The 50,774-nt window shown below is 64.6% G+C and carries 47 protein-coding genes and 1 pseudogene; 23 read left to right on the forward strand and 25 right to left on the reverse strand.

The window, feature by feature from the left end:
* Nucleotides 1-388 (forward strand): annotated as a pseudogene (locus tag VGH68_RS07380) (MFS transporter); the annotation flags it as partial.
* A 43-nt stretch (nt 389-431) separates the two neighbouring features.
* Here VGH68_RS07380 and VGH68_RS07385 read toward each other — a convergent pair.
* Nucleotides 432-1,523, reverse strand: coding sequence for a hypothetical protein (locus VGH68_RS07385; RefSeq protein WP_331602901.1), 1,092 nt, complete (start codon nt 1,521-1,523; stop codon nt 432-434).
* A gap of 161 nt (nt 1,524-1,684) precedes the next feature.
* On the opposite strand from VGH68_RS07385, the gene VGH68_RS07390 reads away from it, so the two are divergent.
* The 3 genes from VGH68_RS07390 (at nt 1,685) to VGH68_RS07400 (ending at nt 4,522) form a co-directional block, all read left to right on the forward strand.
* Entirely contained in the window at nt 1,685-2,590 is a 906-nt protein-coding gene (locus tag VGH68_RS07390) for a LysR substrate-binding domain-containing protein (RefSeq protein ID WP_331602902.1), read from the forward strand.
* A 101-nt stretch (nt 2,591-2,691) separates the two neighbouring features.
* Nucleotides 2,692-3,354 (forward strand): HAD-IA family hydrolase, encoded by a 663-nt coding sequence (locus VGH68_RS07395; RefSeq protein WP_331602903.1) that lies wholly within the window; start codon nt 2,692-2,694, stop codon nt 3,352-3,354.
* Between the two features lie 31 nt (nt 3,355-3,385).
* Nucleotides 3,386-4,522, forward strand: a complete 1,137-nt coding sequence (locus VGH68_RS07400; protein ID WP_331602904.1) for a DSD1 family PLP-dependent enzyme — start codon at nt 3,386-3,388, stop codon at nt 4,520-4,522.
* A 52-nt stretch (nt 4,523-4,574) separates the two neighbouring features.
* Here VGH68_RS07400 and hpaR read toward each other — a convergent pair whose 3' ends face one another.
* The gene (hpaR, locus tag VGH68_RS07405; RefSeq protein ID WP_331602905.1) at nt 4,575-4,982 is read right to left on the reverse strand and encodes a homoprotocatechuate degradation operon regulator HpaR; all 408 of its coding nucleotides are present in this window, start codon (nt 4,980-4,982) and stop codon (nt 4,575-4,577) included.
* 189 nt (nt 4,983-5,171) lie between these two features.
* Here hpaR and VGH68_RS07410 point away from each other — a divergent pair, with 189 nt between their 5' ends.
* Genes VGH68_RS07410 through hpaI form a run of 7 tightly spaced genes read left to right on the forward strand, consistent with a single transcriptional unit; the run spans nt 5,172 to nt 11,155 of the window.
* Nucleotides 5,172-5,945 (forward strand): fumarylacetoacetate hydrolase family protein, encoded by a 774-nt coding sequence (locus VGH68_RS07410; RefSeq protein ID WP_331602906.1) that lies wholly within the window; start codon nt 5,172-5,174, stop codon nt 5,943-5,945.
* Nucleotides 5,942-6,700: a fumarylacetoacetate hydrolase family protein gene (locus VGH68_RS07415; RefSeq protein ID WP_331602907.1), complete on the forward strand. Its 759-nt coding sequence runs from the start codon at nt 5,942-5,944 to the stop codon at nt 6,698-6,700. Before VGH68_RS07410 ends, VGH68_RS07415 begins: the two co-directional genes overlap by 4 nt.
* A 40-nt stretch (nt 6,701-6,740) precedes the next feature.
* Entirely contained in the window at nt 6,741-8,198 is a 1,458-nt protein-coding gene (gene hpaE, locus VGH68_RS07420) for a 5-carboxymethyl-2-hydroxymuconate semialdehyde dehydrogenase (RefSeq protein ID WP_331602908.1), read from the forward strand.
* A 36-nt stretch (nt 8,199-8,234) separates the two neighbouring features.
* Entirely contained in the window at nt 8,235-9,098 is an 864-nt protein-coding gene (hpaD, locus tag VGH68_RS07425; protein ID WP_331602909.1) for a 3,4-dihydroxyphenylacetate 2,3-dioxygenase, read from the forward strand.
* 31 nt (nt 9,099-9,129) lie between these two features.
* Nucleotides 9,130-9,528: a 5-carboxymethyl-2-hydroxymuconate Delta-isomerase gene (locus VGH68_RS07430; RefSeq protein ID WP_331602910.1), complete on the forward strand. Its 399-nt coding sequence runs from the start codon at nt 9,130-9,132 to the stop codon at nt 9,526-9,528.
* Nucleotides 9,529-9,537: 9 nt separating this feature from the next.
* Nucleotides 9,538-10,341, forward strand: coding sequence for a 2-oxo-hept-4-ene-1,7-dioate hydratase (hpaH, locus tag VGH68_RS07435; protein WP_331602911.1), 804 nt, complete (start codon nt 9,538-9,540; stop codon nt 10,339-10,341).
* Nucleotides 10,342-10,351: 10 nt separating this feature from the next.
* Entirely contained in the window at nt 10,352-11,155 is an 804-nt protein-coding gene (gene hpaI, locus VGH68_RS07440; RefSeq protein WP_331602912.1) for a 4-hydroxy-2-oxoheptanedioate aldolase, read from the forward strand.
* A gap of 82 nt (nt 11,156-11,237) precedes the next feature.
* Here hpaI and VGH68_RS07445 read toward each other — a convergent pair whose 3' ends face one another.
* Nucleotides 11,238-13,601 carry a bifunctional diguanylate cyclase/phosphodiesterase gene (locus VGH68_RS07445; protein ID WP_331602913.1) on the reverse strand — a complete coding sequence of 788 codons (2,364 nt, stop codon included), beginning with the start codon at nt 13,599-13,601 and terminating at the stop codon, nt 11,238-11,240.
* Nucleotides 13,602-13,753: 152 nt separating this feature from the next.
* Nucleotides 13,754-14,899, reverse strand: a complete 1,146-nt coding sequence (locus VGH68_RS07450; protein WP_331602914.1) for a GGDEF domain-containing protein — start codon at nt 14,897-14,899, stop codon at nt 13,754-13,756.
* 310 nt (nt 14,900-15,209) lie between these two features.
* Between VGH68_RS07450 and VGH68_RS07455 the strand changes: the two genes are divergently transcribed.
* Nucleotides 15,210-15,425 carry a hypothetical protein gene (locus VGH68_RS07455; RefSeq protein WP_331602915.1) on the forward strand — a complete coding sequence of 72 codons (216 nt, stop codon included), beginning with the start codon at nt 15,210-15,212 and terminating at the stop codon, nt 15,423-15,425.
* Nucleotides 15,426-15,623: 198 nt separating this feature from the next.
* Here VGH68_RS07455 and VGH68_RS07460 read toward each other — a convergent pair whose 3' ends face one another.
* Nucleotides 15,624-16,283, reverse strand: a complete 660-nt coding sequence (locus VGH68_RS07460; RefSeq protein ID WP_331602917.1) for a MarR family winged helix-turn-helix transcriptional regulator — start codon at nt 16,281-16,283, stop codon at nt 15,624-15,626.
* 524 nt (nt 16,284-16,807) lie between these two features.
* Between VGH68_RS07460 and VGH68_RS07465 the strand changes: the two genes are divergently transcribed.
* The 3 genes from VGH68_RS07465 (at nt 16,808) to VGH68_RS07475 (ending at nt 18,081) form a co-directional block, all read left to right on the forward strand.
* Nucleotides 16,808-17,107: a transposase gene (locus VGH68_RS07465; RefSeq protein WP_331602918.1), complete on the forward strand. Its 300-nt coding sequence runs from the start codon at nt 16,808-16,810 to the stop codon at nt 17,105-17,107.
* Between the two features lie 17 nt (nt 17,108-17,124).
* Complete coding sequence (locus tag VGH68_RS07470) at nt 17,125-17,298, forward strand: hypothetical protein (RefSeq protein WP_331602919.1); 174 nt, start codon at nt 17,125-17,127, stop codon at nt 17,296-17,298.
* Nucleotides 17,299-17,814: 516 nt separating this feature from the next.
* The gene (locus VGH68_RS07475; protein WP_331602920.1) at nt 17,815-18,081 is read left to right on the forward strand and encodes a hypothetical protein; all 267 of its coding nucleotides are present in this window, start codon (nt 17,815-17,817) and stop codon (nt 18,079-18,081) included.
* Nucleotides 18,082-18,184: 103 nt separating this feature from the next.
* Here the strand turns inward: VGH68_RS07475 and VGH68_RS07480 are convergent, their stop codons facing one another.
* From VGH68_RS07480 to VGH68_RS07490, 3 genes are all read right to left on the reverse strand, one after another.
* A complete protein-coding gene (locus VGH68_RS07480) occupies nt 18,185-19,546 on the reverse strand; it encodes an ATP-binding protein (RefSeq protein ID WP_331602921.1) in 1,362 nt (453 codons plus the stop codon).
* Nucleotides 19,543-20,256, reverse strand: a complete 714-nt coding sequence (locus VGH68_RS07485; protein WP_331602922.1) for a response regulator — start codon at nt 20,254-20,256, stop codon at nt 19,543-19,545. Before VGH68_RS07485 ends, VGH68_RS07480 begins: the two co-directional genes overlap by 4 nt.
* A 301-nt stretch (nt 20,257-20,557) precedes the next feature.
* Complete coding sequence (locus VGH68_RS07490; RefSeq protein ID WP_331602923.1) at nt 20,558-20,848, reverse strand: EF-hand domain-containing protein; 291 nt, start codon at nt 20,846-20,848, stop codon at nt 20,558-20,560.
* Between the two features lie 519 nt (nt 20,849-21,367).
* On the opposite strand from VGH68_RS07490, the gene VGH68_RS07495 reads away from it, so the two are divergent.
* Complete coding sequence (locus VGH68_RS07495; RefSeq protein ID WP_331602924.1) at nt 21,368-21,724, forward strand: hypothetical protein; 357 nt, start codon at nt 21,368-21,370, stop codon at nt 21,722-21,724.
* A gap of 624 nt (nt 21,725-22,348) precedes the next feature.
* Here VGH68_RS07495 and VGH68_RS07500 read toward each other — a convergent pair.
* Together VGH68_RS07500 and VGH68_RS07505 are read right to left on the reverse strand one after the other, a co-directional pair.
* Complete coding sequence (locus VGH68_RS07500; RefSeq protein WP_331602925.1) at nt 22,349-22,942, reverse strand: hypothetical protein; 594 nt, start codon at nt 22,940-22,942, stop codon at nt 22,349-22,351.
* Between the two features lie 29 nt (nt 22,943-22,971).
* Nucleotides 22,972-24,222, reverse strand: a complete 1,251-nt coding sequence (locus VGH68_RS07505; protein ID WP_331602926.1) for an arsenic transporter — start codon at nt 24,220-24,222, stop codon at nt 22,972-22,974.
* Nucleotides 24,223-24,654: 432 nt separating this feature from the next.
* Here VGH68_RS07505 and VGH68_RS07510 point away from each other — a divergent pair, with 432 nt between their 5' ends.
* From VGH68_RS07510 to dinB, 3 genes are all read left to right on the forward strand, one after another.
* A complete protein-coding gene (locus tag VGH68_RS07510; RefSeq protein WP_331602927.1) occupies nt 24,655-25,230 on the forward strand; it encodes a YceI family protein in 576 nt (191 codons plus the stop codon).
* Between the two features lie 59 nt (nt 25,231-25,289).
* Nucleotides 25,290-25,874 (forward strand): YceI family protein, encoded by a 585-nt coding sequence (locus VGH68_RS07515; RefSeq protein WP_331602928.1) that lies wholly within the window; start codon nt 25,290-25,292, stop codon nt 25,872-25,874.
* Between the two features lie 303 nt (nt 25,875-26,177).
* Nucleotides 26,178-27,344, forward strand: coding sequence for a DNA polymerase IV (gene dinB, locus VGH68_RS07520; protein ID WP_331602930.1), 1,167 nt, complete (start codon nt 26,178-26,180; stop codon nt 27,342-27,344).
* Here the strand turns inward: dinB and VGH68_RS07525 are convergent.
* From VGH68_RS07525 to VGH68_RS07550, 6 genes are all read right to left on the reverse strand, one after another.
* Nucleotides 27,311-28,774 carry a heavy metal sensor histidine kinase gene (locus VGH68_RS07525; RefSeq protein WP_331602932.1) on the reverse strand — a complete coding sequence of 488 codons (1,464 nt, stop codon included), beginning with the start codon at nt 28,772-28,774 and terminating at the stop codon, nt 27,311-27,313. The two genes, dinB and VGH68_RS07525, sit on opposite strands and share 34 nt — an antisense overlap.
* The gene (locus VGH68_RS07530) at nt 28,771-29,457 is read right to left on the reverse strand and encodes a heavy metal response regulator transcription factor (RefSeq protein WP_331602933.1); all 687 of its coding nucleotides are present in this window, start codon (nt 29,455-29,457) and stop codon (nt 28,771-28,773) included. The genes VGH68_RS07525 and VGH68_RS07530 overlap by 4 nt, the downstream gene beginning before the upstream one ends.
* A gap of 153 nt (nt 29,458-29,610) precedes the next feature.
* The gene (locus VGH68_RS07535) at nt 29,611-31,113 is read right to left on the reverse strand and encodes an efflux transporter outer membrane subunit (RefSeq protein ID WP_331602954.1); all 1,503 of its coding nucleotides are present in this window, start codon (nt 31,111-31,113) and stop codon (nt 29,611-29,613) included.
* 68 nt (nt 31,114-31,181) lie between these two features.
* Nucleotides 31,182-32,405 (reverse strand): efflux RND transporter periplasmic adaptor subunit, encoded by a 1,224-nt coding sequence (locus tag VGH68_RS07540; RefSeq protein ID WP_331602934.1) that lies wholly within the window; start codon nt 32,403-32,405, stop codon nt 31,182-31,184.
* A 23-nt stretch (nt 32,406-32,428) separates the two neighbouring features.
* A complete protein-coding gene (locus VGH68_RS07545) occupies nt 32,429-35,707 on the reverse strand; it encodes an efflux RND transporter permease subunit (RefSeq protein ID WP_331602935.1) in 3,279 nt (1,092 codons plus the stop codon).
* A gap of 403 nt (nt 35,708-36,110) precedes the next feature.
* Complete coding sequence (locus tag VGH68_RS07550) at nt 36,111-36,545, reverse strand: VOC family protein (protein ID WP_331602936.1); 435 nt, start codon at nt 36,543-36,545, stop codon at nt 36,111-36,113.
* A gap of 127 nt (nt 36,546-36,672) precedes the next feature.
* Between VGH68_RS07550 and VGH68_RS07555 the strand changes: the two genes are divergently transcribed.
* From VGH68_RS07555 to VGH68_RS07565, 3 genes are all read left to right on the forward strand, one after another.
* Nucleotides 36,673-37,548, forward strand: a complete 876-nt coding sequence (locus tag VGH68_RS07555; RefSeq protein ID WP_331602938.1) for a LysR family transcriptional regulator — start codon at nt 36,673-36,675, stop codon at nt 37,546-37,548.
* A 174-nt stretch (nt 37,549-37,722) separates the two neighbouring features.
* Nucleotides 37,723-38,361 (forward strand): LysE family translocator, encoded by a 639-nt coding sequence (locus tag VGH68_RS07560; protein WP_331602940.1) that lies wholly within the window; start codon nt 37,723-37,725, stop codon nt 38,359-38,361.
* A 95-nt stretch (nt 38,362-38,456) separates the two neighbouring features.
* Nucleotides 38,457-38,831, forward strand: coding sequence for a hypothetical protein (locus tag VGH68_RS07565; protein ID WP_331602942.1), 375 nt, complete (start codon nt 38,457-38,459; stop codon nt 38,829-38,831).
* Between the two features lie 25 nt (nt 38,832-38,856).
* Here VGH68_RS07565 and VGH68_RS07570 read toward each other — a convergent pair whose 3' ends face one another.
* Entirely contained in the window at nt 38,857-40,548 is a 1,692-nt protein-coding gene (locus VGH68_RS07570) for a SulP family inorganic anion transporter (protein WP_414696909.1), read from the reverse strand.
* A 93-nt stretch (nt 40,549-40,641) separates the two neighbouring features.
* Here VGH68_RS07570 and VGH68_RS07575 point away from each other — a divergent pair, with 93 nt between their 5' ends.
* On the forward strand, nt 40,642-40,797 hold the full coding sequence (locus tag VGH68_RS07575) for a hypothetical protein (protein ID WP_331602945.1): 156 nt from the start codon (nt 40,642-40,644) through the stop codon (nt 40,795-40,797).
* Between the two features lie 293 nt (nt 40,798-41,090).
* Here the strand turns inward: VGH68_RS07575 and VGH68_RS07580 are convergent, their stop codons facing one another.
* The 8 genes from VGH68_RS07580 to ftrA form a co-directional block, all read right to left on the reverse strand.
* Nucleotides 41,091-42,143, reverse strand: a complete 1,053-nt coding sequence (locus tag VGH68_RS07580) for a substrate-binding domain-containing protein (protein WP_331602946.1) — start codon at nt 42,141-42,143, stop codon at nt 41,091-41,093.
* Between the two features lie 45 nt (nt 42,144-42,188).
* Complete coding sequence (locus tag VGH68_RS07585; RefSeq protein ID WP_331602947.1) at nt 42,189-43,388, reverse strand: ABC transporter ATP-binding protein; 1,200 nt, start codon at nt 43,386-43,388, stop codon at nt 42,189-42,191.
* 12 nt (nt 43,389-43,400) lie between these two features.
* Entirely contained in the window at nt 43,401-44,324 is a 924-nt protein-coding gene (locus VGH68_RS07590) for a carbohydrate ABC transporter permease (protein WP_331602948.1), read from the reverse strand.
* Nucleotides 44,321-45,277 (reverse strand): sugar ABC transporter permease, encoded by a 957-nt coding sequence (locus VGH68_RS07595; protein WP_331602949.1) that lies wholly within the window; start codon nt 45,275-45,277, stop codon nt 44,321-44,323. Before VGH68_RS07595 ends, VGH68_RS07590 begins: the two co-directional genes overlap by 4 nt.
* A 9-nt stretch (nt 45,278-45,286) precedes the next feature.
* Complete coding sequence (locus VGH68_RS07600; RefSeq protein ID WP_331602950.1) at nt 45,287-46,525, reverse strand: ABC transporter substrate-binding protein; 1,239 nt, start codon at nt 46,523-46,525, stop codon at nt 45,287-45,289.
* 217 nt (nt 46,526-46,742) lie between these two features.
* Nucleotides 46,743-48,158 carry a GH1 family beta-glucosidase gene (locus VGH68_RS07605; protein ID WP_331602951.1) on the reverse strand — a complete coding sequence of 472 codons (1,416 nt, stop codon included), beginning with the start codon at nt 48,156-48,158 and terminating at the stop codon, nt 46,743-46,745.
* A 287-nt stretch (nt 48,159-48,445) separates the two neighbouring features.
* Nucleotides 48,446-49,660 (reverse strand): DUF2252 domain-containing protein, encoded by a 1,215-nt coding sequence (locus VGH68_RS07610; RefSeq protein ID WP_331602952.1) that lies wholly within the window; start codon nt 49,658-49,660, stop codon nt 48,446-48,448.
* Nucleotides 49,661-49,785: 125 nt separating this feature from the next.
* Entirely contained in the window at nt 49,786-50,751 is a 966-nt protein-coding gene (ftrA, locus tag VGH68_RS07615) for a transcriptional regulator FtrA (RefSeq protein ID WP_331602953.1), read from the reverse strand.
* Nucleotides 50,752-50,774: the final 23 nt, after the last annotated feature.

Genomic DNA, 50,774 nt, shown 5'->3' on the forward strand with positions numbered 1-50,774 from the left:
CGCGATGGTGATGTCGATCCTGATGTGGGGCGTCATTTACCAGGGTTACAACGCGATCTTCCCGAGCTTCTATCCGGAACTGTTCCCGACTCGCTCGCGCGTGTCGGCGATGGCGATCGGCCAGAACATCGGCACGACGATTACCGCGCTATTGCCGGCGCTGTTCGCCTACGTCGCGCCGCCGGGATCGAACAACGTGCCGCTGACGATCGGCGCAATCACGTTCGCGATCACGATCGTCGCGGCGGTCTCCGCGTGGAGCGCGCGGGAAAACTTCCGCGTCAGGCTGAGCGACCTGGGCGAACCGGCCGCGGTGCCGATCGACAAGCAGAGCTATGAAGCAATGCGCGCGCAGGGCATGACCGAACGGAAAAAGGGCATTGCGTAAGCCGCGTTCGCTAAAGCAACGCCGCCATAACTGCCGTTGACGCCTACCGCCACGCTTCGGTGAGTTCGTTGGCCAGCACCATTTTCTGGCGCACGGTTTCGACGAACGCCGGGTCGATGCCGGCCTGCGCCTTCAGGAACTTCAGCGCGACCGAATGCACCGCGCGCAGCGCGCCGCCGTCTATCGCGGTCATGCGTGAGGCGCTGCGGCGCGTTTCTTCCACCAGATCGCGCGCGTTGCCGAACTCGGGCGACAAACCGCACTGCGCGTCGAACGCGGCGCGCAAACCGGCGCCATATTCGCGCGATTGGCCGAGCCGGTCCATGTCGATCAGCAGATCGATGCCCTCGCCCATGCGCAGCGCGCCAAGGATCCACAACGCGATGAACGCGCGATACGCGTTATCGCTATTCACCGTGCGTGCGTATTGCTCGCACGCCATCGCGTAAGCGTCGTCGGGCATCGACGCGAGCGGCGGCAAGCTCACGCCACACATGTCGACCACCTCGCGCACCTGCGGGTCCCACTGATTCAGACCCAGCACCCGAAACGGCGCGGCGACGAAAAACGCATTGCTCCACTGCTGCCGCAGCAGCCAGCCGGAAGCAAACTGCGACGCCGGATTGCGCAGCACGCCCACATGCAGCGCGTCGGCAAATGCATGCCGTAGCCATGGCAGCCGGCCGCCCGAACGGCAAAACTTGAACACCGGTACGCGCCCTTGCTCGACGGACTGCTCGCACAGATTGCGCAGATACGCGTGCAATGCCGGGAACGTCGCGTCGGGCTCGCGCGAGAAACGGTCGATGCTGAAGCGCCGGTCGTAACCGCTGACTCCGCGTGCGGTGTCGCGCAGGAACGGCCGGTATTCATCGAAGTACGGCGCGCCGAGCGGTGGATGTCCGGAGGTCAGCGTGGGTTGCGATGCGGCGACGCCGGCGAGCGTCAGATCGGCGAGCACGTTGCTGAGCGGCTCGTAGAAACCGGCCGCGCGCTCCAGTTCACGCAGGCGCGACCACACCCACGTGCCCGCGCTGCGCCAGCCCGTGTGCAGAAAAACCGCCTGTTTCAGCGGGATTTCGGGCGTGGCGTCGCTGCTCGGCGACACAGTGGACGGCTGATCTGGCGACGGCATGGGACTTCTCTTCCAAGGAACGAATCAAACGCGTTGGTGCGGACACAGCGGTGACCCCGAAGCCGAACGCCAGCGTGGCCACGAAACCGCAAGCGCCACTTTACTCTGCGAACGGCACCGACGCATTATGCTGCGAGACTCCACCTCCGATACTCGCAGACATGAACGATTCGGCCGATATCCGCTTCCTGCTGACGCTGCGCGCAAGCGGCAGCCTCGCTGCCGCCGCGCGCAAGCTGGCGCTGTCGCCATCGGCGGTCACGCAGCGCCTGCAACAGCTCGAGAAGAAACTCGGCGCGCAACTGGTGAACCGCAGCGCGCGCCGCCTGCAATTCACCGATGAAGGCCTGCTGCTATGCGAACGCGGCGCGCCATTGGTCGAGCAATTCGACGCGTTGTTCGACGATCTGCAAACGCGTCGCGGCGGCCTGGTCGGTACGCTGAGAATCAATGCGCCGCTAGGCTTCGGGCGACGCCATCTGGCGCCGGTGATCGGCGAGTTCCAGCAACAGAACCCCGCTATCGACGTGGCATTGACACTGTCCGACCGTCCGCTGACCGAAACGACGGATCGCTTCGATATCGTCGTGCATATCGGCGAGTTGCCGCTGTCGAATCTGGTCGGCTTTACGGTCGCGCCGAATGCGCGATTCCTCTGTGCGGCGCCCGCGCTCGTCAGACGCGTCGGCACGCCCGAGTCACCGGATGCATTGAGCACGCTGCCGTGCATCGTGTTGCGCGAGAACGACGAGGACGTGTCGCTGTGGCAGTTCAGCAAAGGCCGCGCGCGCCGCAGCGTGCGCGTGTCCACGCATCTGAGCTGCAATGACGGCGACGTGATCCGTCAATGGGCGTGCGAAGGACGCGGCGTGATTCTGCGCTCCGAATGGGACGTCGCCGACGACCTGGCGAAAGGCCGGCTCGTGCGCCTGCTGCCGGGCTGGAAAGCGCCGGATGCGAATGTGATCGCGCTCACGCACCGGCGCGCGGGCCTGCCCGCGCGCACGCGCCATTTCATGCAGTATCTGCAGAGCCGGTTCAGGCCCTTGCCGCCATGGCGACGGTGATTCACCCACACTGAATCTCTGAATCGATCCGGCTGAACGTGCGCCGATCAACGAAATCCTATAATCGACTCACCTCGCCATAGCCAGCAGAACGCTCGATCATGACCGCCGCTGCCCTTCCCCCCGCTTACCCCGACGCCGTTCTGTTCGACCTGCTGACCGCACTACTCGACTCGTGGCGTTCGTGGAACCGCGCGGCGGGCTCGGAACCGGTTGGCCGCGCATGGCGTGCCGCCTATCTGCGTCTCACCTATGGCTGCGGTCGTTACGTTCCTTACGAACAGCTTGTGCGCGATGCCGCCGCGCAAGTCGGCCTCCCCGAATCCGCCGCCAGCGCACTCGAAGCGGATTGGCTGAACCTGACGCCGTGGCCCGGCGCCCTCGATGCATTGCGCGCGCTCGCGCCGCATTCCAAGCTCGCGGTCGTCACCAACTGCTCGACGCGCCTTGGCACCCAGGCGGCCGCGCTGCTGCCGCTGCGTTGGGACGCGATCGTGACCGCCGAGGAAGCCGGCGTCTACAAGCCGGACCCGCTGCCCTACCGGCTCGCGCTCGACAAGCTCGGCGTCGCGCCACAGCGCGCCGCGTTCGTCGCGGGTTCCAGTTACGACATGTTCGGCACCGCCGCTGTCGGTTTGCGGACTTACTGGCATAACCGCGTCAGCCTGCCTTTGGTAGACGGCGCGCGGGCGCCGGAGATCGAAGCGCCGTCGCTCGACGCGCTGGTGCCGTGGCTCGCGCGCTTTGGCCATCGCCAACGTTGAATCCCGTACACCTCGCTCTTCAGGTGCAAGCATGAAACTCGAACAGATCGAAACCCCGGCCGCCTTGATCGACGTCGCGCGGATGCAGAAAAACATCGCGCGCATGCAGGCGCAGATGAACACGCTCGGCGTCGCGTTCCGCCCGCATGTGAAAACCACCAAATGTATCGATGTGGTGCGCGCGCAGATCGCGGCCGGCGCGCGCGGCATCACGGTGTCGACGCTAAAGGAAGCGGAGGCGTTTTTCGCGGCCGGCATCGACGACATTCTGTACGCGGTCAGCATGGTCCCCGCCAAATTGCCGCGCGCACTTGCGCTGCGCCGCCAGGGCTGCGATCTGAAGATCGTGGCCGACAATCCGGGCGCCGCGGCCGCGATCGCCGCATTCGGCGACCAGCACGGCGAAAGCTTCGAGGTGTGGATCGAAGTCGATACCGATGGACACCGTTCGGGCATCGGCCCCGAACAACAGACGCTGCTCGAAGTCGGGCGGATTCTGCACGAGAACGGCGCGAAAGTCGGCGGCGTGATGACCCACGCCGGTTCCAGCTACGAACTGAACACGCCCGAAGCACTGGCCGCGCTCGCGGAACAGGAACGCGCGGGCTGCGTGCGCGCCGCCGCGCGGCTGCGCGAAGCGGGCATCGCGTGCCCGGCCGTCAGCGTCGGCTCCACGCCGACCGCGCTTGCCGCGCGGCATCTGCAAGGCGTGACCGAAGTACGGGCCGGCGTCTATGTGCTGTTCGATCTGGTGATGCACAACGTCGGCGTGTGCGCGTTGCAAGACATCGCGCTCAGCGTGCTGGCAACCGTGATCGGTCATCAGGAAGACAAGGGCTGGGCGATTCTCGACGCGGGGTGGATGGCGCTCAGCCGCGATCGCGGCACCTCGCGGCAGTCTCACGATTTCGGCTACGGTCAGCCGTGTTTGTTGAATGGCACGCTACTGCCCGGTTATGTGGTGAGCGGCGCGAACCAGGAGCACGGTATTCTTTCGTCGGCGGATGCCGGTACGCATGATGTCGACATCGCGCAGCGCTTTCCGATCGGCATGAAACTGCGCATCCTGCCGAATCACGCATGTGCGACCGGCGCGCAATTTCCCGCGTATCACGCGGTGGCGCCGGATGGCGATAGCGTCGAATGGCCACGCTTTTACGGCTGGTAAATCGGCGCCACCGCGTCACCACGCGAGCGCGCCATCACCGGCGCCGCGCCGCTCACTCATCCTCTTCCGACAAACCGGCGAGTAAATCGTCGACCGCGCGATAAACGCGCTCGACGACTTCCGGTCCCACCTTGCGCTCGAGATCGCGATAGTGCGTCTCGAGTTCCTTCGAAATCGCCCGCACCAGTTCGACGCTCGTATCGGTCAACGACACGAGTACGCGGCGCTGATCTTCCGCGAAACGTTCCTTGATCACCAGATCCATGCTCTCCATGCGCGCGAGCACGCCGGCCATGCTCGGGCTGGAAATCGTGCAGATATCGGAGATATGACGCGGCTCCATCGGGCCATGTTCGTTGAGCGCGCGGATCACCCGCCATTGCTGTTCGGTCAGTCCATGCGCGGTAATCAGCGGACGAAAGCGCTCCATCATTTTTTCACGGGCCCGGAGCAACAACATGGGCAGATTGCGATGCAGAACTCGAATGGATGCGGCGGACATATTGGCAAAAGGATAAAAAAGCAGCTGTCGAAGCTTAAGGGAAAACCCGCGATCAACTCACAGCCTATTGACCGTAAATCATATCAAGCACGATACTACTAACATATTAGTGTTTCCGCTGGCATTTCTCCCCGAGGCCGTCCACTCATGTTCGTGCTTGCCGATCACCTGCTCCATCCCGAAGGCGACGCGCTGCCTCGCGACGTGGATGCCAGCGCCGCGGCGGCGCTGCTCGCGCGCGGCGTCGCGTGCCGCGCGCCCGTCAGCGGCAGCGTCTATGGAACCTTGCTGAATGACCGTGCCGCGCTGGATGCGTTGGGCGACGCGGTGCACGCGGCGCCGTACAAGGCGCCCCCCAAAGCACCAATCCTGTACGTGAAGCCGCGCAATAGCTTCGCCGGGCATCGGGCCCGCGTGGTCGTGCCGGATAACACGTCAGGCGTCGAAGTCGGGGCGTCACTCGGCATCGTGATCGGCCGCACCGCGACGCGCGTCAGCGCGGAGCGTGCCGCGGACTATATCGCCGGCTATACGCTGGTCGGCGATCTCAGCGTGCCGCATACCAACGTCTACCGCCCCAACGTGCGCTTGCGCGCGCGCGACGGCTTCTGCGTGATCGGCCCGGCCCTCGTCGCCGCGCGCCATGTTGCGAAGCCAGATCGCCTCGACATCGCCGTTTCGCTAAACGGCGCGAAGCCGTTTACCGCCAGTACCGCGTCGTCGGTGCGTAATGTCGCGCAACTGCTCGCGGACGTCACCGACTTCATGACGCTCAACGCGGGCGACGTGATCACACTCGGTGTGCGCCACGGTTCCCCCGTTGCGCGTATCGGCGATACGGCCACGCTGTCGATCGGCAATCTGCCGCCGCTGGTCGTTTCGTTCGTCGGCGCAGACCAACATAACGGAGGCCAGTCATGATGCGCGGCCGTGTTGCGTATGCCGGAGCGATTCACGAAGCGTATCCGCACGAGAACGGCGTGCGTCTCGCGGACGGCCGGGTGCGGCGCGAGGACGAGGTCGTGTGGCTCGCGCCGATCGAGGTCGGGACGATCTTTGCACTCGGTCTGAACTACGCCGAACATGCGAAGGAATTGCAGTTCGGCAAACAGGAAGAGCCGCTGGTATTCCTGAAAGGACCGGACTCGGTAATCGGCCATCGCGGCTTTACGCGCCGGCCCGCCGATGTGACGTTCATGCACTACGAGTGCGAACTCGCGGTCGTGATCGGTCGGACCGCGCAGAATGTGAAGCGCGACCACGCAATGCAGCACGTGGCCGGCTATATGATCGCGAACGACTACGCGGTGCGCGATTACCTCGAAAACTACTATCGCCCGAACCTGCGCGTGAAGAACCGCGACGGCGGCACGGTGCTCGGCCCCTGGTTCGTCGACGCGGCCGACATCGCCGATGTCACGCAGATCGAATTGCGCACGTTCGTCAACGGCACGCGCCAGCAATGCGGCAATACGCGCGATCTGGTCACCGGCATCCCCGCGCTGATCGAATATCTGAGCGGCTTCATGACGCTCGCACCCGGCGACGTGATCCTCACCGGCACGCCCGAAGGCGTCGTCAACGTCAATGCGGGCGACGAAGTCGTCTGCGAGATCGACGGCCTCGGCCGTCTCGTCAACACCATCGCATCCGACGCGGACTTCGGTCGCGCGTGATGGACAGCGAAACGGAAGCGAACAGAGAAAGGACACCGCAATGCCGATCGACCATCTGATCAACGGCGAGGCGTGCGCCTCGAACGACTATTTCGAAACCGTCAATCCGGCCACGCAGGAAGTACTCGGCGAAGTCGCGCGCGGCGGCGCGAAGGAAGTCGACGCCGCCGTGCAAGCGGCGAAAACGGCATTCCCCGCATGGGCGAACCAACCCGCTGCCGAGCGCGCGAAGCGGGTGCGCAAGCTCGGCGAGCTGATCACGAAGCACGTGCCGGAGCTGTCGGAGACCGAAACGAAGGACACCGGCCAGACCATCTCGCAGACGCGCAAGCAACTGGTGCCGCGCGCGGCCGACAACTTCAGCTATTTCGCCGAGATGTGCGTGCGCGTCGACGGCCACACGTACCCGACCGACACGCATCTGAACTACACGCTGTTTCATCCGGTCGGCGTGTGCGCGCTGATTTCGCCATGGAACGTGCCGTTCATGACCGCGACGTGGAAGGTCGCTCCCTGCCTCGCATTCGGCAATACCGCGGTGCTGAAAATGAGCGAACTGTCGCCGCTCACCGCATCGATGCTCGGCCAGCTCGCGCTCGAAGCCGGCATTCCGGCGGGCGTGCTGAACGTGGTGCACGGCTACGGCAAGGAGGCGGGCGAGCCGCTCGTCGCGCATCCCGACGTGCACGCGGTCTCGTTCACCGGCTCGACGGCGACCGGCAACCGCATCGTGCAGACGGCGGGTTTGAAGAAGTTCTCGATGGAACTCGGTGGCAAATCGCCGTTCGTGATTTTCGACGACGCCGACTTCGAACGCGCGCTCGACGCCGCCGTATTCATGATCTTCTCGAACAACGGCGAGCGCTGCACAGCGGGCTCGCGCATTCTGGTGCAGCGTTCGATCTACGCGCATTTCGCCGAGCGCTTTATCGAGCGCGCGAAGCGTTTGACGGTTGGCGATCCGCTCGCGGAAAGCACGATCGTCGGCCCGATGATCAGCCAGGGGCATCTGGCGAAAGTACGAGGCTACATCGAGCTCGGCCCGAAAGAAGGGGCGACGCTCGCGTGCGGCGGGGTCAACACGCCCGCGCTGCCGGACGGGTTGCGCCACGGCAACTTCGTCGCGCCCACCGTGTTCGTCGATGTCGACAATCGCATGCGTATCGCGCAGGAAGAAATCTTCGGGCCGGTCGCATGCCTGATTCCGTTCGACGACGAAGCCGAAGCGATCCGGCTCGCCAACGACATCTCGTACGGTCTGTCGAGTTATATCTGGACCGAAAACGCCGGCCGCGCGCTGCGCGTGGCCGCCGCGGTCCAGGCAGGCATGTGCTTCGTGAACAGCCAGAACGTGCGCGATCTGCGTCAGCCGTTCGGCGGCACCAAGGCATCGGGCGTGGGTCGCGAAGGCGGTACATGGAGCTACGAAGTGTTCCTCGAACCGAAGAACGTCTGCGTGTCGCTCGGCTCACATCACATTCCCCGCTGGGGCGTCTGATAAAACGGCCAGCCGCCGCAACAACAGGAGACCGCGATGGGCAAGCTCGCGTTGGCAGCAAAAGTGACTCACGTGCCGTCGTTGTATCTGTCGGAACTCGACGGCCCGCATAAGGGCTGCCGTCAACCGGCGATCGACGGTCATCATGAAATCGGCCGGCGCTGCCGCGACCTCGGTGTCGATACGATCGTCGTGTTCGATGTGCACTGGCTCGTGAATAGCGAATACCACATCAATTGCGCGCCGAAATTCGAGGGCGTTTACACGAGCAACGAGCTGCCGCATTTCATCAAGAACATGCCGTATGCGTACCCCGGCAATGTCGGGCTCGGCGAAATCATCGCGGAGGTCGCGAACGAAATGGGCGTGAAAAGCCGCGCGCATAGCCAGACCACGCTCGAACTCGAATACGGCACGCTGGTGCCGATGCGCTATATGAATGCGGACCAGCATTTCAAGGCGGTGTCGGTGGCGGGCTGGTGCATGTGGCACGACCTCGAAACGAGCGCGCGTTTCGGGCTCGCGGTGCGCAAGGCGATCGAGGAGCGTTACGACGGCACCGTCGCGATTCTCGCCAGCGGCTCGCTGTCCCATCACTTCGCGAACAACGGCACCGCCGAGCAGTTCATGCACAAGGTGTGGAGCCCGTTTCTCGAACAGATGGATCGCAGCGTGGTGCGCATGTGGGAAACCGGCGACTGGAAGACCTTCTGCGAGATGCTGCCGCTTTACAACGAGAAGTGCTGGGGCGAAGGCGGCATGCACGATACCGCGATGCTGCTAGGCGCGCTCGGTTGGGATCGTTACGACGGCAACGTCGAAGTCGTCACGCCGTATTTCGGCAGTTCCGGAACCGGCCAGATCAACGCGATCTTCCCGGTCACGCCGTTGCCCGCATGAAGCCTGAAGCACGACACATCGAGGACACGCGATGCCACACCTGACACTCGAATACAGCGCGAATCTCGCTGACCCGCAACGCGTCGGCGAACTGTGCAACGCACTCGCGCAATGCCTCGACGCGCAACGCGAGAACGGCGAGCGCATCTATCCGCTCGGCGGCATCCGCGTGCGCGCACTGCGCTGCGAACAGTATTGCATCGCCGACGGACGTCCAGACGCCGCCTTCCTGCACGCGAATCTGAAGATCGGCGCGGGCCGCTCCGACGCGGTCAAGCAAGCCACCGGCGATGCGCTGTTCGCGCTGATCAAACAACGCTTTGCACCGGAGTTCGAACGGCACGGCCTCGCGTTGTCGCTGGAAATCAACGAGTTCAGCGAAGCGGGCACCTGGAAGCACAACAATCTTCACGCACGGCTCAAGGGCTGATCATTCATCATGCTAGACGAAAAGACCATCCGCGATCTCGCCGCGCAACTCGATCATGCGGAGAAAACGCGCACGCAACTGCGCCACTTTTCCGCGCAGTATCCGCAGATGACCGTGCAGGACGGTTACGCGATTCAACGCGAGTGGGTCAAGCTGAAACTGGCCGAAGGCCACCTGATCAAGGGCAGAAAAATCGGCCTCACGTCGCGCGCGATGCAACGTTCGTCGCAGATCGACGAGCCCGACTACGCGCCGCTGCTCGACAGCATGTTCATCGATAGCGGCCAGGATATTCGCGTCGATCGCTTTATCGCGCCGCGCGTCGAAGTCGAACTCGCTTTCGTGCTGGGCAAGCCGCTGAAGGGTCCGGGCGTCACGCTGTTCGACGTGCTCGACGCGACCGCTTACGTGAGCCCCGCCGTCGAGATCATCGATGCGCGCATCGAACAGTTCGATCGCGAAACGCGCGCGCCGCGCAAGGTCTACGACACGATCTCCGATTTCGCCGCGAACGCGGGCGTCGTGCTGGGCGGCCGGCCGGTGCGGCCGCTCGATGTCGACCTGCGCTGGGTCGGCGCGCTGCTCTACCGGAACGGCGCGGTCGAGGAAAGCGGGCTGGCGGCGGCGGTGCTCAATCACCCGGCCACCGGCGTCGCGTGGCTCGCGAACAAGATCGCGCCCTACGACGAAATGCTGAACGCGAACGACGTAATCCTGAGCGGCTCGTTCACGAGCCCGATCCCGGCGCGTGCCGGCGATACGTTCCACGTCGACTACGGCCCGCTCGGCGGCATCGGTTTGAATTTCATCTGAATGCATCGATATGTCTGTGCCAACCAACCCGTTCAAACGCGCGCTCGCCGAAGGCAAGCCGCAATTCGGCCTGTGGGCCGCGCTCGCCGATGCGTACGTGACCGAATTGCTCGCGACCGCCGGCTTCGACTGGCTGCTGATCGACAACGAGCACGCACCGAACGACGTGCGCAGCACGCTCGCGCAATTGCAGGCGATAGCCGCGTATCCGTCGCATCCGGTCGTGCGGCCGGTGCGCAGCGACGCCGCGTTGATCAAGCAGCTGCTCGACATCGGCGCGCAATCGCTGCTGCTGCCGATGATCGATACCGCCGCGCAAGCGTTCGATGCGGTCGCCGCCACGCGCTATCCGCCGCAAGGCATTCGCGGTGTGGGCAGCGCGCTCGCGCGCGCGTCGCGGTGGAACCGCGTGCCGGATTATCTGAACACCGCGGCCGAAGAGCTGTGCGTGATGGTGCAGGCCGAGACCGTGCTGAGCCTCGATAATCTCGCGGAGATTGCGCGCGTGGACGGCGTCGATGGCGTGTTTTTCGGGCCGTCGGATCTGAGCGCGTCGATGGGCTTGCTCGGCAAGCCAGGTGACGCGCGGGTGCGCGATGCGATTCGTCACGGCATCGACACCGTGCGTCGCGCGGGCAAGGCGGCGGGCGTGCTCGCGCCCGATCCGGCACTGGCGGCCGACTATCTGGCGGCCGGCGCGACCTTCGTCGCGGTCGGTACCGATACCGGCTTGCTCAGCCGCGCGGCCGCCGATCTCGCCGCGTCGTATAAGAACTCAGCGCCGCTGGCGGCGCCGGTCAAAGGCGGGTACTGAACGGCAACCCGCAAACGGCAACCGCCAGACAACGGCCGCGAGCGCAACCGCCGCGAGCCGCGCTCGCGGCGTCAACTACCCGTTATTCGGTCGCCGGCCACGGCAACCCGCGCGCCGACCAGTCCAACTCCGCGCCGATCACGCAGCGTCCCACCGCCAACTGCTCGGCCATCGTCACCGCAATACAGGGGCCGCCGCTCGCCAGCGATAGATACGGATCGCTGGCGAGCGCCTGACCCGGCAGCAGTACCGCATTACGGAAATACGGCCGATGGTCCCAGCGTGCATCGCGCGGATTCGCGACCGGCTGCAGCGATGCCGCGTCCTCCCGCCACGCCGGCCCAGGCACTTCGTGGCCGATCTGCCGGCCGGTGTCGTCGAGAATGAAGCAACTGATGGTGCGCTCGAAGCTCGCGAGCGTTGCCAATGCATCGGCCATCACGACGCCAGCGAGTAGTGCATCGGCGGCCCGCCGCAGTTCGAGCCGGTATGGCTCGACTTCCGATTCGAACAACGCATGCTGATGCGCGCGCCCCTGCGCGATCACGTCGAACGCATCGTCGATCTGCCGATGCACCGAACCGGGCGGCGCGAGCGCGCTGGCCGGCCGGCCGAGCAGATAGCCCTGCGCGAAATCGACGTTCGATTCGACCGCGAGAATCAGCTCCTCGGCGGTCTCGACGCCCTCGACCACCACCAGCATCCCCGCCTGATGCAGCAGCGACACGAGCTTGGGCAAAATCGGCTGCTCGGTGCGGTGGGTGGTCGCGCGAATCAGTTCGCCGTCGAGCTTGACGATGTCCGGCCGGATGCGCAGCAACCGGTCGAGATTCGATTGCCCCGCGCCGAAATCGTCGACGGCGATCAGAAAGCCGTGCTGGCGGTACAGCGCCGCCGCGCGCGACATGTCATCGACGCTGCCGCCGTGCGATTCGAGGATCTCGAGAATCACGCGCTCGGGTTCGAGTCCCGCCGCGCGCACGATTTTCGTCAACTGATCGGCGTAGCCGTCGGCGATGAACGTAGCCGGCAGGATGTTGAGAAACAGCCACGCGTCGGCTGGCAGCGCGCGGCGCGCATTGTCGAGGTGCACCGCGTGACTCGCGCGATCGAGCGCGCCCTCGTCGCGCGACGGCTTCGGCGCGAACATCACCACCGGCGGCACCAGCGTGCCGTCGTCGTGCTCGCCGCGCAGCAGCGCCTCGAAGCCAACCTGTTTCTGATGCGACAGGCTGTAGAGCGGCTGGAAGTGCGAAATCAGACAGACGTTTTCCCAGCGATAGCGCGCCGCATCCGCGCTGGCGCCGGTGCCGGCTTCAGCGTCCGCGGTGGATCGCGCGAATACGTCGGCGAACGGTGCCTGCAGCGCGTCGAACGGCAGCGCGCGTTCGGCGCACACGCGATTGCGGCCGCTGTGCTTCGCGCGCAGTAATGCTTCGTCCGCGCGATCGAGCAGCACCATGAAGCTCTCGCCGCGCCGGTATTCGGCAACGCCGAAGCTCGCGGTCAGATGACCGTCCGGGCGTTCGATCATGGCGATCGCGGCGCGCAGCCGCTCGGCCAGTCGCAGCGCGCCACCGAGGCCGTCATCGAGCAGCACCGCGAACTCCTCGCCGCCGATGCGGCTCACGCTATGCTGCTGCGCGACCTCCTCTCTGAGCGCCTGCGCGACCCGGAACAGCACATGGTCGCCGGCCGCATGGCCAAAGCGGTCGTTCAACGACTTGAAGCTGTCAATGTCGAGAAAGATCGCGCTGATGCGCGCATCCGGCGCTAGCTGATCAAGTCGCAACTCCGCGTGCTTGACGAACGCGCGGCGATTTTGCAGGCCCGTGAGCGGATCGGTCGCGGCGAGCTGCGCGAGCTGGCTCTCGAGCAGAAAGTGATTGCGCCGGAAGTGGTAGAAGCTGAAATGGAACACCGCGGAGCTCGGCGCGCCGATCACGATGACCCACGTCCAGACGGCGGCGTTGACGTCGTGCGCATGCGCGTGGCCAAGCAGCAGCGCAATGGCGGCCGCGTAGAACAGTGCGCTGCCGGTGACGAAATGCGCGGGCGTCAGCCACAGCGGCGCCGCGCAAATCGGAATCACGACGAGGCCAGGCAGCAGCCACAGCAACGGCTGCGTGACGCCGGCCGCATTCAGCACGAGACCGCCGGTCAGCACCTGCATGTACACCACCCCGATCGCGCCGAAGCGCAGGATCGACGTCGTGCCGGGAATCGCCAGCACCAGCAGCGCAAGCACGAGCGCGCACAGCAACCGGTAAGCGAGCGGCGCGGCCGGCCCGTCGACCAGCTCGCGCGCCGCCACCATGCACAGGAATGCGGCCACCGTGAAGGCCATCGTCATGATGCAAAGCGGCCGCTGGTGCTCGAGCGCGCGCTGATGATAGCGCTCGCGCAAGCCGGGCTCGGTCAGGTGCTGCGTCGGGATAGCAGACATAGGGTGCTTATCAGGCTCCGGTTCCGGTGACTTTGCCAATGGTTATCGGCAAACGTCCGGCAAATATTTATGGCTAACGTTAAACCAACGATGTGTTTCGTGGCGGCTGGGCGGATCGCGCCGACTGATTGGGCAGCCGCATGGGATCCCGCTCACGCCGCCACCACCCGGTCACGCCCGGCCGCCTTCGCCGCGTACAGCGCGCGGTCGGCGCGCGCCATCAGTTGCTCGAGCGATTCGCCGCGCCGCCACTGATCGACGCCGACGCTGAACGTATACCGCAGCCCGCGCGGCAGTTCGACCGGCGTGCTGGCCGTGAGTCCCCCGCGCAGCCGCTCGAGCAGCATGACCGCATCGGCGGCCGTGGTGACCGGACACAGCACACCGAACTCCTCGCCGCCGAGGCGCCCGAATACGTCGCCGGCCCGCAGCTCGCGCGCGACGAAAGCGGCGAAGTGGGCGAGCACCTGGTCGCCGGCCGCATGGCCATAGGTGTCGTTGACCGACTTGAACGAGTCGATGTCGACGATCGCGATCGCCACAGGCAGGCCGCTGCGCAACGACGCGTTCAGCAGCACGCCGCCACGCTCGAGGAACGCGCGCCGCGACACCGCGCCGGTCAGATCGTCGACATTCGCGAGCCGTTCGAACCGCTCCGCGAGGCGATCGTGCGCGAGCATCACGACGCCGATCGCCAGCAACGGCGGCGCGAGTATGCCGAGCGCAAGGAACGCGATGTTGGACGGCGACACTTGCAGCAGGCTTGTCTGCATCAGACGGCCGAAGCCGTACATGATGCCGCGGGAGCTGTGCCCGACGCATAGCAGCGCGGCCGCGGTCGCGAGGAAATAGTAGTTGTAGGCCGGCCGGTGTGACGGGCGTCCGCGCCACACCAGCACGGCGAGCGCGGCATAGAGGATCGCGTGGTACGCGGATACCAGCGTGACGCGCGCATTGAAGTCCGGCTTGACGAAGGTCCAGTAGCAGACGCCGAGCAGTACGGCAACGAGCCCCGCATAGGCGACCCACGGCCGTTCGCGGCGCCCGAGGAAGCGCAGGCAGCCTTCGAGCACGAGCAGCAGCGCGAGCGCAAGCAGCGCGTTGGCCGCGACGAATGACAACCAGCGCGACGCATGCCCCTGTAAAGCGAACGCGAGCAGCGCGACGATCCCCAGCGCGTTGGCCGCGATCCAGTAGCCGACGCCCGGGATCGCCGCGCGCCATAACGAGCCGAGCACGGCCATCGCCATCGCGCCCGACAGAACCGTGACCAGCAAAATAGTGAGTGGATTCAGCATTGCAATAGGTTGGAATGGAACGGCCGCGCACGCGAGCCGCTGCTTCGCATCGGCTCCATGGTCTGCGCGGACCGTGCGGCGGCCACACCAGCGCTTGATACGTGAATCGGCTGCGGGCGCGTTGGCCTGCAAAACATTATCCGATCATGGCGGAAAAAACTTCCGGTCCGCGTCACGTGATTCGCTCCGCGGCATACGCGACGAGGCTGCGGCGGTCGACGACGCGCAAAGCGACGCGCCATGCGCCCGGGGCCGCCGTGAAGCGATGCGAAATTGTCCGTGATCAGAGCCATCACGGGGAAACTTTTGCATGAGGCGCGGCGCGCAAACGCTTCGCGTCGCGCAAACCGGCAAAACTTACGCGTTCGCCGTAGGGCTGCTCACCGACTTCACGCTATCCGGTATGTCCGGTACGCCCGGCATACCCGGCATACCCGGCATACCCGGCATGCCCGGCATGCCCGGCATGTCCGGCATGTCCGGCATGTCCGGCATGTCCGGCGACGCGCTCGCGCGCGAACTGTGACTCGTGCAGCTTGGGATACGCGTGCTGCCGGTATCGGGCTACGGTCGCAGCCCGCAGCTTGGCGAACCGGTTCCGGGCGCGCGGCTGCGGGGCAAGCCCATCGATCTGAAGCAACTGCAGTGCGAGCTTGCGCAATGGCCTTATCGAACTGACGCGGCGCCGTAGCGAGTCGCTGCCGTGAGCGTCACGCATCGCCCGTTAGCGCGCCCGCCTCCCGGTGCCCGATTTCCGGAACACATCAACCAGCTTATCGACGATACGGTTCAACTGGCCGCGCTCGTCGGCGGACAGCATCGACAGCATCTCCGTTTCGAGCGACTGACCCAACTCGTCGCTGGCCGCGCGCACCCGCTTGCCCGCCGCAGTCGGCCATAGCTGGAAGTGGCGCGCGTCGTCGGGATGAATCGAGCGCCGCACCAGCTTGCGTTCGATCAGATCGGCGACGAGCTTCGACAGCAGCGTCTTCTCGATCAGCGTCTGCTCGTTAAGCTCTGTCGCAGTGATACCCGCCGCGTCGCAGATGGTCCGCAGCACCCGCAGCGAACGCACGTCGAGCCCGACCGCGGGCCGGTATGCCGCGTTCGCGCGGCTGATCATTTCGCGCTTGATCAGATCGAGCTTGAAGGTCAGGAAATAGGCGAACGCGTGGCCGGGGGCGGCGCCGTTCTGTTCGACCGGGTCTTGGGCGGCCCGCTTCGCCGCAACTTTCCCAGCGTGCCTGCTCGCGTCGTTCGCCTTATCTTTCGTTTTGCTCTTCGCCTTATCTTTCGTTTTGCTCTTCGCCTTATCTTTCGTTTCGCTCTTCACGTTGACTTTCGCCTTGCTCTTTCTTACCGCCGATGGCGTGCCTGGTCGCATGTGCTGGCTTCCTGTCCGAATACTTTGCTTGACTCGAGACCCATCGTGCCCGGCGGCGCCGCTTTCGTGTATCCACCACTGCCCGCTGCCCGCTGGCCGCTGGCCGCTGGCCGCTGGCCGCTGGCCGCTGGCCGGTCAACGACGATGGTATCCCAGCAGCCCCAGCACAATCGAAATATCGGCAAAAAGCATTAGTTGAAGTTATCAACTAATGAACGCTTCTTCGGGGCTCGCAAGACTTCGCGTGCTGGTATTGCCGGCGGCCGCGCGCGAAAGGCAGGCCGGACGGCGGCTCCATCAGCGGGTGTAAACGTTTTGTCAACGGCTGGCGGGCGAGTTGCACGCAGGTTGCGGGGGGTTGCTGCGCGCGATTATGCGTGCTGAGTTCAGCGTAGCTGACACTAACATCCATTCGCGCGATGTAATCCGCCGTTCAACAGGTCAAACCACGCTCATATCCGGTGTTGGAAGAGGCTCGCCAAACCGTAACATCCGAGGTACCGGTCAGTTACGCTTTGGGCGACATGCTAGATCTCCCGCTTTCCGATGACGCATGGGCGCGCATCAGCCACCTGTTCAAGTTCGATCCACAGAAGCGTTTCGGCCGGCCCGCGCGGCATCCGCGAGAGGTTCTCGACGCGATTCTGTGGGTCGTCACGCGCAACGAAAAATGGCATCGTCTGCCCGCGACATTTCCGCCGTCGCAGACGTGTTACATCAAATGGCTGCAATGGCGGCGCGATGGCCGGATGAGCGCGGTTCTCGACGAACTCGGATTGACCGAGTACCGCACCGCTTCCGAACAGCTCGATATCGACGTTTGAAACCCGGCGCTCACAGAGTGACCAATGACGTCGCGGTGGGGCCGGTCGCCGGCGCGGCGCTCGGCGCGAGGCTGCTGATGCGGGTATCGAACGACCGGCCGCGTGTGCTGTTCTGCGCGGTGCTGGCGTTGCGGGCCGCGCCAATGCTGCGCGAAGCGTTCGAGGTTCATCTGTTCCGGGCGGCGCGCTGACGCGCGCAACGGCCGAGCCGGCGAACAGTGGCGCCAAACGAAGCGCGCGGCTCGAAGATTGGCTCGCGAATCCGCGGCACGACGGCACGTGGCTCGCGCCGCTCAGGATCGCCGCCCGGCTCGCCCTGATGCTCGCGCTGCCTACACCGGCAATCCCGCGCGCGGCGCGGCATCCCCGGTGACACCCATCGGCCTGTCCGTGATCAGCGCTGGAATCGCGCTTTTTTTCCTGTTGCCGACAATGCGGCTTATATTGATGTTAGGTGTGGTCCGGCGACGGCGGGACCACCGGTTCGGCGCGATGCGGCGCTCGTGCCGGCGATCGCCGCCGCCGGTCAGGAAGCGTCGGCCCGGCATAGTCGGCGCGAACCAGCTGCCTCTACGATACGCGTGCAGGTATGATGCCGGGCGCGCCTCGCCACCCTCGAAGCGGAAGCGGTGTGGCGGCGCAGTGCACGCGCGGTGCAGGCCATCGCTCTCCGCTTCGGATCCCGCATTTTTGTCACGAGAACCATCATGCCTGCCCAACACGACGAAGCGCCCGGCCCGCGCACCACGCCGGCCAACGCCAAGCGCAAGACGATGTCCATGACCACGCGCAATCTGCTGATGGTGCTCATCGGCGCAATCGTGTTCGCGATCGTGGGGGGTATCGTGCTTTACAACCCGATCATGTACGGCGACGCGATTCCTAACTTCGGCATCATCCTGATGATGACGGTGCCGGTCATCGCGGGCGTCGCGTTTCGCGTCGGGCTCGATGCGTGGGTCGACAAGAAGTGAGCGGCGCGGCGTCTTATTGCGGTCCCGCGCTGCCGCAGACTCCGCTGCCGTCCCCCCCGCTGCCGCAGCCTCCGCTCTCGCACCGTGCGCTTTCGCATCCTGATCAACCGGCGCTGAGCGGCAGCACGACCCAGACTTCCAGCCCGCCACCCTCGCGCGGATGAAACTGCAGGCCGCCGCCGTGCAGCCGCGCGATCCGCTCGACGATCGACAAGCCCAACCCGGTGCCGCCGCTGTGCGCGCGTGCATTGCGGCCGCGCTGAAACGGCGCCTTCAGCTTTTCCAGCTCTTGCGCCGACAAGCCTTTGCCGCGATCGCCGACCGCCACCGTCACCGCGTCGCGAGTCGCCCAGGTGCGCACCGCAAGGCCGCTGCCGCCGTAGACGATCGCGTTCTGCATCAGGTTCATCAACAGCCGCATCATGCTGATCGGCCGATACGGGATGGCCGGCAACGTGCCCAGCGACAGCTCGAACTCGTGCCCGAGCCCCGCGAAATCGCCGGCAAGCCGCTCGATCAGCGCATTCAGATCGCCGGACTGCGCCTCCTCGCGCTCGCCGCTGCCCGCGTAATCCATGAACTGCTGCAGGATCGTCTCAATCTGGTCCAGATACGATTCGGCGGCCACCACGAAGCTGCTGTCGCCGCCTTCCGGTATCGCCATCGCCATCGACAGACGCAGCTTCGTCAACGGCGTGCGGATATCGTGCGAGATGCCCGCGAGCATCAGCGCGCGGGTTGCTTCGGCTTCCTGTAACGCTTGTGTCATCTGATTGAAAGCGCTGCCCACAGCGGCGATTTCGGCGGGACCGTCGGTCGGCAGCGGCGCGGGGGTTTCGCCCGCGCTCACGCGGCGCGCCGCCCGCGTCAGTTCGCGCAACGGCTCGTTAAGATGCAGCTGGATCGCGTAGCCGGCAAGCGCCGCGAGCACGCCGAGGCCGAGCGACAGAAGGATCGCCGCTTCGAGGCCGCTGCCTTGCGCATCCTCCGGAATCGGCAGCGCGATCCAGTACGCAGCAGCAGGCACACCCCCGCTGCCCGCCGCCGGCGCATGCATGCGAATCCACAGCCGCTGGGTGCCTTTCGTCTGCCACATCACCGGCATATCGGCCGGCAGATGCCGGCGCAGACTGTCGAGAAACACGCCGCGCTGATAGGTGCGATACGTGCGCCACAGACTCGGCGGCGGCGCATCGGCGACTTCCGGCGGCAACTGCTCGCGCGCGTCGAGGCGCGCACTCAGCGCCGCGCGCGACGCGGACGGCGTCGCCGCGAGCAGATTGTCGAGCGTGGTCACGTAGGTCGCGAACACGGCCGCCGCGCGCTCGACGCGTGGCCGTTGCACGTAATGCACCAGCACGAGGACCGAACAGATCTGGCTCAGCATCACGAGCGCGATCAGAAGTGCGATGTTGCGCGCGAGCAGCGTTCTCGGCAGCAGTTGTCGTAGGGACGTACCCGTCATGACGCGACGTCCGCGACCAGCATGTAGCCGATGCCCCACACAGTCTTGATGAAACGCGGCTTCGACGGATCGGCCTCGACGATCTGCCGCAGCCGCAGCACCTGCACGTCGATGCTGCGATCGAGCGCGTCATGGTCGCGTCCGCGCGCGCGCGCGAGCAGGTTGTCGCGGCTCACCGCGCGATTCGGCGACGACGCGAGCGCAACGAGCAGCAGCATCTGCGCCGAATGAATCTCCAGCGGCTCGCCCGCGCGCGACAGTTCCTGCTTGCCGACATCGAGCGTGAAGTCGCCGAAGCGCACGCATTGCGAGATCACGGTCGGATCGCCCGCGGCCATCTTCTGACGGCGCAGCAACGCGTTGATGCGCGCGACTAGTTCGCGCGGTAGAAACGGTTTGGCGAGGTAGTCGTCGGCGCCGGTTTCGAGGCCGGTGACGCGATCGAGCGGATCGCCCTTCGCGGTCAGCATCAGAATCGGCAGCGTCTGTCCCTGGGCGCGCAGCTTCGCGCAGATTGCCAGGCCGTCCTCTTCGCCGATCATCAGATCGAGTATCAGCAGATCGAACGGCTCGCGCTCCAGATAGCGATTGAGACGCGTGCCGTCCTCGGCCGCGCGCACGTCAAAGCCGTGGCCGCGCAGAAAACGCAGCAGCATGTTGCGCAACTCGACTTCGTCGTCGAGCACGATGATCCTGGCCGGGCGATCCATGCGAAGGCTCCTCGTTTAAACGCCGGACCGTGCTTTGCGCGCCGCGTGGCGTTCCGGCCGCACTGCGGAAGCACGTAGAACGACGCAATGAACATCGCGGCGATGCTGGTCGAAGCGAGCATGCCGCAGCACCCGGCCGCGAAGCCGAGTATGAGCGCAAACGACGTCCAGCGCGAACATCGCGTGCGGCGAACGGCCATAAGAGCGCGTTGCCATTCACGGCCTCGGACACGCGCAGTTGCGCGCGATCCGATTCGATCTGCGGCCGGCATTTGCTGACTCCGGCCGATATTCGCGCCGCTCAATGCGCTGCCCCGCGTTCCTGCATGAAGGCTTCGATTTGCGGCAGCGTCACGTAGCCCGCTTTCTGCGTATCGATTTCGTCGAAATGACGCGCGAGCATCGGCATGCCGGCCGCGGCCTGCTCACGCGTCAGCTTGCCGTCGTGCGTCGTGTTCGCGGTGGAAAAGCGGGCTTGCAACTGCTGCTCCATGCGTTCCATCCGCTGCGGATTCATGCCTTGCGGCGCGGCCTGAGCGAACGTGACGGTGGACGCGCAGCACAGCAGCACGGTAACGAGCAACTTCTTCATGACTGACTCCTTTGGGTATTTCATCGACCGTCGCCTGCTTCGTGCCGCGATCCGTTTCGATGACAGGCCGAATTCTTGGTCAAGCGCGGTCGGACCGCAATCGAACAATCATGTCGAGTTATGTCACGGATGGGGCCGCTGCTTAGGTCGGTGCCGTGTCGCTGCTCAGGTCGCTGCTCAGGTCGCCGCTTAGGTCGCCGCTTGTTTCGCCGCTTGTTTCGCCGCTTGTTTCCCCGCTTGTGTCGCTGCGTAGGTCGCCGCTTATCTCCCGACTGCGCGAGCGGTACGGGTGGCATCTACACATGCGATTCAACGATGCGGCATCGCGCCGCCGCAGCGCGCGATGCCGCGTCGTGACATCGAATGAAATGAGTTTGGCGTTTCGTTTCGCCGGTGCGCTGCGTATCTTTCGTCTGCGGCGCAGCCAGCGCCACCGTCCCGGAACGCGCCACGAGCGCATCCACGCTTCACCGCGTCTTCGACACGAAACACGCGGCTCAACGCATCAGGAGTTCATCAGTGACTATTCGTCTCGTCTGTGCCTCGACCTTCACCGCCATCGGTCTTGCCTGCTCGTCCACGGCTTCCGCGAGAGTGGTTGTGTATATGCCGGCGGCCGTGGTGTACGCGCCGCCGCCCCGGCCGGTCGTGCCGGCCTATTACCCGGTGCCCGTCAATCCGGTGTACGTGAGCGCGCCGCCGCCGGCCGTTGTTCTGACTGCGATGCCGGTAGCGGCCGAAGCGATCTCCGCGCCGCCACCGAAACCGGCTGCCGCTCCGACCGTGACCGTTGTCGCCCCGCCCTCGCCCAACTATGCGGTCGTGCCCGCGCCCGTGGTCAGCTACGCGCAGCCGGTGCTGGGGGTGCCGCGTTGAATGCGCCGCGCGTAAAGCTTGCCCGAAATGGCGGCATTTTACTGACGTTGGCGCATGCAGCCAGGCCGCCGAGCGGCGGTTTCGGCCGCAACGCCATATGTGGCGGGCCTGTGCACGGTCGGGAACGGTGCTTGCTCTCGGCTTAGGGTCTCGCTCTCGTCAGCCAATCCCCAATCTTTCCGGAAGCTTCAAATGAGTTACCAGGACATCGACAAAGAAATCGCCCATCTCCAGATGGTCTTCGCATTGATCTCTCCGCGCGACCGCTTTCCGCTGTCTTATTGGCATCGCCGGCTACATGCGTTGACCCGTTCGTCGATGATGCCCGCACAACGCGCACGCGTCGCAAAACTCGAAGCCATGTTGCGCTCTGCCGGCGCGAGGATCGATCAGGTCACCGGAAAGGCGCCGCTGCCTGGTTCGACGGCGCGCGGCCGTTCGACGTATGAGCTCGGAAATCAGCGAGGATAACGACGACGACAACAGCTTGCTGAGCGTGTGGACGGCGGGCGCGCGCGCCCGGTCGTCGGCAGGCTGACCGGCATTACCGATCGTATCTTTGGATGCGCGTGATGCGGAGGAATCGAATGTGGAGTCCGCATAACGCGCATCGTCGCACCAGCACTACCCACGGCTTCGGATGAATCGCCGTCGCAGCATCGCCCATAGCGCTACAGGATTTTTCTTCGGAAGGTCTTGTTGGATGTAGAGGCCATCGAGCCGGATCTGAGCCAGACGGTTATCGTTCGTCACACCGAACGCCAGACACGGAGCAAGCGCGTACCAGATAGATGCCTCGCCCCATGAGAGGTAGAGCGTGCCGCGCCGGGGTTCATAGAGAGTAGCAGGCTCCGCCAGGCTCTCACCCTGTCCGTTGATGTCGAATACTGCGTCGATTTGCACCGTGCGCGGCACTGCTTCAACGAACGCAATCGAACACACGGTCCATTGCTTCGGGTTAGTATAAAAATCGAATGCTTCGAGCCGCTTTTCGGAGTCGAAGAGCATCGACAACATGCCAGCATTAATCACGTATTCGCGCGTGCGAATATTTAGCCGCTCATCAATCAACTGCCTGAGACTAGGATTCGACTCGTGACAATCCGAATGCGCCGCTGCGTAATCGATGTTGCAGATTACGGAGTGACCGTCTTCGTCCCAGCGTATAGCTGCAGTCGGGTTAGCGTACTCAGACGCTTGGACGGAGAGCTGGCTCATTGAAGTGCCATGACGTACCGCGCCGCCGCTCATCCGATCAGGACCCGCGCGGCCAGCGCAAGCACGAGCGCGGGCGCCATCACGAGCACCCCCACCTTCAGGAACTTCATAAAGCTGACATCCTCACCCTCGCGGCGAATTGCATTGAGCCAGAGAATCGTCGCGAGCGAACCCGTAATCGACAGGTTCGGCCCGAGATCAACGCCGATCAACAGCGCGTCGATCACGCGCTCGGGGCTATGCGCCTGCATCACGGTCGAACTCGCGATCAACCCGGCCGGCAGGTTGTTCATCAGATTGCTGCCGAAGGCGATGATCGTGCCCGCCCAACCAGCCGCGGCCATTTCGTTGTGCGCGGTCGCGCGCCGCAGTTCGGCCGCGAGCGTCGTAATCACGCCGGTGTGATCGAGCATTTCGACCAGCACGAACAGCGCGGCGACAAGCGGCAGCACGTTCCAGGAGATTTCTCGGATCATCGGCAGCGGCGATTTGCGCTCCTTGATCAAGACGACGAGCGCCGTCAGCGCACCCAGTATCGCGGTCGGCATGCCAAGCTGGATGTCGACTGCGGACACGGTCAGCAACGCAACCGCCGTGACCGCGATGCCCGCGAGCGCGACGCGCCCGCTCGCCGATAGCGTCACCGCTTCCAGATTCGCCGCGCAGACGCCCGCGAGCGCATCGCGTTGGGTCCAGCGCAGCATCACGAAAGTCGCGGCAATCGACAGCACCGAAGGCAACGCAAAGCGTAGCATCCACGGCCCGAGCGGCGGCGTGTGATTGCCGTACAGCACGATGTTGGCCGGATTCGAAATCGGCAGCACGAAGCTCGCCGCATTGGCGACGAACGCGCAGACGAACAGCAATGGCAATGGCGGCGTCTTCGCTTTCTTCGCGGCGGCGAACACGGCCGGCGTGAGCACAACCGCCGTCGCATCGTTGGAGAGAAACGCGGTAATCACGACGCCGACCAGATACACGAGCACGAACAGCTTGCGCGGCGAACTGCGCGCATGATTGACCGCGAGCACGGCGACCCAGTCGAACAGCCCTTCGCGGCGGCCGACTTCGGACAGCAGCATCATGCCGAACAGGAACAGATAGACGTCGGTGCCCTTGCCGATCGCCTCGAACGCGAGATGCACCGGCAGCAGCCCGAGCGCCACCAGCAGCACCGAGCCGGCGACGGCCCACACGGCTTCCGGCCATTTGAACGGCCGCGCGATCACGCCAGCGGTGGCGACCGCGGCGATACCCCAGGAAAGGAAAACGGAATGCACGAATGGGCCTGGATAGTGAGTTGGTCCGGTGCTGCCCGAGCAGGCGCAACGTCGTAGTGGGCCAACAAATTACCACAGCACCAGGCCGGGCACGAAAGCCTTGCAACGCCATTAGCGCCACGGCGGCAACAATGCGTTGTTTCGCACCCGCCTATTCAGTTTCCATGCGGCTCCCTACTATCCGCATTCACACGCGGCCTCTCGCGAGCAACGGATAGAACGCGATGCGAATTCGAGCTTCCGCTCCCGAGTGCGACCACGGCGCGGCGATCGTGCTGCACTGGCTGATCGCGGCACGGATGCATGATCCCGTTTCCATGAGCCCGGCAGTGACAACACGGTCATTGACGCCGATTGGCTACGAACCGTTGGCAATCCAATTCCCCGCGGTGTGCAATTAGCCCGCGCGGCTCAGATAGGATGCGTACCACCATGAAAACCACCGTATACCTATCCGCTCATCGCGCGGCACTCGCTTCTGTTGCCGCCCTCGCGCTGTTCGGCGCCAACCTCGCGCACGCCGATGTCGACCTCGCCAGGAGCAGCGTCATCGCGACGACGAAACAGATGAACGTGCCGGTCGACGGCAAGTTCAGGAAGTTCTCCGCGCAACTGAATTTCGATCCGGCGAAGCCCGCCGCGGGCACCGCGAGCGTATCGATCGACACCGCCAGCTACGACCTCGGCGCCGACGACTACAACAAGCAGGCGCAAGGCAAGGAATGGTTCGACAGCGCCGCCTGGCCCGCCGCCACGTTCGTATCGAGCTCGATCGCGCCGGCCGGCGGCAACCAGTACAAGGTGACCGGCAAACTCACGATCAAGGGCAAATCGCAGACGGTCGTCGTGCCGGTCGTGATCGCAAGCCAGGGCGCCACGCAAACTTTCGACGGCTCGCTGCCGATCAAACGCACGCAATTCGACGTCGGCACCGGCGAATGGAAAGACACGTCAGTCGTCGCCGACGAGGTCATCATCAAATTTCATCTGGTTGCTTCGAAGAAGTAGCGCGCAACAGCCGAAGCACCGCCTGAAACCCACGTTACTTTCCGACATCTGGAGTCAAAATGAAAAAAACCTTTCTGTTCGCCACCGGCGCGCTCGCCGCTGCACTGTCGCTCAACGCGATGGCCGCCGATACCTATCTGCTCGAACCGACCCACACAGCGCCGAGCTTCGAGGCGGACCACCTCGGCGGCTTGTCGGTCTGGCGCGGCAAGTTCAAGAAGAGCAGCGGCACCGTCGTACTCGATCGCGCGGCGAAGACCGGTACCGTCGACGTGACGATCGATCTGAGCTCCGTCGATATCGGCAACGACAAGCTCGACGCCGAACTCGTCGGCGACAAGTTCTTCGATACCGCGAAATACCCGAGCGCGACGTACAAGGGCACGCAGATCCGCTTCGACGGCGACAAGCCGGTCGAGGTGATCGGCTCGCTGACGATGCACGGCATCACGAAGCCGGTCAACCTGAAGATCGAGTCGTTCAAGTGCATGCAGCACCCGGTATTGAAGCGCGAAGTGTGCGGCACGGAATCGACCGCGACGTTCAATCGCGACGACTTCGGTATCGACTTCGGCAAGGCGTACGGCTTCAACATGAAGACGACGCTGCATATCCAGGCAGAAGGCATCAAGCAGTCTCAGTGAGATTCGCTTGACGATCTTCGAGGCCCCGTGGTGAACGCCCGGGGCAACAGCCCGCCTCGAAGGGCTGCGGCTCGGCACGAGCCAGCACGCCAAACGCGGACATCGGTGAGAAAAATGGTGTGTGCAATGTCGATTCGATATCGCGCGGCATAAGCGCGGGTGAAAGGCTGCGGCAAGCGTTGATCCGCTGCGGGCACGGCACGCGACGCGCGGCAAGGTACTATTACGCGCTGACGCCGGCGCAACGCACGCCGGCACAACCCCTGTTCACCGCCGTCGCCTCTTCGTCCGCTTTTACCGCCCATGAATTCCCCGCTCCGCCGCATCGCGCACCTCGATATGGACGCGTTCTACGCATCCGTGGAGCTGCTGCGTTATCCGGAACTGCGCGGGCGTGCGGTCGTGATCGGCGGCGGGCGCAACAGCGCGCCCGAGGTGCTCGCCAACGGCAGCCGGCGTTTCGCGAAACTGCGCGACTACGTGGGCCGCGGCGTCGTGACCACCTCCACCTACGAAGCGCGCGCGTTCGGCGTGTTTTCAGCGATGGGCATGATGAAAGCCGCCGCGCTCGCCCCCGACGCGATCCTGCTGCCCACTGACTTCGAGTCGTACCGCCACTACTCGCGCCTTTTCAAGGCGGCCGTCAGAAGCTTCACCGACCGCATCGAGGATCGCGGCATCGACGAAATCTATATCGATCTGACCGACCTGCCCGGTGAGCCGCACGACCTGGGCGCGCGCATCAAGCAGGCCGTCAATGACGCGACCGGTCTCACCTGCTCGATCTGCGTCGCGCCGAACAAGCTGCTCGCGAAGATCGGCTCCGAACTCGACAAACCCGACGGCCTGACGATCCTCACGCCGGCCGACGTGCCACTGCGCATATGGCCGCTGCCGGTGCGCAAGGTCAATGGGATCGGCCCGAAGGCCGCGGAAAAGCTGACCGCGCTCGGTCTCGCGACGGTCGGCGATCTGGCTGCCGCCGACGCCGGCCTGTTGCAGGACAATTTCGGGCGCAGCTATTCGGCGTGGCTGATGCAGGTCGCGCAGGGTCACGACGAGCGGCCGGTCGTGGTCGAATCGGAGCCGAAGTCGATCAGCCGCGAAACCACGTTCGAGCGCGATCTGCACCCGCGTCATGACCGGGCGGCGTTATCGAGCGCATTTACCGGGCTGTGCGTGCGTGTCGCGGAGGACCTGGTGCGCAAGGGCTACGTGGGCCGCACGATTGGCATCAAGCTGCGTTATGACGACTTCCGCACCGTCACGCGCGATCTGACGCTCGACGAAGCGACCGCCGACGCGATCGACATCCGCCGCGCGGCGACCGAATGTTTGCGGCGGGTGGAGTTGAACCGCAAGCTGCGGCTGTTGGGCGTGCGCATCAGCGCGTTGATGCCGGCCAGCGCGCAGGCGCTGAAACCGCGCCTGCCGGTTCAGGCCGACTTGCCTTTCGCGAGCGGCGAATAAGCGGCATCGGCAGCCGCAACCGTGTTCGTGCGAGCGGCCGCCGCGGGCATCTCGCCCGGCGCTGTCAGGGCCGAAGCCACCACCGAAAACGAGAACGTATTGACGCCGTTGGCGCTTTGCGCGGACACGGTGCCGCGATGCATCTCCGCAATCGCCTTCACGATGGCGAGCCCGAGCCCATGGTTTTCGCGGCTATTGGTACGCGAGACTTCCGCGCGATAGAAGCGGTCGAACAGATGTTCGAGGATGTCCGGCGCGATCGGCGCCCCCGGATTCGCCACTGCGACACGCACCTGGCCGCCGTCGCGCGCGATCGTCACGCTGATCGACCCGCCCGGCTCGCAATGCTCGATCGCATTCATCAGCAGGTTCGTGCACGCGCGGCCGAACAGCGACCGGTTCACCCGCGCGAGCGCATCGCCTTCGAGGTGCGCATACACGCGCGCCTCCTCGAGCGGAATCTCCAGAAACTCCAGCGTATGCGCAACTTCGGCGGCGAGCGAGACCTCGACCAGCCCCGTCGCGCGTTCGCCCTGATCGGCGCGCGCGAGGAACAGCATGTCGTTGATGATCGCGCGCATGCGCTCGTATTCTTCCAGATTCGATTGCAGCGTGTGGCGCAGATCGTCGACCGAGCGGTTGCGGGTGAGCGCCACCTCGGTCTGGCCAATCAGGATCGTGACCGGCGTGCGCAATTCATGCGCGACGTCCGCGTTGAACGATTCGAGCCGGCCGTACGCGCCGTCGAGCCGCTCGAGCGCGCCGTTGAACGAGTTCGCCAGATCGTTCAGCTCGAGCGGCAGCGACGCGGTGTTCAGCCGTTGCGAGCGATTGTTCGGACTGACCGCCGACGCGTCGCGCGTCAGGCGCGTCAGCGGTTCGAGGCCGAGCCGCGTGACCGAATAGCTGAGCAGCAGCACCGCGAGACTGCCGAGCGCGGACAGCGCGGCAAGCGCGGACGCGAATACGCGCATCGTGCGCAGGTTCGGCGAATAGCTCGCGGCGACCTGCAATTGCACCGGCGGCCGCGCGCCGTTGGCCGCCAGCGTCACGGTGGACGTCAGCATGTCGGGGCTCCCACCGGCCGGCGCGATGCGCGCGTAACCGCCGGGCCAGTCCTTGATCACCGCGCCCTGCACCGGCTTGCCGAAGTGGTAATTCGGGTCCTCGCTCGACACCGCATACACGGTGCTGCTGTCGTTCGGCGTCATGTCGGCGAGCTTTTCGCGCGCCATCCGCCATTTGTCCGGCGTCACCGCGTGATAGACGATGATGCGCGCAATCTGCGTGCGATCGTCGAGCGATTCGCGCAGGTGATGCTCCAGTTGCGTGCGCAGCACCAAAAAGAGTCCGCTGCCGACGAGCGTAAACACGAACAGCGCGACGAGCGCGAACATCGACGCGAGACGCCGGGCGATCGAGCGGCTCATGGCGACTCAGCCTCTTCGCGCACTTCGAGCACGTAGCCCATCCCGCGCACGGTGTGCAGCAATTTCGATGGGAACGGGCCGTCGAGTTTCGCGCGCAGCCGCTTGATCGCGGTCTCGACCACATTGGTGTGGCTGTCGAAATTGACGTCCCACACCAGTTCGGTGATCGCGGTCTTCGACAGAATGTCGCCCTGACGCCGCGCGAGCACGCTGAGCAGCTGGAATTCCTTCGCGGTCAGGTCGAGGCGCACGCCGTCACGGGTCGCGCGGCGGCCGATCAGATCGACGAACAGATCGCCGACCGAGATCAGCGTGGATTCCTGCGAACGCGTGCGCCGCGCGAGCGCATGCAGCCGCTCGACCAGTTCGAGAAACGAAAACGGTTTGGTCAGATAGTCGTCCGCGCCTTCGCGCAGGCCGCGTACGCGGTCGTTCACGTGATCGCGCGCGGTCAGCATGATCACCGGCGTCGACTTGCGCATGCGCAGTGCCTTCAGCACGCTGAAGCCGTCGCGCTTGGGCAGCATCACGTCGAGGACGATCACGTCGTAATCGAACTCGGTGGCCAGATGCATGCCTTCCTCGCCGTCGAGCGCGACGTCGACGACCCAGCCCTGCTCTGTCAGACCGGAGCGCAGGTAGTCCACTACCTTGTGCTCGTCTTCAACGATCAGCAATTTCATCCACGTCCCCTGTCGATCGGAGTCGGCGCGTTGCTGCTACTCCGGTCTCATGCAACGTCGTTGCATGCGTCTGCATTATACGAAGCGCCCCGAATTTGCGACGCCGAAGCCAACGCCTCGGCGGCACAGCCGGCGTACACGCGCACAAGTGCTTCAGCGTGCCGGAGACGGCGTCTCCTGCTGCGCGTTCTTCGGTACGTCGGCGACGTTCGTCACGTTCGTGGCGTTCGCCATGTCCGCGGCGTTTGCGCCGTCGCCCGCGCTATCCCATCCCCCGCCCAGCGCCTTCACGAGCGCAACCGACAGCGTCAGTTGCTGGCCGTGAATCTGCACGTCCTGACGCTCGCTCGTCAGCAGCGATTGCTGCGCGTCGATCACGTTCAGATACGCGACCAGGCCGCCCGAATAGCGGTCGTTTGCGAGCGACAACAAACGCTGTGCATCTTCGACCGCTTCGTGCGACTGCCTTGCCGCGCCGTCCAGCACCGACAGCCCGGTGATGCCGTCCTGCACCTGCTGGAACGCGCTCAGCACGGTCTGCCGATAATCTGCTTCGGTGGCCCTGTAGCCCTCGCTCGCATACTTGACGTTGGCCGCGCGGCGCCCGCCGTCGAACACCACCTGGCTGACCGCCGCACCGAGCGTCCACATCAGCGTCGGCGCGCTCAGCAGGCTGGCGAACTGCGTGCTTTCCCAGCCGATGCCGGGCGTGAGCGTCAGGCTCGGGAAGAACGCGGCCTTGGCCACGCCGATCTGCGCATTGGCCGCCGCCATCGCGCGCTCCGCCGATGCGATGTCGGGCCGGCGTTGCAGCACGTCGCTCGGCACGCCGAGCGGAATGGTCGGCGGCTTGATATCGAGCACTTGCGGTTCGATCGCGAACTGCGGGGCCGGCACGCCGACCAGAGCGGCGATCGCATGTTCGAACTGCGCGCGCTGATTGAGCAGCAGTTGCGCCTGCACGCGAGTCGCGTCGAGCTGCGATTTCTGCTGCAACACGTCGAGCCCCGACACCGCGCCGAGGTCGTGCTCGGAATTCACGTAATCGAGCGCTTTCTGCTGCAGCTTGACCGACTGGTTCAGCACGTCGATCTCGGCGTCGAGTTCGCGCAGCGAGAAATAGTCGGTGGCGAGATCGGTGGTCAGCACGAGCCGCGCGTTCGCGAGATCGTCGGCGGACTGTTCGGCCGATGCCTGCGCGCCTTGCACCTCGCGGCGAATGCGGCCGAACAGATCGGTGTCGTACGTGAGCGTCGGGCCGAGCTGAATGCTGTTCTGCACCGTCGATTGCGTCGGCGTCGCATAGTTCGTCAGCGGCCGGTCGCTCGAAATCCTGAAGCGCGACGCCGATGCGGCCAGATCGACTTCCGGCACGCGCTGCGCGCTGACGTTCGCAAGCGTCGCCTTCGCCTGCTCGTAATGCGCGCTTGCGGCGACGAGCGTCTGGTTCTGCGCGAGCGCCTCGGTTTCCAGATGCGCGAGCGTCGGGTCGGCGAAACCTGTCCACCAGTCCGGCGCGATCGGCGCATGCGACGGCGCGGCGACGCGCCAGAACGAATCGGTATGCCAGTCCGGCGGCACCTCGGCTTGCGGCCGCTGGTAGTCCGGGCCGACCGTGCAGGCGGCGAGCAACGCCGCCCCGGCGAATACGGTCAGCGTCGTGACCGCCGAGCCCGACGCGAGCGCAGCGAGTGCGGCGACAGTCCGGTGTGGCGCCGCGAACCTCACGACGCCCCCTTGCCGTTCTTCTGCGGCTCTACCTGCACATGATCGCCATCGGCGATCGAGTCGCTCGGGTTGATGATGATGTGATCGGTCGGCTCGATGCCGCTCGAGATTTCGAGCGTCTGGCCCAAATCCTGCGCGATCACGACCTTATGCAGGCGCACCTTGCCCTTCGCATCGACGACCGCGACGCGCGGACCTTCGGCGCGAAACAGCAGTGCATTGCCTGGCACAGTGAGGCGCGCGTGCGCGGTCGCGGGCACCGCGACCTGCACGTACGCGCCGGGGCGCAGCTTGTCGTCGGGGTTCGGCAGCGTCACTTCGATTTGCAACGAACGCGTGGGCACGTCGATCGCACCGGAAATATGCGTGATCTTGCCTTCGAACTGCTGGCCCGGCAGCTCGGCCTGGGTGACCACGACCTGCTGTCCGACCGCGACGTTCTGCGCGTAGGCCTGCGGCAACTGCACAAAGACGCGCAGCGGGTCGGACTGCGCGAGCGCGAACAGCGCCCGGCTCGTGCCACTGCCCGCGTCGATCAGATCGCCGACGTCGACATTGCGCTGCGTGACCACGCCAGAAAACGGCGCGACGATCCGCTTGAACGATTCGAGTTGCTGCAAGCGCTTGACGTTTGCATCCGCGGCGGCGAGATTCGCGACGTCCTGCGCGTACGTGCTTTGCCGCTCGTCGAGTTCCTGCTGCGACACCGCATCGCGCTGGCGCAACTGCTGCCAGCGTTCGAGCGAGCTTTTCGCGAGGCCGAGGCTCGAATTGGTCTGCTGACGCTGCGCCAAAGCCTGCGCGAGTTCCTGGTCGATTTCGGGTGTGTCGAGTTCCGCAAGCAGTTGGCCCTGCTTCACATGCGCGCCGATATCCGCATACCAGTGCAACAGATAACCGGTCGAGCGCGCGTAGATCGGCGACTCCACATAGCCGCGCAACGTGCCCGGCAGCAGCGTGTCGCCTCCGCTATTGGTCTGTTTAGGCAACACCGTGTTCACGTACTGGACGGCGTTGTGCTGCGTCGTCGCCTCGACTTCGCGGCTTTGCAGCACGTTTGCGATCACCGTACGCAGCGCGCCGATCGCCAGCAGCACCAGCACGATCACGACTGCGATCTTCGCGCGCCTCCATTCGCGATGGCGCGGCGGCAGCACGTGCCCCCCGTCTTCGGCTTCCCGCGTGGGGATCGCTAGCGATGCATGAGTCTTTTCTGTCATCTCAGTCAACCATCGTTTAACTTTTACGCGGGCGTGGCCGCACTGCTGTGCTCGGGCGCGGCACTGCCGGCGCCATTGCCAGCGTCACCACGATCGCCGCCGTTGCCGCCGTTGCCGTTATTACCGCCGTGAGGGTCCGCCGGGTCCGGGTCGCCGTCGTTCTTCTTGCGGCGCGCCAGCGCCGAATGAATCCCGGCGAACACGAGCGGCACGAAAAACAGCGTGGATACCGTCGCAAACAGCAGGCCGCCGATCACCGCGCGGCCCAGCGGCGCATTCTGTTCGGCCCCTTCGCCAAGACCGAGCGCCATCGGAATCATGCCGATGATCATCGCGAACGCGGTCATCAGGACCGGGCGAATCCGGCTCGCGCCCGCTTCGAGCGCGGCGGTGAGCGGCGGCGCGCCGGCCGTGAGCCGCTGGCGCGCGAACGCCACCATCAGAATACTATTCGCGGTCGCGACGCCCATCGTCATGATTGCGCCGGTCAGCGCCGGCACGCTTAGATGCGTGCCGGTCAGGAACAGCATCCAGACGATGCCCGCGAGGGCCGCCGGCAACGCGCTGACGATGATGAGCGGATCGATCCACGACTGGAAGTTGACGACGATCAACAGATACACCAGCACGATTGCCATCGCCACGCCAAGACCTAGCCCGAGGAACGAACTGCGCATCGTCTGCACCTGGCCGCGCACGACGATCGTGCTGCCGCGCGGCAGCGACGCGCGCACCTGGTCGACCAGCTTGTCGACCTGATTCGCGACGCTGCCCAGATCGCGCTTTTCGACGCTCACGTACAGATCGATCACCGGCCGGATGTTGTAGTGCGAGACTTCCGCGAACTGCGCTTTTGGCGACACGCGCACGAGGTTGCCGAGCAGTTGCGTGGGCCCGTTCATCGTCGCCGACACCGGCGTGCGCAGCAGCTCGTCGATCGACGACACCTGGTACTGCGGCGTCTGCACCGCGACCTTGTATTCGACGCCGTTGCGGTTGTTGATCCAGAATCCCGGCGACGTCTGTGAACTGCCCGACAACGAAACCAGCACGTTCTGCGCGACGTTGTTCGCGCTCAGGTTCAGCTGCTGCAAGCGCGTGCGGTCCATATACAGACTGATCACCGGCTCGTCGAGCTTCTGCTGGATATGCGTGTCGACCGTGCCAGGAATCAGCCGCACCTGTTTGAGCAGCTTGCGCGCGACGTCGAAGTTGCCCTGCTGGTTCGCGCCGGAAATCTGCACATCGACCGCGGCAGGCAAGCCGAAGTTCAGGATCTGGGTAACGATGTCGGCGGGCTGGAAGAAGAACTCGACGCCCGGAAAGCGCTGCGGCAAGACCTGACGCAGCTTGTCCATATAGATCTGCGACGACTTGTGGCCTTCGTTCAGCGCAATCTGGATCTCTCCATCGAGCGTGCCCATCGTGCCCGAGTTGCTATACGACAGATTGATACCGCTGTACGGCAGCCCGAGGTTGTCGAGAATCGTGCCCAGCTCGCGCGGCGGCACGACCTCGCGAATCACCTGCTCGACCTCATCGGCGAGCCGCGCGGTTTCCTCGATGCGCGTGCCGGTCGGCGCGCGCATATGCAGACGGATGTCGCCCGCGTCGACGCTAGGGAAAAAGTCTTCGCCGAGCGCGAAAGCGAGCCCCAACGACAGCACGCAGAAGCCGAGGAACAGGCTGCAAAACAGCTTGCGGCGCACCAGCAGGCTGCTCAGGATCACGATGTAGGTCGCGCGCATGCGCTCGAAGCCTGCGTCGAAGCGGTGATAGAGCCGCATGAACGGATTCGGCTTCGTGCCCGGCTTCGGCTTGTGCGCGTGACCCATCAACAGCATCGCCATTGTCGGCACGAGCGTGCGCGACAGCACGTACGACGCGAGCATCGCGAACACCACGGCTTCGGCCAGCGGCACGAACAGATAGCGCGCGACGCCGGTCAGGAAAAACATCGGCACGAACACGATACAGATACACAGCGTCGACACGAGCGCCGGAACCGCGATTTCGCCGGCGCCGTCGAGAATCGCGTCGTGCAGATTAGTGCCTAAATGCAGGTGCCGTTCGATGTTCTCGATCGTCACCGTCGCGTCGTCCACCAGGATCCCGACCGCGAGCGCGAGGCCGCCGAGCGTCATGATGTTGATGGTCTGCCCGAGCGCGTGCAGCGCCAGCAGCGACGAGAGAATCGACAACGGAATCGAAATCGCGATGATGCAGGTGCTGCGCCAGTTGCCGAGGAACAGCAGGATCATCGCGGCGGTCAGCGCGGCGGCGACCAGCGCCTCGCGCACCACCCCCTGCACCGCCGCCTTCACGAACACCGATTGATCGAACAGCGCGGTGATCTGCAGATCGTCAGGCAGCGAAGCGCGCGCGCCGGGCAGCAGGGCTTTGAGCGAATCGACGATCGACAGCGTCGACGCGTTGCCGTTTTTCAGCACCGACATCAGCACACCGCGATGACCGTTCTGCCGAACGATATTGGTTTGCGGTGAATAGCCGTCGCGCACGTGCGCGACTTCGCGCAGATAGGTGGTCGCGCCGTTGACGGTACGCACCGGAATGTCGTTGAGGCCTTCGATGGTGGACGGCGAGCCGTTCATGTCGACCGTGTATTCCTTCGGTCCGATCTTGGCCGTGCCGGTCGGCAGAATCAGGTTCTGCGCGTTGAACGCGTCGACCACGTCGGTCGGAGTCAGGCCTTTGGCAAGCAGTGCGCGCGTGTCGAGGTCGACCGAGATGAGACGCGATTTGCCGCCGTACGGGTAAGGCACGGCGGCGCCTGGAATCGTCACGAGTTGCGGGCGCAGGAAGTTCAGCGCGACGTCGTTGAGATCCTGCTCCGAGAGCTTCGGGCTCGACAGGCCGAGCTGGATCACCGGAATACTGGAGGCCGAGTAGCTGATTACGAGCGGCGCCGTGGCGCCCGGCGGCATCTGCTTCAACTGCGCCTGTTCGACCGCTACCGTCTGCGCGATCGCGGTCTGGATATTCGCATTCGGCTGCAAAAACACCTTCAGGATCGCGATGCCCGGCAGCGATTGCGATTCGATGTGCTCGATGTCGTTGACCGTGGTGGTCAAGCTGCGCTCGTTGACCGACGTCATGCGGTTGGCCATGTCCTCGGCCGACAACCCGGTGTACGTCCAGATGATACTGACGACCGGAATGTTGATTTCCGGCAGCACGTCAACAGGCGTGGTGAACAACACGAATGGCGTCGCCAGCACGATCAGAATCGCCATCACGATGAACGTGTATGGCCGCTTAAGCGCTACGTTGACGATCCACATTGAAACGGGCCAGAGAGGATGCGGGTGACAGGGAGGGATGCAATGTGAGCTTATGCTAGATCGATCGGACCAACACCTGCATGGCGCCAAAATGGCGGAATTGTCAGGAAGCTTGTTGTAAGGCTGCAGCGCGTTTTTCGGACGCCGCGAGCGTCACGGACTTATCGTCCGATGGCCGATCCGCAAACGGTTGTTGAATAAAGTTAGCGTCAGTTAATGAAACGTTTGCTGATGCGCGGTGCGGCTCACGGTCGAAATATCGTGAACATGCTTTCGGTTTGATTCGCATAAAAGCGGCGTTCCGCGGGCGAGCGCCCACGAAAAAGCCGGTCAATCCGTGCCCGCGCGATTGACCGGCCCTTCATCCGCAACTGCCGCCGTTGCGGCTCGTCGCTGTCGACGCTTATTTAGCGAACAGCGCCGACATATCGGCGAATGCCTTGAACTCCAGCGCGTTACCCGACGGATCGAGGAAGAACATCGTCGCCTGCTCGCCGGCCTCGCCCTTGAAGCGCACGTGCGGCTCGATGATGAACTGGATGCCGGCGTTTTGCAGCTTGTCCGCGGCGGCCTGCCATTGCTCCATCGACAAGACCGCGCCGAAGTGGCGCACCGGCACCGAGTCGCCATCGACCTGGCTCGTACGACGATGACCGATTTCGTCCGGCGCGAGATGCGCGACGATCTGATGGCCGTAGAAGTTGAAATCGACCCATGCTTCGGAACTGCGCCCTTCCGGACAGCCGAGCAATTCGCCATAAAACTCACGCGCGGCGGCCAGGCTATGAACGGGAAAGGCCAGATGGAAAGGCGGCACGACGGTTTGGGCAACGCTCATGATCAAAGACTCGCTGAATGAAGGGGGACGATAGGGGAAGGATGTGAGGTGAATTTTAACCATGAATAAAAATGCTGAGAAACGATATATATTTGATCTGACCAACACGAAAATCGATCGATCAACCATGCTCAGCGAACTGAAGACCTTCATCGCCGTCAGCCAGTACGGCACGTTTTCCGGCGCGGGCGCGCGCATCGGGCTCACGCAGTCGGCCGTCAGCGCGCAGATGCAGCGGCTCGAGCAGGAACTGGGCTTCCAGCTATTCGACCGCACCGGGCGTTCGGCGACGCTCAACGAGGCCGGCCGCGACACGCTCGTGCTCGCCGAGGAAATGATGACGCTCTACGCGCGGCTCGCCGAACGTGGCGCCGGCGCGGCCGAAAACGGCATGCTGCGGGTCGGCGCGATCGCGTCCGCCCAAGTGGCGCTGCTCGCCGACGCGCTCGCGCGCTTTCGCGACGACCGGCCCGGCTGGCGCATCCGGGTCGTGCCGGGCGTGTCGCTGAGTCTTCTGGGCCAGGTCGATGCCGGCGAGCTGGATCTCGCGGTGATCATCCGGCCGCCGTTCGCGTTGCCGTCCGAACTCGAGTGGCGCACGATCGTCCGCGAGCCGTTCGTGCTGCTCGCGCCGAAAAAGCTCGCGCGCGGCGGGCGCTCGTGGCGCGAACTGCTCACGAGCGAGCCGTTTATCCGCTATGACCGGGCGTCGTTCGGCGGCCGGCTGGTCGACCGCTTTCTGCGGCGCGCGCGCGTGAGCGTACGCGACGCGATCGAACTCGACGAATTGCAGGCGATCGTGCAACTGGTCGCGCGCGGCATGGGCGTCGCGCTGATTCCGACCACGGCCGGGCTCGGCAAATGGCCGGCGAACGTCGTTGCGCTCGAACTCGGCGATGCGACGTTCCAACGGGAAATCGGTCTGGTGCAGCGGCCACGGCATAGTCGGCAGGTGGTCGCGGATGCGCTGGCCGAATGTATTGCGGGCGCGGCGCGGGTTTGAGCACAAGGTCCCACACGCGCAGCACCGATCGAATGCACGCCCGCTACCGGCGCGCGCGCCGATTGTGCCGCTGTACGAACGGGCAACTGTCTCTGTGAGTCGCGCATCGTGACGCGCAGAATCGTCGTTCGCGCATCCTCGCGCGCGCCCTTTCCGCCCTCACTTGTGCCCGCCATGATCGCCAGCCCGCTGCTCACCGCCGATGTCCTGATCGCCTACAGCGCCTATTTCGTCGGCACCGCGAGCCCCGGGCCGAGCAATCTCGCGATCATGTCGCTCGCGATGAGTTCAGGCCGGCGCGCCGCCCTCGTGTTCGCGCTCGGCGTGGTGTCCGGCTCGTTCTCATGGGCGCTGGTCGCGTCGCTTGGTTTGTCGGCGCTGCTCGTCAGCTACTCGCGGGGTCTCGTCGCGATCAGGATCGCGGGCGGTTTGTATCTGCTGTGGCTCGGCTTCAAATCCGCGCGCTCGGCGCTCAACGCCGGTAAGCCGGCCGCCAGCGCGGCACGCACCGGCGAACCGCTCAGGCGGCTCTATCTGCGCGGCCTGCTACTGCATCTGACCAATCCGAAGGCCGTGCTGGTGTGGCTGTCGATCGTGTCGCTCGCGATGTCGCCGGTACACGGCGCGGCGCACGTGATGCCGGTCGTGCTCGGCTGCATGGTGATCGGCGCGACGGTGTTCAGCAGCTACGCGGTGCTGTTTTCGACCGCGTCCGCACGGCGCATCTATACCGCGGTCCGCCGCTGGTTCGACGGCTCGCTCGCCGTCATGTTCGGGATTGCCGGGCTCAAGCTGCTGACGTCGCGAAACTAGCGCGTGTTTTAGCGTTCGGCCCGGTTGGGCGCCGCTCTGCGATACTGGCGCCAATCGCCCGATGAACGGCTCAGGCCACGCGCATAGTGCAAACGATGAACGGCAACAGCAAAGAGAACCACAGCGAACCACACCGATCGGGTCCGCGCTCGCCGCTGCAAAAGCGGCTGTACTTCACCGGCACGGCAATCATGCTCGCGGGCTTCATCGCCGCGGCGCTCCTTTATGCGAGCGCACCACCGCCGGATAGCGCGGTCGCGATGTACAGCATCGTCGATCCGCGCTACCAGATCGAACTGCAGCAGATCGGCGGCAATGCGGCCGTGCTGATGGCGCAGCTTCATCAATGGTTCGACAGCCTGTGGCACGGCGTGCGGCTCGCTTACACCGTCGCGGTGCTGGGCATCGTCATCGCGGGCGTGTGCTTTTTCATCGGCTATTTTTTCGCCGACGAACAAGCGCCGCACTGATGGCTGCGTTGGCGCGATGCGCGCGCTACGGCGCGCCCTTCACCTGCTGATGCGGCTTCTCGATTCCGGCCGCCAGCAAAGCCTCGTGCAACGTGCCGAAAATGCAGCGCTCGGCGACGATCGGGGTGATCCCATGCCGGTCCATATCCGAGCGCAGATACTGGTTCACCCGCGCGAAAATCACCTCGATACCGCTGTGCTTGAGCGCCGTGCACAGCTCGCCCACCGAGCGCGCCGCCGAATAGTCGAGATCGGTGATCGCGCTCGCGTCGACGACGAACCAGCGCACCGGGCTCGGCGCGCGATCGATCAGGCGGCGCGTATCGTCGACGAAAAAGTGGTCGTTCGCGTAGAACAGGTCGGCGCCAAAGCGATAGACGATCAGCCCCGGCGCGGTCTCGATGCCCGGCACCGCCGGCACCGGCACCCACGTGCCGTCGTCGCCGGGGGCGAGCACCATCGTGTGCGGCCGGTAGCTGTGGCGCACGTGGCGCAGCAGCGACAGTGCGACCGCCACCAGAATCCCGTGCTCGACGCCGATCAGCACGACCGCCGCGGCGGTGAACACCGCCAGCGCGAATTCGCCGGGACTTTCGCGGCGGATCGCGAATAGCGATCGCAGATTGATCAGCCCGATCGCGATCGTAAACACGATGCTCGCGAGAATGCAGTGCGGCAGATACTGCAGATAGCGGCTAAAAAACAGCAGCACCGCGACGACGACCGCCGCGAACACCAGTTGCGCGAACTGACTGCGCGTGCCGGCCCGATCGGCCATCGCGGTCTGCGTCGGGCTGCCGTTGACGACGAACGCCCCCGACAGCGCCGCCGCCGCGTTGGCCGCCGCGATGCCGAGCAGGTCCGCGTTGGTATCGACCGGCTCGTGATAGCGCTCGGCGAACACGCGGCTCGCGGCGGCGCTTTGCGCGACGATCATCACGAAGCAGGATGCGGCGACCGGCACGAGGTCGAGCATCTGCTGCCACGTGACCGACGGAATGCGCAAGGGCGGCAGTCCGCCCTCGACGGGGCCGAGAATGGAAATACCGTGGGCCGCGAAATCGAGCGCGTGGCTGGCAGCAATACCCGCGACGACCGCGATCAATGGCACCGGCAAGCGCGGCCAGAAGCGTTTGCACACGAGAATCGCGGCAACCACGAGCGCGGAAATCGCGAGCGTCGGCAGATGAATCTGCGCGGCTTCGCGCACGACCAGCAGCAATTGATCGACGCTGCGGGCCGCGTGTCCCGGCACGCCGGCCATATCGCCGAGCATCGCGATGCCGACCTGCACGCCGACGCCCGCGAGGAAACCGACCAGTACGGTACGCGACAGGAAATCGGCGAGAAAGCCAAGCTTGAAGATGCGCGCGACCAGCAGCAACGCGGCGGTCAGCAGCGCAACCATCGCGGCAAGCGCCGCGTATTCCGCGCTCGAGGGCGGCGCCATCGTCGCCAGACGGCTCGCGAAAATGGTGGCGGTGGCCGAGTCGGCCGCGACGACCAGATGCCGCGACGCGCCAAAAAACGCGAACGCAATGAGCGGCGCGAAAACGGTATAGAGCCCGGTGACCGCGGGCATGCCGGCAATGCGCGCGTAGCCGAGCACCTGCGGAATATCCATCGACGCAAGCTGCACGCCGGCCAGCGCATCGCGCGCGGCCGCAGCCCGGCTCAACGGAAGAACGCCCTTCAGCACGCTGACGCGTGTGGTCATACGTTGCAAAAAAGCCTGCATACGCGATGCCGCCCCGAAAACTTAGGTTAATCGCGCATCGTGCCGCGAGTCGGCAAGCAAAGGCAACACTTGATGAACGACCGAACAGGTTATTCGAGAATGGAAAAGCGCAAGCGGCTCGAAAGAAATCGGATCACCGCTCATTTAAAAGCCGGCCAAAAGCTGACCACGAGCAAAACTTCGCCCGATGTTGCCGCAGCAAGAACCCGCTTGGAAATTAACGTTTGAAGCGCCCTGTCACCGGATCCACATGCCGCGCAAAACCGAACAGCGCAGCAATGCAGATCGGACAGGCGATCAGAAAGACAGCCAACATGCCCCGCACCCCGTAACAAATTGTTACCGCGCAGTGTAGAGCAGTCACATGCAAAATAAATGAGGGAAAACGCAAAGTACTGTTGCGAGGCATTACGAGACGCTTGCAAAGGATCACACGTGATCGAACCGGCCTGCCGCGCGACGCGATTGCGGGGCGGCCTGTGCGCGCATTCAGGTTGGCGCCGCCCGATAGACGGTCGCTCCTAGCGCGTTGCCCGTCGCGATGTCTTCTTCATGGAGGACGCCGGTCCCACCGACGCGCGCATCGTCACGCTGACAGGAAACTCGCGGAAGATCTCCCACGAGGTCCGGTAGCACTGGTTGATGAGCCAGCGCACGGCATTGCGCGTGAGCTCCGCGGTCGGAATATGAACCGACGTGAGCCCCGGCGCCGCATAGGCGGCCGAGTAATCGTCGTCGTAACCGATCACGGAAACATCGCCGGGCACCGAAATGCCCGCTTGATGCAAGCGTGCGAGGACGCTGACCGCCATCGTGTCGTTCGCGCAGAAGAGCCCCGTAAAGTGCCGCTGCGAATCGAGCAGCTGTTGCGCGGCCGCATAGCCGCCTTCGGGTGAGAAGTCCGATTCGATCAGCGTGACGTCGTCGCGCGCGATGCCGGCGCGCGCCAGTTCGGCGAAAAAGCCTCCGATCCGCGTCTGGTTATCCGACGCGGTGGACGGTCCCGAAATGACCGCGATATGGCGATGCCCATGGTCGAGCAGCGTGCGCGCCGCCAGCTCACCGCCGCGCCAGTGATCCGCGCAGAACGACGCTTCCGGCAATTGTTCGAAAGCGCGGTTCAGGAACACCATCTTCGGATGCATGCCGTGCAGCATGATCAGGTCTTCGTCGTGCAGATCGTGGCTGATCACGACGACGCCGTCGCAATCGCGGCCGATCAGAAAGCGCACCGCCTCCATCGCCTGCTCGCGCGGCGATACTTCCCCGCAGCCGGTCGCGACCACCACATGACGGCCCACCGCGCGCAACTCGGTGTCGGTCTGCTTCAGAATCGTGCCGTAGTAGGAGCCGAAAAACGTCGGCACGAAAATGCCGATGATGCCGAGCTGCTGCGTCGCCATCGCCCGGCCGATCGACGACGGCCGAAAATTCAGCGCCTCGATCGCCGCCTTCACGCGGGCTGCCGCATCGGCCGAAACCGGTCCTTTACCGGAAATGGCTCGTGAGGCGGTCGACATACCCACGCCGGCCAGTTCGGCGACGTCCTTCAGTGTTGCCACGCGGTTCTCCATCAAGCCTTGTGTCGACGAGCCGTCGCGCGCGGGCGCAGCGCGGCGTTAGAGGCGCGCGCCGCCTGCTTCGTCGAACAGCGAGACATGCGCGGCGTCGAGCGAAAACGCCACGGTGTTGCCTTCCGCGAGCGGCGTTCTGGTCTGATCGATCGACGCGATCTGTCCGCCATGATAGTCGAGCCAAATGACCCGGTGGTTGCCCATCGGCTCCACCAGCGAGACTTTCGCGCGCTCCACGGCACCCGGGGCACCGCTCGCATCGACATGCACGTCTTCGGCGCGCACGCCGAGCACGCACGGCCGCCCTTGCGTGGGCGCGTCCTTGAACGCATACGCCGACACGTCGAGCCGCAAATGCGCGGAACAGAAGTGCACGACGCCATCGCGGGTATCGAGCGTACCATTCAGCAGATTCATCGCGGGCGAGCCGAGGAACGTCGCGACGAACAGATTGTCCGGCCGCGCGTAGACCTCGGCCGGTGTGCCGAATTGCTGGATCACGCCGCCGCGCATCACGGCCATGCGGGTCGCGAGCGTCATTGCTTCGACCTGATCGTGCGTCACGTAGATCATCGTCGCGCCGAGCCGTTGATGCAGTTGCTTCAGCTCGCGGCGCAACTCGGTGCGCAGCTTCGCGTCGAGATTCGACAGCGGTTCGTCGAACAGGAATACATCGGCTTCGCGCACGATCGCGCGACCGATCGCGACGCGCTGCCGCTGTCCGCCGGACAGTTGCGACGGCTTGCGCTTGAGCAACGGCCCGAGTTGCAGCATCTCGGATGCGCGCGCGACGCGCCGCGCGATTTCCGCCTTCGGCGTGCCGTTGATGCGCAGCGCGAACGACAGATTGCGCTCGACGCTCATCGTCGGATACAGCGCGTACGACTGGAACACGAGCGCGATGCGGCGATCCTTCGGATCGGCCCATGTCATGTCTTCGCCGGCGATCTCGATGCTGCCGTCCGTCACGTCGATCAGCCCCGCGATACTGTGCAGCAGCGTGGACTTACCGCAGCCGGACGGCCCAAGCAGCACGACGAATTCGCCCGCGAGCACGTCCAGATCGAGATTCTCGATCACCGTGTTCGAACCGAGCCGGATCGTCAGATCGCGGATCGCGACGTTGGCCGGATGCGCGAGCGCCGCGGCGCCCACTGCGGCGTCTTCCGCGCGCGCTGCATCCGCGAGCGCGTCGAGCGGCCCATTGAGTGGCGCATTCAACGGCGCATTGATCGTATTAGCCATGTTTGCCCTGCCCTATCCTTTCACAGCGCCCGACGCGATGCCGCGCACGAACCAGCGGCCGGAAATGAAGTAGATCGCGAGCGGCACCATCGACGTCAGAATCGTCGCTGCCATGTTGACGTTGTACAGACGCTCGCCCGTGGTCGTATTGATGATGTTGTTCAGTTGCACCGTCATCGGCAGATTCTTCGTGCCCGCGAACACGAGGCCGAGAATGAAGTCGTTCCAGATACCGGTGACCTGCATGATCAGCGCGACGACGATGATCGGCGTCGACATCGGCAGCATCAATTGAAAGAAGATGCGCCAGAAGCCCCCGCCGTCGATGCGGGCCGCCTTGAACAACTCTTGTGGAATCGATACGTAGTAGTTGCGAAACAGCAGCGTCATCACCGGCATGCCGAAGATCGTGTGAACCACGACGATCCCGGGCAGCGAACTGAACAGATGCACGCTCGCGAGTACGCGCACGAGCGGATAGACCATCACCTGCACCGGAATGAACGCGCCGAGCAGCAACACGCCGAACAGTACGCCCGCACCGCGCGGGCGCCAGAAGCTCAGCGCGTAGCCGTTCACCGCGCCGACCGCGATCGAGAAGATCGTGCTCGGCACGACGATACGCACCGAGTTCCAGAAGCCGACGCGAATGCCGTTGCAATCGAGCCCGGTACACGCGGATTGCCACGCGGCGCTCCATGCGTCGAGTGTGAAATGCGCTGGAAACGCGAGCAGATTGCCGAGCCGGATCTCGCTCATCGGCTTGACCGACGTGACCAGCATCACGTAGAGCGGCAGCAGAAAGAACACCGCCGCACTCAGCAGGAACGCGTAGATGCCGATGCGCGCGGGCGAGAACGCGGAGCGGCGCGGACGCGAGCGGCCAGTACCATGCGCGGCGCCGCGGTTGAACGAAGGATCGAGTGTGCTCATCATCGCTCCCCACGCAGTGCCGCGCGGCTGCGCGCATAGAAGAACGGCGCGAGTATCGCCAGCACCGTGGCGAGCAGCACGATCGAGGCCGCCGACGCGAGCCCGATGTTCGCGCGTCCGAACAGATAGTCCATGATGAACTTGGCCGGCACTTCGCTGGCGGTGCCGGGGCCGCCCTGGGTCATCGCGACGACCGCGTCGTAGAGCTTCACGACCATCACGAACAACAGCACGAATGCGGTCGAGATCGACGGTCCGAGCATCGGCACGACGATGCTCGCGTACACCCGCCAGCGCGGAATCCCATCGATGCACGCGGCTTTCCACAGCTCTTCGTCGATGCCGCGCAGACCCGCGAGCAACAGCGCCATCACCAGACCCGACGCCTGCCACACGGTCGCGATCACGATCGTATAGATCACCCAGTCCTGATCGACGATCCAGTCGAAGCGCGCATGCGTGAAGCCGAGCCGGTGCAGTACCTGCTGTGCGCCGAGTTCCGGATTGAGAATCCATTGCCACACGAGCCCGGTCGCCACGAACGACATCGCATACGGATAAAGAAACACCGTGCGCAACGCGCCTTCGGCGACCACCCGCTGATCGATGAAAACCGCCAGCAGCAAACCGATCACCATGCACGCGACGATGAAGCACGCGCCGTAGATCACGATGTTCTGCAGCGACACGAGCCATCGATCGTTATGGAAAAGCCGCACGTACTGCGTGAAGCCGACGAATTGATTGGACGGAAACGTGTGCGAGTTGCTGAGCGACACGCGCGCGGTCCAGACCATCGTGCCGAGATACGCGACCACGACGGTCAGGATCATCGGCAGCAGAGCCAGCCAGACCGCGATCGAAAACCGCCGCTTCAGCGGTTTGCGACCCGGCCTGCTACCCGAGCTGCCGCGCGGCTTCGAAGCGGCGGCGGCTGGCGCCTTGAGCGCGTGCATCGCGGCGCCTTAGCCCTTCAACGCGCTGGCGAATGCTTTCTGCGCGTCGTCGACGGACTGGTTCTTGTTCCAGAAGTTCGTCACGACGTCAATCAGCGCGCCCTGCGTATCGGGCGACAGCAGCATTTCCGGATTCGGCAACTGACGCGACTTGTCCTTCATGATCGCGATGCCCTCCTTCGCGCATATGTCGAGGCTAGCGGCATCGACGTCAGGACGAATCGGAATCGAGCCTTTCTTTGCGCTGAACGCGACCTGCGCGGACGGCGACGTCATCACCGTGGCGAGCAGGTTCTGCGCCTTGATTGCCGACGCGTTGTCGGTCTTCGGGAACACGAACACATCGCCGGCGACCAGATACGGCGAATGCGGCCCGAAGCCTGGGAAGCAGCCGAAGTCCTTGCCGGCAGTCTGGTTGGCCGCGACGAATTCACCCTTGGCCCAGTCGCCCATGATCTGCACGCCGGCCTTGCCCGATGTCACGAGCGCGGTCGCGTCGTTCCAGTTGCGCCCAGGCGAGCCCGGATCGACGAAATCGTGCAGCCGCTTGAACGACGCGAGCACCTTCTTGAACGCATCGGAATTCACCGCGTTCGCGTCGTGATCGCGATAGACCTTCATGTACAGGTCCGGGCCGCCGACGTCGGCCAGCACCGCGTCGAACGTGATCTTCTCCTGCCACGGCTGGCCGCCGAACGCGAGCGGAATCACGCCAGCGGACTTCAGCTTGACGAGATCGGCGATGAATTCGTCATAGCTCTTCGGCTCGCTCGCGATACCGGCTTTCTGGAACACCGGCTTCGAATAGAAGAACCAAGCCGGCATATGGATGTCGACCGGGGCCGCGTAGTAATGGCCCTTCACCTTGATGCTGTCGAGAATCGACTGCGGAAAGATGCCGTTCCAGTTTTCTTTCGCGGCCACCTCGTCGACATTGTTCAGCAGCCCCTGATCGATCAGATCGTGGAACTGCTTTGACGTGTTGAACTGCGCGGCGGTGGGTGGATCGCCGCCGACGATGCGGTTGATCGCGGTGGAGCGTGCCTGATCCGCGCCGGCGACGGCGTTATCGACCCACTGGCCGCCTGCCTTGTCGTATGCATCGGCGAACTGGCGGATCGCGGCTGATTCGCCGCCCGAGGTCCACCAGTGAATCACGTTGGCCTTGAGCGGCTCCGCCTGCGCGACGACGCCATACAGCGCCAGTGCCGCAACTACGGCTCGCAAGACCATTTTGCTGCTGTTCATTCCGTCTCCTTCGGGCGCGCGGCCCGTATGCCAAGTCGAAAGACAAACCAGCTCCACCCATTTTTACTGCGTTGCTTTACCGCATTATTCGCGCGTCGTGACGCGGCGCTTGTTATGTTGTCGTTGTTATCTGTTGCTCGGGTTGCGCGATTGGTCTGCACCGCTTCATGACCCGATGCGTTGAACCCGTTCCATGCGTTCGATGCGTTGAATGCATTCACGCGAGCGCGTCGCGCTCTTTCAGGAATTTGGCCACCAGTTCGGCGCTGCGTTTGATCGTGCGCTTCTGCGTGTCGTAGTCGACATGCACGATACCGAAGCGCCGCTCGTAGCCGAACGCCCATTCGAAGTTGTCCATCAGTGACCACAGGAAGTAGCCGCGCACGTCGACACCCGCCTTGATCGCCTGATCGACCGCGGCGAGATGGCGCTTGAGAAACGAAATGCGCTGCGTGTCGTCGACGCGGCCGTCGACCACCTCGTCGTTCGACGCCATGCCATTTTCGGTGATATAGATCGGCGGCAGGTTCGCGTAGCCGGCCTTGAAACCAGTCAGCAGATCGCGCAGGCCATCGGGATAGACTTCCCAACCCATCTGCGTGCGCTCGACGCCCGCGAGCGGTACGTCGTTGAAACCGTGCGCGCCATCGCTCGCGACATTGGTGCGGAAATAGTAGTTGATGCCGAGAAAATCGAGCGGCGTGGCAATGGTTTGCATGTCGCCGTCGAGCACGAGCGGTTCGGTACCAGGCCACAGTTCGAACAGCTTTTGCGGGTATTCACCGTTCAGTAGCGGATCGAGAATCCATGCGTTGTGCTGGACTTCGAACAGTTCGGCCGCACGGCGGTCGGCGGCGCTGTCGCCATTCGGCGTGCCACGGCCGACGTTCGCGACGATGCCTTTATGCGACTGCGGATCGTTCGCGCGCAGCACCGGAATCGCAAGCCCATGAGCGAGCAGCAGATGATGCATCGCCTGCGTCGCGAAACGCGGGTTCGCAAGTCCCGGCGCGTGATGACCATTGCCATAGCCAAGATACGCGGAGCACCACGGCTCGTTGAGCGTCGCCCACGCGTCGACCATGCCATGCAGTTCGCGGCTCATCAGGTCCGCGTAATCGGCGAAACGATAAGCGGTGTCGCGATTGAGCCAGCCGCCGCGATCCTCCAGATACTGCGGCAAATCCCAGTGGTACAGCGTGACGAAGGTCTTGATCCCTTTGTCTTTCAGACGCGCGAGCAGACGCTTGTAGAAGTCGAGTCCCTTGCGGTTCGGCGCGCCGTTGGCGTCCATTACGCGCGGCCACGCAACCGATAGCCGATACGCTTCGAGGCCGAGCCCCGCGAGCAGTTCGACATCCTGCTCCCAGCGATGATAGTGGTCGCATGCGACCGCGCCGGTGTCGCCCGCGAGCACTTTGCCCGGCGTCGCCGAGAACGTATCCCAGATCGATGGCAGCCGGCCGTCTTCATTGACCGCGCCTTCGATCTGATACGACGCGGTGGCCGCGCCGAGCAGGAAGTCCTTGCGCCACAGCGACGAATCGGCGGGCGGCGTGAACGGGTCGGCGTGCGAGCCGCCGTGAGTGTGCGGCGAGATGGCGTCGATGACTGCGGATGCGTCGTTTCCCACGGATTCTCTCCTGCGCTGAGGTCATTGAATCGGGTGTGGCGCCAAGCGCCGCGCCTCCGCTCGAGCCACGCGTAAATCGCTCGCCGGCTCGTCAGTGGAAGCGCTTCCACACAGACCAGCGAAAGATAGCAGCGGGCAAATCCCCGCAGCAATCAGGGTTTGTCTGGAGCGCTGCTGGCACGCGGAGCGGATGATGCGCAGTGGGTTTAACGTACGGATCGGGCAGTTGCTCCTCTTCGTTCAGACACCCGCGGTTTATTGACATCCTGTTGAACTAGAAAGAAGTTTCACGGCTTCTTCATCAAATCGAACGCGCCGCGATCATACGCATCGCAGTACGTCTTCCAGTCCTCCGCGACCTGCTTTTCGCATTGCGTCGCCAGATCGATCAACGGCAGTTGCCAGTCGTGCCGGTTGCCGAACGCGAACAGATCGTCGGCAATCGCCGACGTCTGCCGCCCGCCGCTGCGTAAATGCGCCCACGCGCTCAATTCGGCCATGCTGTTGATCACTTCCTCCAGCCGCGGCAGCTTGCCGCGCCAGTCGGCCAGCGCGACGCGATCTTCCGATGGCTGCAAACTGCGCAACACATACGAACGCCCGTTGAAATCGACTGCGTGCAAAAACGCCTGCGACACCGCCTGATTGCGCCGCTGCACTTCGACGACCCGTTGCGCGTCGGTCTGCCATTTCGGCTGCGCGACGCGCACGTGCGGGCTGACCGACGACGGCAGCGCCTCCTTCAGATCGATCAGATAGTTGCCGTCCGGCGAGCCCTTGCCCTCCACCAGAATCACGTAACGATCGACACCGAGGCTGCCAGTGCCAGCGATCCGCCGCGCGACATCCAGCGTGCGATAGAACTCGGGATTCGGCTCGCCCGCCGCGAACTGCTGCATGAACTGCATGACCGCCGTGCGCCGTTCGTCGCTTACCGGCAACGCCTTCTTGCCGTCGACCTTGAGCACGCGGGTCTTTCCTTTGAGCACCGTGCGCCGGTTCAGATGCGCGGCGCGCGTGCGGCTCGCGAGCCCGTCGAGCAGTTCGCGCACCATCCCGACCGCGGTTTCGGCTTCGATCCAGCGCGACTTGCCGAACGCGAGCGCCGCGCCGTATGCGCCGAGCGCGGTGTGGCACAACGCGAGCGCCTGCGCGCGGCTCAGCTTCAGATCGGACGCCCCGACCAGCACGCTCGTCAGCAGACGCACGAGTTCATACGGCACCGGCGCGAGACACGCTTCGTCGAAATCGTTGTTGTCGAAATAAATCAGGCGATTGTCGGCCTTGTAGCTGCCGAAATTCTCGAAGTGCATATCGCCGCAGATCCACACCGCCGGCGCGTCGTCGAGTACCTTCGCACGCGGCAGTCGTTCATAGAACAGATGACAGGTGCCGCGCAAGAACACGAAGGGCGAGCCGCGCATGGCCTGGTATTTCATCGCGAGTCTTTCAGGATCGCGACCGGCGTTGAAACTGGCGATGATCTTCACGATGTCGGACACAGGTGCTCCCTCGATGTACGGCGGGCTTTCAACTTATAAATGAAAACCTTGTAAAGCTTAGGTGTTACAGGCCGGTAAGTCGGACCGTTTGGCGCCGACACGTCGGTTGCGCCGCGCGCTGACGGTCACTGCGCCTCCACCCCGCCGAACTTGCGCCGGTACGCGCCCGGACTCGTCAACGCGATCCGGCGGAAATGCCGCCGCAACGACTCCTCGGAGCCAAAGCCCGCGAGTTCAGCGACACGCGTCATCGGCATCGCCGCTGGCGCTTCGAGCAGCTCGCGCGCGATGGCCACGCGCTCGCGCACGAGCCACTCATAAGGCGCCATGCCGGTGGCATCGTGAAACTGGCGCTGCAGTGTGCGCGGACTCATCGCCGCCCGCCCGGCGAGCGAGCGCAATGTATGCGGCAAGGCGGGATGACTGCGCACCCAGTCCATCAGTTTGGACAGACGGCCGCTGTCGTCGTGCGGCATGGGGCGCGGCACGAACTGCGCCTGGCCACCCTCGCGAGGCGGCGGCACCACGAGCCGCTGCGCGACCCGGTTCGCCACCGCGCTGCCGTGATCGCGCCGCACCAGATGCAGCAGCATGTCGAGCCCCGCCGCCGAACCTGCCGAGGTGATGATCTGCCCTTCGTCGACATAGAGCGCGTCCGGCTGCACGCGCAATTGCGGATAGCGCTGCTGCAATTTTTCGGCATAGCGCCAGTGCGTCGTGACGGTCTTGCCATCGAGCACGCCCGCCGCCGCGAGCACGAACACGCCCGAGCAGATCGAACAGAGGCGCGCGCCGCGCGCGTAGGCGGCGCGGATTTTCTTCAGGAGCGGTTCGGGGGGCACTTCGTCGGCATCGCGCCAGCCGGGAATGACGATGGTGTCGGCGCGCTCCAGCAACTTGAGCGTATAAGGCGCGGCAAGCGTGATGCCGCCCGCCGCCCGGATCGGGCCCGGCTCGGTTGCGCAGACCGCGAAGCGATACCAGTCCACGCCGAGCTCAGGACGCTCGAGCGCGAACAGTTCGGTCACGCAGCCGAATTCGAAGGTGCAGAGCCGGTCGTAGGCGAGCGCGACGACGAGATGATTGTGCATGGCGTGATGTTACCGGAGATTGA

This window comes from Paraburkholderia sp. (genome assembly GCF_036488505.1).
Classification (GTDB): domain Bacteria; phylum Pseudomonadota; class Gammaproteobacteria; order Burkholderiales; family Burkholderiaceae; genus Paraburkholderia.

Coding starts and splice junctions, on each gene's coding strand:
- VGH68_RS07465 (WP_331602918.1), top strand. CDS start 16,808: ATGCTAGATCTCCCGCTTTCCGATGACGCATGGGCGCGCATCAGCCAC.
- VGH68_RS07585 (WP_331602947.1), bottom strand. CDS start 43,388: ATGGCTAATACGATCAATGCGCCGTTGAATGCGCCACTCAATGGGCCG.
- VGH68_RS07415 (WP_331602907.1), top strand. CDS start 5,942: ATGATGCGCGGCCGTGTTGCGTATGCCGGAGCGATTCACGAAGCGTAT.
- ftrA (WP_331602953.1), bottom strand. CDS start 50,751: ATGCACAATCATCTCGTCGTCGCGCTCGCCTACGACCGGCTCTGCACC.
- VGH68_RS07560 (WP_331602940.1), top strand. CDS start 37,723: ATGATCGCCAGCCCGCTGCTCACCGCCGATGTCCTGATCGCCTACAGC.
- hpaR (WP_331602905.1), bottom strand. CDS start 4,982: ATGTTGTTGCTCCGGGCCCGTGAAAAAATGATGGAGCGCTTTCGTCCG.
- VGH68_RS07565 (WP_331602942.1), top strand. CDS start 38,457: ATGAACGGCAACAGCAAAGAGAACCACAGCGAACCACACCGATCGGGT.
- VGH68_RS07595 (WP_331602949.1), bottom strand. CDS start 45,277: ATGCACGCGCTCAAGGCGCCAGCCGCCGCCGCTTCGAAGCCGCGCGGC.
- VGH68_RS07485 (WP_331602922.1), bottom strand. CDS start 20,256: ATGGATCGCCCGGCCAGGATCATCGTGCTCGACGACGAAGTCGAGTTG.
- VGH68_RS07600 (WP_331602950.1), bottom strand. CDS start 46,525: ATGAACAGCAGCAAAATGGTCTTGCGAGCCGTAGTTGCGGCACTGGCG.
- VGH68_RS07450 (WP_331602914.1), bottom strand. CDS start 14,899: ATGCTGAATCCACTCACTATTTTGCTGGTCACGGTTCTGTCGGGCGCG.
- VGH68_RS07575 (WP_331602945.1), top strand. CDS start 40,642: ATGAACGACCGAACAGGTTATTCGAGAATGGAAAAGCGCAAGCGGCTC.
- VGH68_RS07410 (WP_331602906.1), top strand. CDS start 5,172: ATGTTCGTGCTTGCCGATCACCTGCTCCATCCCGAAGGCGACGCGCTG.
- dinB (WP_331602930.1), top strand. CDS start 26,178: ATGAATTCCCCGCTCCGCCGCATCGCGCACCTCGATATGGACGCGTTC.
- VGH68_RS07555 (WP_331602938.1), top strand. CDS start 36,673: ATGCTCAGCGAACTGAAGACCTTCATCGCCGTCAGCCAGTACGGCACG.
- VGH68_RS07400 (WP_331602904.1), top strand. CDS start 3,386: ATGAAACTCGAACAGATCGAAACCCCGGCCGCCTTGATCGACGTCGCG.
- VGH68_RS07550 (WP_331602936.1), bottom strand. CDS start 36,545: ATGAGCGTTGCCCAAACCGTCGTGCCGCCTTTCCATCTGGCCTTTCCC.
- VGH68_RS07580 (WP_331602946.1), bottom strand. CDS start 42,143: ATGGAGAACCGCGTGGCAACACTGAAGGACGTCGCCGAACTGGCCGGC.
- VGH68_RS07545 (WP_331602935.1), bottom strand. CDS start 35,707: ATGTGGATCGTCAACGTAGCGCTTAAGCGGCCATACACGTTCATCGTG.
- VGH68_RS07590 (WP_331602948.1), bottom strand. CDS start 44,324: ATGATGAGCACACTCGATCCTTCGTTCAACCGCGGCGCCGCGCATGGT.
- VGH68_RS07390 (WP_331602902.1), top strand. CDS start 1,685: ATGAACGATTCGGCCGATATCCGCTTCCTGCTGACGCTGCGCGCAAGC.
- VGH68_RS07460 (WP_331602917.1), bottom strand. CDS start 16,283: ATGCGACCAGGCACGCCATCGGCGGTAAGAAAGAGCAAGGCGAAAGTC.
- VGH68_RS07490 (WP_331602923.1), bottom strand. CDS start 20,848: ATGAAGAAGTTGCTCGTTACCGTGCTGCTGTGCTGCGCGTCCACCGTC.
- VGH68_RS07445 (WP_331602913.1), bottom strand. CDS start 13,601: ATGTCTGCTATCCCGACGCAGCACCTGACCGAGCCCGGCTTGCGCGAG.
- VGH68_RS07395 (WP_331602903.1), top strand. CDS start 2,692: ATGACCGCCGCTGCCCTTCCCCCCGCTTACCCCGACGCCGTTCTGTTC.
- VGH68_RS07570 (WP_414696909.1), bottom strand. CDS start 40,548: ATGACCACACGCGTCAGCGTGCTGAAGGGCGTTCTTCCGTTGAGCCGG.
- VGH68_RS07510 (WP_331602927.1), top strand. CDS start 24,655: ATGAAAACCACCGTATACCTATCCGCTCATCGCGCGGCACTCGCTTCT.
- VGH68_RS07385 (WP_331602901.1), bottom strand. CDS start 1,523: ATGCCGTCGCCAGATCAGCCGTCCACTGTGTCGCCGAGCAGCGACGCC.
- VGH68_RS07540 (WP_331602934.1), bottom strand. CDS start 32,405: ATGACAGAAAAGACTCATGCATCGCTAGCGATCCCCACGCGGGAAGCC.
- VGH68_RS07530 (WP_331602933.1), bottom strand. CDS start 29,457: ATGAAATTGCTGATCGTTGAAGACGAGCACAAGGTAGTGGACTACCTG.
- hpaE (WP_331602908.1), top strand. CDS start 6,741: ATGCCGATCGACCATCTGATCAACGGCGAGGCGTGCGCCTCGAACGAC.
- VGH68_RS07515 (WP_331602928.1), top strand. CDS start 25,290: ATGAAAAAAACCTTTCTGTTCGCCACCGGCGCGCTCGCCGCTGCACTG.
- hpaI (WP_331602912.1), top strand. CDS start 10,352: ATGTCTGTGCCAACCAACCCGTTCAAACGCGCGCTCGCCGAAGGCAAG.
- hpaD (WP_331602909.1), top strand. CDS start 8,235: ATGGGCAAGCTCGCGTTGGCAGCAAAAGTGACTCACGTGCCGTCGTTG.
- VGH68_RS07455 (WP_331602915.1), top strand. CDS start 15,210: ATGAGGCGCGGCGCGCAAACGCTTCGCGTCGCGCAAACCGGCAAAACT.
- hpaH (WP_331602911.1), top strand. CDS start 9,538: ATGCTAGACGAAAAGACCATCCGCGATCTCGCCGCGCAACTCGATCAT.
- VGH68_RS07475 (WP_331602920.1), top strand. CDS start 17,815: ATGCCTGCCCAACACGACGAAGCGCCCGGCCCGCGCACCACGCCGGCC.
- VGH68_RS07525 (WP_331602932.1), bottom strand. CDS start 28,774: ATGAGCCGCTCGATCGCCCGGCGTCTCGCGTCGATGTTCGCGCTCGTC.
- VGH68_RS07430 (WP_331602910.1), top strand. CDS start 9,130: ATGCCACACCTGACACTCGAATACAGCGCGAATCTCGCTGACCCGCAA.
- VGH68_RS07500 (WP_331602925.1), bottom strand. CDS start 22,942: ATGAGCCAGCTCTCCGTCCAAGCGTCTGAGTACGCTAACCCGACTGCA.
- VGH68_RS07480 (WP_331602921.1), bottom strand. CDS start 19,546: ATGACGGGTACGTCCCTACGACAACTGCTGCCGAGAACGCTGCTCGCG.